Raw genomic sequence first — 57,671 nt, 5'->3', positions numbered from 1 at the left:
AATTTAACATACAGGGGCTGGGGCCCGTGTGGCTGCAATTGGACGTAGAGCACAGCGATCATGCGTTGGTAATATACCTGCCTGCACAACACGCCACGCCCGAGCAAATGGCGCTGTTTATGCTTGCTAACCATGTTATGTCGCCGGAGTACTTTCACCAGCTTCGCACTGAGCAGCAGCTTGGTTATCTGGTAGGAACCGGCTATGTGCCTATTAACATGTTACCCGGCATAGCTTTTTATGTGCAATCACCAACAACCAGCTGTGATACCTTGTATGAAGCCACCGTGATGTTTTTCCGCGCTTTTTTGTCTGACACTGAAACATTATCTGCCGAGGAATTCGCCGAAATTAAGCACGGAATATTAGCGCAGCTCAACGAACGTGATAACAGCCTGGGCGCCAGGGCAAAACGTTATTGGCTGGCATTAGGCCAACAGGATTACAGCTTTGCGCTAAATGAACGTATTGTGCAAAGCATGCAACAACTCACGCTGGAGCAGTTTACCGGGTTTTTACAGCAACTACTGTTACCCGATTATGACGCGATCTTTCTGGCTACAGATAGCAAGCCAGAACATAGCCACTTGCGCTTCAGTGACCCACAAAGCCTGAAGCAGCAGCTGAAACAAACACAAATTGATTTTGACACTACAGATAAAGTTATATAACGTGGAAACTCTTATTATACGGTAGCTGCTATAAGTGTCACTAAAGCAAAAAATTATTATAATAATCAGCGCTATTTTATTCAGCAGCTTACCTTTTAGCTTATATGCAACGGGTTGGGATTACCTGCAACCTTATACGCTAAGCCTGGTGCTATTGGGCTCTTTCGGTGCCCTGGTTCTGGCGCATCTTAGCATTGTGAAAATGCGGCGTTATCAAACCAAACTCGAACAAAGTGAAGAACGGCTGCGCCTGTCCTTGTGGGGTAGCGGCGACGAGTTATGGGACTGGAAAATCGGTAGCAGCGAATTATACCGTTCAAGTTCCTGGTTACATCCGGTCGAACTGACACCTGAATCACAGGATTTCCCACCAAATAAAGCCCAAATTCACCCGCAGGATCTGGAGCGGGTCAGCCAGTTATTACAAGACCATCTGGACGGTAAAACCGCACATTTTGAAGCGACGTACCGCTTAAAGGGCGCTGACAACAACTGGATCTGGGTATTAGACCGCGGTAAGACGGTTGCTTTTTCTGCTAACGGCAAACCAGCCAGGATGACAGGCACCCTGAAAAATATTAATCAGTTGAAACAGACTGAAGAGCAATTGCAGCTATTTGCGCGCTGCCTGAAAACAATATCCGACGCTGTCGTTATCTGTGACACCAATTTTACCATTCTCGAAGTAAACCCCTCTTTTAGTAAAATCACCGGCAAAAGCCGCGAACAAATACTGCAACAGCGCTTTGAGCTTTCCCTGTATCCCAGCGCCTTTATGCACGACGTGCATAAACAATTGGCTAAAACCGGTACCTGGAGTGGCGAAATTCAGGAGCAGCATCAGAACGGCAACATCTATCAGGCGGAACTGACCTTTGATCAGATAAAAGACGACCAGGGTAATGTTACTCAGTATGTTGCTGTGTTTTCAGATATTACCGAACGTAAACAACGTGAAGCCGAGCTGCACCGACTTGCCAACAGCGACACCCTAACCGGCTTACCCAACCGGGCCCAGTTTATGCAAAAGCTGGCAGAGCTCGTCAGCAGCAAAACTGAGCACGCTTTGCTGGTGTTTGATTTAGACAACTTTAAGAAAATCAACGACTCACTTGGTCACGAACTGGGCGACAGCCTGCTGTGTAAACTGGCTGATCGTTTAAGCAGCTACAGTAAATATCATCGTAAACTATACCGTCTTGGTGGCGATGAATTCGCTATTATGTTGGATCAAACCAATGATCTGCATCATATCACCTCATTGGCAAAAGAACTGCTGGCATTGATCAATCAGCCGCTGTTGGTCAACCAGCATGAACTGGTGATAACCAGCAGTGTTGGTATAGTGCTGTTCCCCGATGACGGCATGGACCCGCAGGCATTGCTGCGAAATGCGGACACGGCGATGTACCACGCTAAAAGCCAAGGTGCAAACCGGTATCTGTTCTTTAATGATTCAATGAATAAATTAGCGGTCAAAAGACTGCAGCTGGAAAACCTGATACGGCATGGTTTAAAAGAAGATTACTTTGCCGTGTACTACCAGCCGAAAATGGACATTGTTAGCGGCCAGCTGGTCGGTATGGAAGCGCTGGTGCGCTTTATTACCCCTAAAGGCGGTATCGTAAGCCCTGCCAGCTTCATTCCGGTAGCAGAAGAAACCGGTCAGATAATTGAAATTGGTGAAGTCGTATTGCGTAAGGCGTGTCTGGCCGTTAAAGGCTGGATAGATCAAGGGCTGTTTCAGGGCCGGGTTGCAGTAAATTTATCGTCTCGTCAGTTTAGTCTGCCGTATTTATGTGAATTAATTGACGACACTTTGCAGCAAGCTGAGCTACCATCTTATCATCTTGAGCTTGAGATCACCGAAGGCACTGTTATGCAATCCCCACCACAGGCGATTGAGACAATGAAAAAACTGCGTGCCCGCGGTATTCATCTGGCGATGGATGACTTTGGCACCGGTTATTCGTCATTGGCGTACTTGAAACAGTTTCCGCTTAACACGCTTAAAATCGATAAAGCCTTTATTGATGATATGAATACCGCCCGCGGCCGCAATATGGTTGATACCATTATGACGATAGCCCACAACCTGAGCCTGAGTGTGGTTGCTGAAGGTGTTGAGCAGGAAGAGCAATTGGCAATGCTACGCAAGCTTCGCTGTGATGTGATACAAGGCTACTACTACAGTAAGCCGCTTTCCGACAGCGAATTTACCCAGTTTCTGCAGGAGCAAAAAGCCCGTCGCATCAAACTCAGCGCCGTACCGGTTTAATTAGCCTGCAGCCACAAAAAAGCCCCTAAATGCAGGGGCTTTTTTTGTTAATCAGCATCTGTCTCGACGTAAGAGAAGTCGTCACTGCCATCGGCAATACGCTTCTTACCAAACACCGTATGAAACTTGCGCTTTTCTGCAAGCCGTTGCCGGTACTTCAGCCAGGTCTTTTCAAACGCTGTGGTGGCAGGCTCTTCGCCTTTACACACTGCAATAAAGCGTTTCTCTTCATCATTCACTGGTGCACGACTGCCCTGCTCCAGTTCCTGCATTGCCACCCCATGTTTCTCCAGCATATTACCTTCTGCCAGAGTAAAGCGCCCGGACCGCGTAAATCCTTTTGGGAAATTACGGTCATCGAAAAAGCGACGGTTAGCGACAAAACTTTGCTGCATCACTTTTTTCCTCTAATCTCGTTGAATATCAAGCCAGCCTGTTTAAACTGTGCGGAGTATGGTTAACAATATTCCTGTCGTAAAACAAATATTTTTTATCGACACCATAAATATTTTAAAGGGTCAAATTTGGATACCGAACTGCTTAAAACCTTTATCGAAGTTCAGCGTACCAGACATTTTGGTAAAGCCGCCGAAAATCTCTATTTAACACAGTCAGCCGTCAGTTTTCGTATCCGTCAGCTTGAGCAACAATTAGGGGTAAACCTGTTCAGCCGCTATCGCAATAATATTCAGCTTACCGCGTCCGGTGAGCGCCTGTTACCGCATGCAGAAGCTATGCTGGCAGCACTGCAACGTGCCAAGCAGGATATGGCGGTCAGTGCAGAACAAGCAGTACCGCTGTCCATTGCAGCAACTGCGAATGTCTGGGACGCATTTTTACTGCAAGGCTTTATCAGATTGCAGCAAGCCCTACCTGATCTGTCCTGGCGGGCAGAATCATTGGGCAAAGATCAGATAGCACGTCAGGTATTGGAGCGGCACCTTGATTTAGCCATCTTGTTCGACGCGCCTAAAATGGACGAAATGCAAATAGATAAGCTGGGTGATGTCAAACTGGTACCAGTTACAACCTTTGCCGACAATAATGCTGCCAGCGCCATGCGGCACAGTTACATACATATTGATTGGGGTACCGCCTTTGATACACAGCACGCCCGCTTCTTTCCGGAACTGCCAGCACCTTACATCCGTACTGGCAGCGCACGCATCGCTCTGGAACTGATGCAGCAAAGTGGTGGTTCAGCGTATTTGCCGGAGACTATGGTGCAGAATCTGATGGCTGACAACAGTTTGACGCTGATTAAAGACGCTCCGGTAATGACCAGAGAGCTGTTCGCAATATCGCTACCTAAAGCGACGCCACGCAAGCAAATTGGTGAGATTGTTACGCAGTTACGAAACGCGCTGTTGCAACGCTGAAAAACTCAGGGCCGGAACAAACCCGCACTGCTTCCCCGCGATTTTCGAAGTAACAGCCGCTTGTGGCTGCTGAATAGCGGGATCAGCAGTGGCCCGGTGCACAGCGCAGCTAAAGCCCATTTAACGGCAGTCATACCACTACGCAGTGCCGCAACATAAATACCAGCGGCTGTAAGCAGCCACACAACAGGTAACAACAACACAGGGCCCCCAAAACACAATACATCGAACAGCTAAAACAAAGGGCGCCATTATAGCGCCCTTGTTTATCTGATGTTGTTAACCTTTGGTTGTATTTTAATCAGCTGAGTTAGTCATAAAACCGCTTCTGTTGTTCAGCAATTGTCACCAGCAGCTCGGCTGGGGTGAAACGGCTGCCAAAACGCGACTCCAGATTGCGTAACTGCGCTACCAGCTCAGCTGCACCTAACTGGTCGATATAACGGAATGGGCCGCCAAGGAACGGCGGAAAACCTATACCGAATATTGCACCAATATCACCATCACGGGCAGAGGCAATAATACCTTCTTCCAGGGTACGTACAGCTTCGTTTAGCATTTGAACTACACAACGGCGGCTGATTTCATCTGCACTAAGTTTCGGTGCGACTGTTACCCCCAGTACCGGATAAACGCTTTCATCAACCAGCTTTTTGCCTTTTTTGCTGTTGTTACCGTATAGATAAAAGCCTTTGTCAGACTTTTTACCTTTGCGGCCATCGGCCAGCAACTTGTCAAACGCTGCTGGTGCTACAAAACGCTCGCCCAACTCATTCGCCAGAATAGGTGAAATCTTTGCACCAACATCTATACCAACTTCATCGAGCAGCGTTATCGGCCCTACCGGGAAGCCAAACTTAACCAGAGCTTTATCGATCTTTTCAACCGGCTCACCTTCCAGCAGGATATTGGCCGCTTCGTTCATATACAGCGCTAAAATACGGTTAACGTAGAAACCCGCACCATCTTTTACCACTATCGGTGTTTTACCTTGCTTACGGGCAAATGCCACTGTGGTGGCGATGGTTTGCTCAGACGTTGCCTGATGTGCAATAACCTCAACCAGCGGCATTTTGTCTACAGGTGAGAAATAATGCAGGCCAATCACATTTTCCGGCCGTTGTGCCTTGGCCGCGATCTGACCGATTGGCAATGAGCTGGTGTTGCTGGCAAAAACGGTATTTTCAGAACAATGCTGTTCAATGTCTGCCACCATTTGCTGCTTCAATGCTAAGTCTTCAAACACCGCCTCAACCACAATATCCACATCATGAAAACCGCTGTAATCGGTTGTACCGGTGATCAGCAACATTTGCCGTTGCATGTCAGCTTTGCTGATAAAACGGCGCTTAAACTTTTTCTGCAGTAATGAGTAGCTGTATTTAAGTGCGTTACTGATACCCTGCTCGTTGATATCTTTTATCCTGACCGGCACTCCAGCTTTAGTCGCCGTAACGTTAGCAATACCGCCGCCCATTAAGCCACCACCCAACACCGCGGATTTAAGCACTTTCGCTGGTTTAACATCACCGGCGCCGGTTTCTTTTTTCATCTGGGTTGTGGCAAAAAATAAGCTGCGCAGCGCCGCTGACTCTTTGGTCATACACAGCTCGCCAAAGGCTTTGGCCTCTGCTGCCAGGCCAGCCTGCTTACCGTTATCGACGCCGGTTTTAATCACCTCAAGGATTTTCAGCGGTGCCGGATAATTGCCCAGCGTTTTTTTCAATGTTTGCTTACGGGCCTGGCTGAACAGGATATTACGACCAAATGAGGTGCGTTCCAGCACTTTGCCCACCAGGTTGAGCTTCGGTAGCCCGCGCTGAGGTTTGCCTTTCAATGCCAGCTTCACTGCGGCATCGAGTAAAATGCTTTGCGGCACAACATCATCAACCAACCCGGCTTTTTTTGCCTGAGCAGCACGCAGCTGTTTACCGGTTAAAATCATATCCAGGGCTTTTTGCAAGCCCACTAAACGTGGCAGACGCTGAGTTCCACCACTCCCCGGCAGTAGCCCCAACTGCACTTCTGGCAGGCCCAGTACCGTTTTGCTATCTGTCGTAGCGACTCTGGCATGACATGCCATCGCCAGCTCCAAACCACCGCCAAGACAAGGGCCATGAATGGCCGCGACCAACGGAATACTTAGCTGTTCGAGCTGATCAAACATCTGTTGCCCCATCCGGCCAATCGCTTCGGCTTCGGCAGCGGTATTACAGTTATCCAGCATCGAAATATCGGCACCGGCGATAAAGGAGTCACTCTTGCCACTGATAAACACCAGCCCTTTGAGCTGGCTATTGGCTTTAATATCTGCCAGCAGCGCTGTTATTTCGTCAGCAAAAGCGGCTTTTAGTACATTCATCGACTCGCCGGCAATATCCATCGTAATAACGCCGACATTGTCATCGCGAATTTGCAGGCTGAAACTGTTAGTTGTTGTCATTATTCTGTCTCCAAAATCATCGCCGCGCCTAAGCCACCCGCCGCACAAGCTGTGGTTAAGCCCGTACCGCCGCCGCGGCGTTTTAACTCGTTCAGTGTCTGCACAATTAAACGGGTACCGGTAGCGGCAAACGGGTGTCCGTAAGCCAGTGAGCCACCCTGCACGTTAAACTTCGTCATATCAATTTCACCAATAGCCTCACGACGGCCAAGCTTCTCTTGCGCAAACTTTTTGCTGGCGAACATTTTCACGTTGGCAAGCGTCTGGGCGGCAAAGGCTTCATGCATCTCAATCAACGTCAGATCATTTAACGACATGCCAGCTCTATCCAGCGCTATTGGCGTAGCATAAGATGGCCCCATTAACATATCATCGTACACGTCGATGGCAGCAAAGGCATAACTGCGGATGTACCCCAGCGGCGTGTAACCCAGCACTTTGGCGCGGCTTTCAGTCATCATTAATACCGCAGAAGCACCATCCGTTAACGGGGTGGCATTCGCCGCGGTAACACTGCCATGCGCGCGGTCAAAAACCGGTTTAAGTTTGGCGTAAGACTCTAATTTAGAGTCCTGCCGAATATTGTTATCAATCGCCAGATAGCGGGAGTACGGCTCGATATGGGCCGTCATCACTTCATCTTGCATCACACCACTTTGCCAGGCCTGAGCCGCGAGCGTGTGAGAGCGGTGTGCCAGTGCATCCTGGTCAGCACGACTTATACCGTGCGTTTTTGCCATTTGTTCAGCGGTATCGCCCATCGACAAGCCTGTGCTGTATTCGGCCACTGCTGGTGGTACCGGCAGTAAATCTTTTAACCCGAGCCGGCGGAATATAGCCAGCTTCTGGCCAAAGGTACGGGCTTTATTTAAATCGACCAGCGCCCGCGCAAGCTTTTTGCTGACACCAATAGGCAACACTGAGCTGGAGTCAGCACCACCGGCAACGCCTATCTGAGTAATACCCGCCATCATCGACTCTGCTACGCTGACAACGGACTGAAAACTGGTAGCACAGGCACGGGTAACACTAAAGGCATCAGTATGCACATTCATGCCTGTACCCAGCACTATTTCGCGGGCAATATTCGGTGCTTCAGGCATTTGCACCACTTGACCATAAACCAGTTGCTCTACCAGCTTAACGTCAAGCTCACTGCGGATCAGCAGCTCATTAACCACCAATTTGCCCAAGTCCAGTGCAGATACACCATGAAACTCTGTCGCTTGTTTAGCAAAAGGGGTACGTAAACCAGAGACAATTGCGATGCGATCGCCCTGACGGGTAGTAAGGTTTATTGGCGAATTCATAGTGTTCCTCTGTGATTAACATACAGGTCTGACCTGTATTTATCGGTCGATTGTAACGACAGACGCCGAAAATTAAAACACTTGTTTTAATGCAAACTGAACCATATTTAGGTTATAACGTCTTAGCCTAGCCCGTTTTTGTGGCATATGACGAAAAAACAATCAATGAAATTAATTAATTAATTAAGACTGATAACATTATGGTGAACGCGTTTTCTGGTTTAAAAGCCTACCTCGACAGCCAGGTGCTGGGTCAATCTGAACTTACTGAAGGCATTCTGCTGGCACTGCTGGCAAATGGCCACCTATTAGTAGAAGGGCCGCCGGGGCTGGCAAAAACCCGTGCTGTCAATGCACTGGCACACGGTGTAGAAGGCCAGTTCCACCGCATTCAGTTTACACCAGACTTATTGCCCGCCGATTTAACCGGTACCGATATCTACCGTCCGGAAACCGGCCAGTTCGAATTTCAAAGCGGCCCGTTGTTCCACCATATTATTCTGGCCGATGAGATAAACCGGGCACCGGCAAAGGTGCAGTCAGCACTACTTGAAGCAATGGCAGAAAAGCAGGTTACTGTTGGCCGCCATACTTACCCGTTGCCAGAATTGTTTTTAGTGATGGCAACACAAAACCCGCTGGAGCAAGAAGGGACTTATCCGTTGCCGGAAGCTCAGCTCGACCGTTTCTTGCTGCACCTGAAAGTAGATTACCCTGATGCCGCAACAGAACTGGCTATTTTAAAGCTTACCCGCGGTGAAGCATTAAGCGGCGAACAGAATGCGGTATCTCCAATCAGCCAAAACGACATTTTTGCTGCCCGTAAAGCTATTTTACAGCTACATATGGCAGACAGTCTGGAACAGTATATCGTGCAGTTGATTATGGCCACCCGCAATGCCAGTGCTTACAGTGATAAACTGGCAAGCTGGATTGGCTACGGTGCCAGCCCAAGGGCAACCATAGCGGTAGAGCGTTGTGCCAGAGCTAAAGCCTGGCTGGCAGGCCGTGATTTTGTCACACCGGATGACATTCAGGCCGTATTCCATAATACGCTGCGTCATCGTTTGATCCTGACTTATGCTGCTGAAGCTGAAGGGATCAGTACCGATGACGTACTAAGCGAAATTCTGCGTCTGGTGCCGTCGGCCTGATATGAACCAGTTGTCTCCCCAGCAGTGGCGGCTGCAGAATGGCACAACTGGCACCAGCCTTGGCCTGACAGAGTTACTTTGGTATCAGCGTTACACCAAGGTGCTCGACTTAACGCCGCAAATGGCGATCCAGAGTAAACTGGCAGGCACTTATCTTGCCAAAAGCAAAGGCCGGGGCATGGAGTTTGATGAGGTGCGTCATTATCAGAACGGTGATGACGTACGCACCATCGACTGGCGTGTTACAGCCCGCACCGGTAAAGTGCATACTAAGTTGTTTCGTGAAGAAAAAGAGCGTCCGGTATTTGTATTAACTGATCTCAGCAGCAGTATGCACTTTGGTTCCAGCTTACTGTTTAAATCAGTGCAGGCAGCACATCTGGCCGCGCTTATTGCCTGGCATGTCAAACAGCGTGGTGACAAACTCGGTGGCCTGGTTTTTAGCAAGCATCAGCATATCGAGCTAAAACCACAAAGCCGCAGCCATGGCGTGTTACGCTATTTTCATGCGCTGACCGAAATACATCAGGCCGATAGCGGCAACCGCGGCCTGACACTGAATGACGCCTTAAGCCAGCTGCGCCGCTTGGTACGGCCCGGCAGCCTGGTCTATGTACTGTCAGACTTCAGTGATTTTAATCAGGACGGTTTGCGCCACATCCGAGCCATTCGCCAGCACAATGAAGTCAGTTGTTGCCCGGTGACTGATCCGCTGGATTTAATGCTACCAGCAAGCAGTCATGGCATGGCCGCGGTCAGTGATGGCCTGCAGACGGGTTATGTTGAGCTTGGCAGCAGTGCCTTGCAGCAACGCTACGCTCGCCAGCAAAATGACATGCAACAACAACTTAAGCTTCATCTTAACCAGCTTGGCTGCAAATGGCTGCCGGTCAGTGCCGCCGAGCCGGTCTTGAGTCAATTAGAGAGAAAGTGGTATGGCTGAACCCGGATCCCCGCTGGCACAACTTGCCGATATCAGTGAACCGGAGCTAGTACTTGGCTTTGCCTTGGCACCTCTTTGGTGGTTACTGATTGCGGCGCTGGCCCTTGCCCTGTTTTATCTGGCACTGCGTTTTTACCGCCGCTGGTGTTACTTCGCACCGAAGCGGCAGGCTTTGCTGTTACTGGAGCAGATACATCACAGTGGTGATGATGCAACGCAAATCAATCAATTAATAAAACGTGTACTCAGGCACTATCAACCAACACATCCTGCACTTAGTATGGACAGCAAACATTGGCAACAATGGCTGGCAATGCAATGCCAGGCTACACTACCTGACTTAACAGGGCTGCTTTACCAGCGGGATGACAATAACGAGGCCAAAGCGGCATTTTATCTGTTTGCCAAAGCCTGGCTAAGCGGATATCAGGCCAAAGCCCCCCTGCCAACGAGCAAGGCGGAGGTAACGCATGCTTGAGTTTGGTTACCCCTGGTTGGCTGTGCTGGCGGTATTGCCGCTGTTATTGCGGGTTAAGCGTCAGGCAACAACAGAAGCGGCATTAACCCTGCCCGCTTTGGCCAAACTGGCTTCTGAGCCCTCCGGCAGCAAAGGTAAACTCTTCAGTCTGAGCTCGGTGTTGGCAATGATAATATGGCTAATGCTGGTATTGGCCGCCACACAGCCCCGCTGGCTCGGTGAGCCGGTGACATTGCCTCAGCAAGGGCGCGACCTGATGTTGGCCCTGGATTTATCCGGCTCAATGGAAATTGCCGATATGCAGTATCAGGGACAAAGTGTTAACCGGCTGGATGCTGTAAAGTCAGTGGTCAGCGACTTCATTAAACGCCGCCAGGGGGACAGGATCGGTCTTATCTTATTTGCCGACGCTGCATATCAGCAGACGCCTTTGACCTTCGATTTAGTCACGGTGCAAAAGATGCTGGATGATAGCGTACTGCGCTTGGTCGGCACACGCACAGCTATCGGCGAGGCGATTGGCCTGGCAGTAAAACGACTGAACACTTATGACAGTTCAAACAAGGTATTAATCCTGCTCAGCGATGGTGCGAATACCGCAGGCAATATTCTGCCTCTGGAGGCGTTACAATTAGCTAAAGCGGCAGGCGTAAGAATTCATACCGTTGGCGTGGGTGCAGAGCAAATGGTGCAGCAGAGTGTGTTTGGTCAGCGGGTCGTCAATCCATCTCAGGATCTGGATGAGCGCTTACTCACGAAGCTGGCTGAGGATACCGGAGGCCGTTATTTCCGTGCCCGTGATTTAAATGAACTGAACCAGATTTATCAGTTAATTGACCAGCTTGAACCGATAGAGCGTGACAGCGTGACATACCGGCCGCAGCGCAGTTTATTGCACTGGCCCCTGGCTATAGCGTTGCTGTTATCCTTTGTTCTGGCCGCTCGTAACATTAACTGGCGTGGAGTATTTAAGCATGCTGGCTGATTTTCATTTTTTACGCCCGCTGTGGCTGCTGTCACTGTTACCGGTGTTGCTGTTTGCGATCCTGCTATATTTCCACCGGCGCGAGCATAGCCCCTGGCACAGTTTAATTGCCCCGCATTTACAGCAAGCCTTGCTCGGTGGTCAGCTTTTACTGAAAAAGCAGCCACTAGCCCTGCCTCTTCTGCTGTGTTGCTGGATTATCACCAGCATTGCTCTCGCAGGTCCTAGCTGGCAAAAGCTGCCGCAACCGGCTTTTGCATTAAAAAAAGCCACCGTTCTGGTGCTGGACATGTCTATGTCGATGCGAGCCACCGACATGGCTCCCGACCGCCTGACGCAGATGCGCTTTGCGGCTCTTGATTTTACTGATCAACTACGTGAAGGTGAGCTGGCACTGTTAAGCTTCGCCGGCGATGCCTTTGTGATCTCGCCGCTGACACCGGACCATAATAATATCCGCCTACTCATTCCTGATCTGAAACCAGAAATCATGCCGGTTCAGGGCTCCAACCTGGTTGCCGCCTTGCAACAGGCCGACAAATTATTGCGCCAGGCAGGATATCCGCGCGGCGATGTTGTCGTGTTTACCGATGGTTTTGATAACAACAGTTTCCGCGAACTACAGGATCTGATAAATAACTGGCCGCACCGCTTATCGGTGTTGGGTTTTGGAAGTGAAGACGGTGCGCCGGTGCAACTGGAAAATGGCGAGCTGCTAAAAACGGCTAACGGTGCTGTCGTGATACCCAAACTGCCGCAGCCTCAGCTGGCGACACTGACCAGGCAAAGTGGTGGTGTTTACACCCAGGCCAGCACCACCGGTGGCATGCTAAATGACATTATTAACCTGCCGGCCCTGTCTGCACTGGATCAGGCCGACACCACTAAGCAGATCCAGGGTGATCAATGGCAGGATAATGCGATTTATCTGGTGTGGTTGTTATTACCCCTTCTGCTGCTAAACCGAAAATACAGCAGTTTGCTGGCAGTTGGCCTGGTAATGTTATTCCCTGCCCCCTCACATGCTTTTGAATGGCGTGACTTGTGGCAAACCCGCCAGCAACAGGCGCAGCAGGATTATCAGCAAGGTGACTACAACAGCGCCCGGCAGAAATTTAAAGAGCCGCTATGGCAAGGCAACGCCGCCTACCGCAACGGCGACTTTCAGCAAGCAGAACAAGCTTATCGCAGCGCAACAGCGCAAACCCCAACAGCCGACGCCTACCATAATCTCGGTAACAGCCTGGCGCAGCAGCAGCGCTATGAAGACGCACTGGCCGCTTATCAGCAGGCAATGGAACTGGCCCCCGATTTCTCCCCTGCCGCTCAAAATGCTCAGTTAATGCAGCAATTGCTACAGCAACAACAACAGCAGCAGGAGCAGCAACAACAACAGAAAAACCAGCAAGATCAGCAGCAAAAACAAGGCGATGAGCAACAGCAATCTGACAGCAACTCGAACAGTGACAACAGTTCCGATAGCGAAAACAATGCTGACGATGCGTCTGAGCAGGAAGGGCAACAACAGCAACAAACAGAGGCAGAGCAAACGCCCGAACCTGAACCGGCTGAACAGAAAAACCAGCCTGCACCGGCATCAGAAGCTGACGAAGAAACACTGGAACAAACTCAGGCCATACGCGAAGCGTGGCCGAATGCGACAGACGAAGAGCAACAGCAGTTAGACAACCTGCTACGAAAGGTGCAGGACGACCCAGCCCTGCTGCTGCGTAATAAAATGTATCTGGAATATTTAAAACGGCAACAACAGCGTTTGCCAACAGGAGTTGATCAACAATGGTAAAGGGTGTACTGCTGGCCGTAGCGCTGCTGTTAAGCTTACCGTTACAGGCACTGACTAAATTAACCGCCAGTGTAGATAAAAACCCTGCACTGCAGGGCGAAGCAGTAACACTGGAAGTGATTGCAGACGCCCGGGTCGCGTCGGATGCCATAAGCTTTCGTGTGTTAGAGAAAGACTTCACAGTCATGGTGCCGTCTATTAGCAGCAGCACCCAGATCATTAATGGTCAGGCAAGCCAGAGCACCAGTTGGCGGGTTGTGCTACTGCCTAAGTCAAGCGGCGAATTTACCATTCCGGCCTTTACGCTACAGGGCATGAGCACTACACCGATTACATTAAAAATCCTCGAAGGCAACGTTAGCCAAAGCAGCAGTAACTCGCAAGAGCTGTTTCTTGAAGCAAAGATGGAGCAACAACAGCTGTATGTACAACAGCTTAGCTATTACACCGTGACCATTTATTTTAATGGCGAGCTGCAACGCGGCTCATTGTCAGAGCCGGTGCTCGAAGGCGCTAGTATCAGCCAGGTGGGCCAGGACAGCGAAAGCTCTGCCCTGGTTAACGGTATCCGGTACCGAACTATTACCCGCCGTTATGCTATAACGCCGCAGCGTAGCGGTAGCTTTACCATTACGCCACCGGCTTTTAATGGCGAAATGATAGACCGTGACAGCGCACGTTATAATTACTTTGCCCGTACCAAAACAGTGGTTCAGCAGGCTCAGCCGATAGATATAAAGGTTAACCCGATACCGGATAGCTTTCCCGGCGACTGGCTGGTGGCCGGTCTGGTGACATTAACCGAAGAATGGAGCCCGGATATTACCGAGCTGAAACAGGGTGAGCCGGTGACCCGCACTATCACGTTGTCGGCCGTTGATGTGGCAGAAAATCAGTTACCTGAAATCAAACAAGGTTTCCCGGACGGGCTGCGGCTCTATCAGGAGCAACCACAAGCTAAAAGCGCTGAACGCAATGGCCGCTTAGTTGCGCAAAAAGTCTTTACTACTGCTGTAATTGCGAATAAAGCCGGCGAGCTAGAGTTACCCGCAGTAAGCTTACCCTGGTGGAATAGCCAAACCGGTAAGCTTGAGCATGCTAGTCTGCCAGCACGTAAACTGACGGTCAGCGGTGTCGCTGCGGCAGTCAGTGCCGGGCCTGATGCAAAAGGCGCTGTTGCCCCCTCCCCTGTGCAACAAATAACACAACCTGCCGCGCAACCGGTATCAAAGTGGCAGTGGAACTACCTGAGCAGTGCTCTTGCCGCACTCTGGTTTATCAGCCTGTTTATCGGCTACCTACTGTGGCAATTAAAAACACCGGCGCAACCCGCAGCAACAATAACAAGTCGCGTGCGCTTTGACAGCCGGACGTTAAAGCAAGCCTGCCAGCAAAATAATGCCGTAGTCGCCAGAGCTGAGCTGTTACGTTTTGGCCACCAACAGTTGGACAGACGGTGCTTGTCTCTGACTGAATTAAAAGCCGTTGTCAACGCCAAAGACTTGAATCAGCAGCTGGATATCCTTAACGATGCGCTGTACAGCAATAATGCTAACACCTGGCAAGGAGATGCCCTCTGGCGCGCCTGGCAGCACTTTAATACAGCGAAAACGAGTACAGTCGACGAACAACAATCACTACCACCGTTATATCCCAAGTGAGCCTGCAAGCTTAGTTATCCAGCCACTGTCAGCGCAAGCTTACCGCTTTACACTGGTAAGCTTGCGCACATCTTGTTAGCATGAGTTTGATTTTAAACCTGATCCTGTATCAGGTATTTTTTTGTACTGAGCTTTGGTTAGACCCGCGTTAACCAAAGCTTAGCCGCTGTCATAAGGAGAAACTGTTTTGGAAACAGGCACTATTATTTCGTTAGGGTTATATTTTATCGTGATGCTGGCCATTGGTTTATATGGCTATAAAACGTCAACGGATGATGTATCAGGTTATATGCTGGGCGGTCGTAAACTCGGCCCTGCTGTAACTGCACTGTCCGCAGGTGCGTCAGATATGAGCGGTTGGATGCTGATGGGTGTACCAGGCGCCATGTACCTGTCGGGTATCAGCAGCGGCTGGATAGCCATTGGTTTGTTGATCGGTGCTTTCCTTAATTACGTCATCGTAGCACCCCGTTTAAGGGTCTACACTGAAGTTGCCAACGATTCGATTACGCTGCCGGATTACTTTGAAAACCGTTTTGCGGACAAAACCCGTACCCTGCGTATCGTATCATCCGTTGTTATCGTGTTGTTTTTTACGTTATACACCTCATCAGGCGTTGTTGGTGGTGGCAAGCTGTTTGAAAGCTCATTTGGCTTAAGCTATGAACTGGGGCTTTATGTCACTGCCGGTGTCGTGGTGGCATACACCCTGTTTGGTGGTTTTCTTGCTGTTAGTATCACTGATTTCGTACAGGGCTGCATAATGTTTGTGTCGCTGGTGTTAGTGCCATTGGTCGCACTGGACCATTTAGGCGGTTTGGATTCTGTGATGTCGCAGGTCAACAGCATCAACCCGGATTTCAGTAATATGTTCATCGATGCCAACACCGGCACAGCACTGACAGCACTGGGTATCATCTCGCTGTTGTCCTGGGGTTTTGGCTATTTTGGTCAGCCGCATATCATCGTTCGCTTTATGGCTATCCGCTCGGTAAAAGATATCAAAACAGCACGGCGTATCGGTATGAGCTGGATGCTCATTACACTGCTGGGCGCGGTGATGACAGGTCTGGTTGGGATTGCGTATGTCGCAAACACTAAGATGACACTGAGCGATCCTGAGACAATCTTTATCATTTTTTCCCAGTTTTTGTTTCACCCGCTTATCTCCGGTTTTTTACTTGCGGCGATTCTGGCCGCTATTATGAGTACCATTTCTTCGCAGCTACTGGTTACATCCAGCTCACTGACAGAAGACTTTTATAAGACTTTCGTCAATCGCAGTGCGTCTCAGCGTGAGCTGGTTTTGGTTGGCCGGTTATCAGTATTAGCCGTAGCGATGGTTGCCATAGTACTGGCCTATGACAGAGACAGTTCTATCCTGACATTGGTAAGTAACGCCTGGGCTGGTTTTGGTGCAGCATTTGGTCCGTTGGTGGTGTTTAGCCTGTACTGGAAAAGAATGACATTTGCCGGAGCATTAAGCGGTATTATCAGCGGTGCTGCCACAGTACTTTTCTGGATTTACGCGCCGGTGCTTGAAAACGACGCTACCTTAAGCAGCCTGGTATACGAAATTCTGCCGGGAGTCATCGTCAGCAGTGTATTTATTGTGCTGGTAAGTAAACTCACCAAGACACCTGCACCAGAAATCACATCAGTATTTGAAAAAATGCAAACTGAGCTCAAACACTGATAAATGCATTATCCGGTCAGTACACTATAAAATTTATGTGTCCTGACCGGTGATTTTTGCTAGATTAGCATTTTAGTGTTCATTTTCTGAGACAGAACATTTATGTATTTTTACGCCGCTCGCCAACCTATCCTTGACCGTAACAAAGAGCTATATGCATACGAACTATTGTTTCGGGACGGCCTGGAGAATGCTTTTCCCGATGTTGATGGTGATGAGGCTACCTCGCGCATGGTTGAGGGTAGTCAATTTAGCTTTGGTCTGGATGACTTTCTCGGCGATAAACCCGGCTTTATTAACTTCACGCTCGATACATTACAGAAAAAATACCCGAGCATGCTGCCCAAAGAGCAGGTGGTAATAGAAATACTGGAAACTATTCAACCTGGAAAACGTTTGCTGGCAGAATGTCAGCAATTAAAAGAGCAAGGCTATGTGCTGGCGCTGGATGATTATATTCACCAGGGAGTATGGCGGCACTTTTACCCTTTCATTGATATTATCAAAATAGATTTCCGCTCTACCGCCGCCGATACTATCAACGAAATTAAATTGGCACTGACTGATTTTCCGCATATTAAATTACTGGCAGAAAAAGTTGAAACCAACGAAGAGTTTCAGTTGGCGTTGGATATGGGCTTTAGCTACTTTCAGGGGTACTTCTTCTCAAAACCGGAGATGATGCAAAGTAAGGCCCTGGCCCCGGCTCAGATGACACTGGCGGAGCTGCTATACGAAACCTCAAAAGCAGATATGGATTTGAATAAAATTACGCAGGTATTTCAGCGTGATGTGCACTTATCTTACAAATTATTACGCTACAGTAACTCAGCAATTTTTAAACGCCGCACCGAAATTGAAACCATCAAACAAGCCTTGGTTGTACTTGGTCAGGCAGAGCTGAAAAAGTTTTTATCTTTACTGTTCACTTCGCAGATAAGCAGTGACAAACCTGCTGAGCTAATGCGTATGTCAATGACCCGCGCGCGGTTTGCTGAAGGTTTAGCTGAGCTGCATGGTAAAGTGGATACGGCAAAGGCTTTCCTTACTGGCTTAATGTCGCTGATGGATGCAATTCTGGATGAACCAATTGACAGCGTAATGAATAAGCTGCCATTGGCAAAAGAGATTAAAGAAGCGTTGATAGAGAAAAAAGGCTTGCTGGCAGACTACATTCAGCTAATTCAATATTATGAAAAGGCACAGTGGAAAGAGGCCAACCAAGCTATTAATACGTTACAACTGCCCAACGATAAAGTACCAGATTCCTATCATACGGCGGTGCAGTGGGCTAACGAACAAATGAAAGCCCTCGGAGACTGATCTCCGGGGCTTTGAGCTGCATTAATTGAAGCTAACGTACGGGCTTATTTTTGCAGCCAGTTTCTCGCCTATACCTTTGACTTCAGTCAACTGAGTTTCATTTTTTATAGCGCCATTTTGCGCAATATAATCAAGCACAGCCTGAGCTTTCTTTTTACCAAGCCCGGGAATGGCTTCAAGTTGCTCAAGCGTTGCGGTGTTGAGGGAGATTTTTTGTGCAACATGGGCTGCAGCTTCAGCCTTACTGACCTGTGCAGGTGCTTTTGTCTCTGCAAAACAGACATTCGTTGCTAATGTAAACAGCGTCATACCCAGTGCAAAATACAGTTTTTTCATTTTTATCGTCCTTAAAATAACTCTCTATCCCTGCTGACTCCGCTGACTGCCGCCTGACTTTTCCGGGTTGGCATTGTGACCAAAAAGGCAAACCAAACAACCGGGAGCTGAGAGTTTTTACTGCCAACACAATTAAATTAGTCAAATTTTTTACATTTGCAATTATTTTTTAACTTTATTTGTTTGAGACTATTCAAAGTATTCAGCACGAATTAAGTCTGAACTGCCTACTCTTGCCAATGTGATTCAATAACCATGTCTGCAGTAAAGGACAATACCCAATAAAGTAACAGCCAAGAGAATTGCTGCTACACAAATAGTTAGGTAAAGTACCGCGACAAGAAGTGGAGAGAACAATGCGTAGCACCAGAATTATTCTGTTGATTATCGGACTGCTGGCCAGCATATCGCTTCAAGCTAAAGGTATACAGGATACTTTGCAAATTACTCGTGAGCGCGCAGCTGCTCTGGCGCAGGAGCGTTATCCGGGTAAAATTGTCAGAGTGCAGACAGAAAAGCAGCAGTACCGGATCCGGGTATTACAGGCAGATGGCCGTGTAATTACCGTGTTAGTAGATGGCCAATCCGGCCGGGTAAAAAAGGATGGAATTTAATGCGCCTACTCGTTGTAGAAGATGAAAATCTGTTAGCTCAGCAAATCAAAGAACAGTTACAGCAGCAACAGTTTAGCGTTGATGTAGCTATGGATGGCGATGACGGTTGGTTCAAGTTATCTGAATATCCTTACGATCTGGCTATTATCGATATTGGTTTGCCGAAAATGGATGGCCTTACCTTGATCCGTAAAGCCCGCCAGAAAGCGTTGAAAACCCCGATTATCGTATTGACAGCCCGGGGCAGCTGGCAGGAAAAAGTTGAGGGTCTGGATGCCGGAGCCGATGACTATCTGACTAAACCGTTTCATACGGAAGAATTATTGGCACGCTGTAATGCTCTTATCCGTCGGGCAGCAGGCCAGCCTGAACCAACCTTGTCTGCGGGTCCTATTGCACTGAACAGCCGTACCCAGCAAGTCTGGTTGAATGAAGATGAGATCAGCTTGACCGCATACGAATACAAAGTACTTGAGTACTTTATGATGAATCCCAACAAAGTCATTTCAAAAACTGAACTGACAGAGCATATCTATGACCAGGATTTTGACCTGGATAGCAACGTCATTGAAGTGTTTGTACTTCGTCTACGGAAAAAGCTCGACCCGGATGGCGAAAATAAACCCATTGAGACTCTGCGTGGCAGGGGCTACCGTTTCACCCTGAACGTCGCCTGATATGTCACTATCTTTGAAACTGCGGCAGATGCTGGTCAGTATTTTTTTACTGCTGTTTCTGCTGCCAAGTTCATTTATTGCAATAGATCGTGCTTTTTACACCCAACTGCTCACCTCCGCTGAACAAAAAATGGAAGTGCATATGTACGCCATTTTGTCTGAACTTAGCGTGACAGAAGATAAAGTTGAGCTGCTGAATAATGCGCTGACGCCTGATTTTTATCGCCCGGATTCGGGCCTGAGCGCTTACATTACGCACGAACAGGATCTGGTGTGGCAGTCAGATTCATCACTGAATCAGCATTTTATTCCACCAATAGAAGCGCTACCACCAGGAGAGCATTTATTTCGCCAGGTCATCCAGCCAAGTGGTTCCTTCTGGGTGTTATCAATATCGTTATTGTTTGATGCGGAAGAATATACCCGCCCGCTTACAGTACATATTGTACAAACTAACGAAAGGCTTATCGCCCCTCAGCAAACATTCCGCGCTACATTAATACAGTGGTTTATCGGTATCGGTTTAATGCTGCTGTTACTGATGTTACTGGCGTATTACTGGACAACCAAACCGTTATCAAGGCTTGACCATGAAATACGCCGTGTTGAAAATGGTAGTCAGGAGCAATTAAACGCCCGCTACCCTGCTGAACTCAGTATTATTAAAGAAGATTTAAATTTGCTGCTTGCAAACCAAAACCGGCAAAAGCAACGCTATCGCCACCATTTAAGCGACCTGGCGCATGCACTGAAAACTCCGGTTGCAGTGCTGCAGACCTCCGCACTTAGCCAACAACCAGAGCTGAAAGAGCAACTGGACCGCATCACATCGATGATCGAACATCAGCTCAAAAGAGCAGCCAGTTCCGGTCAGGATGTCTGGAAAAAGCAAATTGAAATTAAGCCGCGATTAGAGAAGCTGATATCTGCCCTGAGTAAAATATACCGTGATAAAAACCTGGCGATAAATATCGAATGTGCTGAGCACTGCGCCTTCAGAGGGGATGAAACCGATTTGATGGAAATACTGGGTAACCTAATGGACAATGCTTGTAAAGCATGTCAGCAGCAGGTCACTGTCACGATAAAGCAGTCGCAGCATTTAATGTTGTGTATTGAAGATGACGGCCCAGGTGTACCACAAGAGAAACGACAAGCTTTGTTTGAGCGCGGCACCAGACTGGATACCTATCAGGACGGACATGGTGTCGGCCTTGCTATTGTCGCAGAATTAGTTCAATCCTATTCTGGTACTCTGGAAATTGATGATAGCGATTTAGGCGGAGCACGCTTTACTGTATACCTCAGCTAAATAGCAATTAGATCCTACGATGTGATGATCGAAATCATTTCTTTCGCGTAATATAGACAACAAAAACTGTGATGTAAGGGATAGATAATGGATCTGAATAATCCTGCGATAATTAAAATAAAAAATCTGCGTCTGCGTACCTATATTGGTATAAAAGAAGATGAAATTAACAATAAGCAAGATGTGATTATCAATGCGTTAATCAAATATAGTGCCGAAAATGCAGCCAACACTGATAATATGGATAACGCGTTGAACTACAGAACCATTACTAAAAAAAATTATTGCACTGGTTGAAAATCAGCGTTTCTCACTGCTGGAAAAGCTGACGGCTGATGTACTGGCGATTGCTGCAGAACATGCATCAGTGCATTATGCGGAAGTTGAAATAGACAAGCCCCACGCGCTTCGGTTTGCCGATTCAGTATCATTAACGCTTTCTACAAACAAATAAGCTCTATACTTATCACCTTGGCTCCGTATCAGGATAACGTCTCTCATGCATATACTGATAACCGGTGGCTCCGGTCTGATTGGAAGCGCGCTCGTTAAGCGATGGCAAAATCAGTATAAGTTAACCATATTAAGCCGCAATCCCCAAAGCGTAATCACACGCTTTGGTACAGCGATATCGGCTGTATCCAGCATAAAAGACGTTGATTTTAACGATATCACGGCCGTCGTAAATCTTGCTGGCGAACCTATCGTTGGTAAGCGCTGGTCAGAGCAGCAAAAGCAAAAGTTGTGTAACAGCCGCTGGCTGTGCACTAAGGCATTGGTTGACGCCATTAACAATGCTTCAAAACCGCCACAGGTACTCATCAGCGGGTCAGCTATAGGTTTTTATGGTGCCCAGCAGGCTCAGCTTATTAGTGAGGACTATAGCCATGTTCATGACGACTTTCCCCATCAGCTATGTAAACATTGGGAGGAAGTCGCTCAGGATGCAGCAAGCCCACAAACCCGGGTCTGCCTGTTACGTACTGGCATAGTACTGGCAAAAGATGGCGGTGCCCTGAAAAAAATGTTACCGCCATTTCAACTTGGGCTTGGCGGTAAAATAGGTAACGGTCAGCAGTATATGTCGTGGATACATATCGATGACATGGTGCAGATTATTGAGTTTTTGCTGCTTCATCCAACTTTACAGGGTGTTTTCAATGCAACTGCGCCCACCCCGGTTGCCAATACACAATTTAGCCAGGCGCTGGCAAAAGTGCTGCACCGCCCTGCTTTATTGCCTATACCCGCTTTTATATTAAATTTATTGCTGGGTGAAATGGCGACATTGCTGATCGATGGGCAACGGGTAATACCGGCAAACCTGATTAAGGCCGGCTATCAGTTCCATTTTACTGAACTGGAGCCAGCACTAACGAATTTACTATCCAGACGCTCAGCTTTGTAATACCCGTCGTATAAGTACCGCACCAGGGATACGCATTAAACGCTTCAGCTGCAACCAGCCGAGCGTTGTTACCAAAACAATACCCAGTACCGGCCCTAACCACCACAGAGTGTAATGCAATGTAAATGGCAGATCAAAAGCGCGTTGTTGCACAATAAAAAGCATCGACTCTGCCAATACCGTAGCAAATAAGCCGGCTAATCCACCTAGCAGCGAAAACTCCAACAGCAAAGCATTGCGTAAAAAAGCGTGCCGTGCGCCTAACGTACGTAAGATTGCCAGCTCCTGTTCACGTTGTTCCAGCGTTGCCTGCACCTGCGCTACCAGTACCAGTGCCGCTGCACAGCATATAATTAGCAGAATAAAGCTAAGGGCAATCGTCACCTGACTGATAATACTGTTTACCTGCTGAATAATATTATCGACACTGATAACTGTTACTGTCGGCATTAACCTGGCTAGCTGATTAAGCAGTAAGTTTTGCTCAGGCTGTAGATAAAAAGCCGTGATATAAGTGGCGGGAAAATCTGCCAGCACATCGGGGCTTAAGATCATATAAAAATTGGGCTGCAAACTGTTCCAATCAACTTTACGGATACTACTGACAGTTGCGCTAAGTTGCTGGCCGCCGATAGAAAACGCCAGAGTATCACCAAGCTTAATATCTAGCCGTTGGGCAATTTCACTTTCAACCGAAACCTGCGCACTGCTCTTCGCGTCAAACCAGGTCCCGGACACTACCTGATTATTATCGGGTAGCTGCGCCAGCCAGGTCAGATTAAGCTCACGACCAATACCGACCCGCTGCTCCGAACGCTGCTCTTTCGTTGCTTCCTGCTGCAACTGCTCATCATTCACTGACACCAACCGACCCCGAACTACAGGATAATATTGTCCCGTAACAAGATCATGCTCTGCGGCAAATTGATTGAGCACTGCACGCTGCGGCTCGGCGATATTGACCAAGAACTGATTTGGCGCCCCTTCCGGGATCTGCTGTTGCCACTGCCCGATAAGCTCAGCACGCAGAAAGTACAACAGCAAAGTTAGGAAGATAGCGAGACTAAAGGTAATTAACTGAAAACTATTCGCCCACAGCCGCCGGCGCAGATTAGCCAATGCAAGCCGTCTAGCACTGCTTTGGCCTGCAGCTACAGGCTTGGCGAGTTTAACCAGCAAAGCTGCAACAGACATCAGTAGCGCTGCAAAAAGCGCGCACAACAGAAACAGGCCAACACTTAGCAGAAACTCACCACTAAACAACCACATCAGGGCCCAGATAGCCAAAGCTCCGGTTAACAACTGCAGCTTATCAAGCTCAAGTTTGAGTGTAGTATTTTTTAATACTTCAATCGCTGCAGTGCCTGCAAGACGCCACATTGGCCTGGCGGCAAATAATATCGCGCAAATCAAACAGGTCAGGCTGCCAAGCCATATCGGCCGCCAGCTGAACGCACTACGAAAATCACCTAAATAATATTGGATCCCAAACTGGGCAGCTTCAATGGCAAGCTGTCCGGCAATAATGCCACAGACCAGACTAAATGCGACTACGAGCAACAGATGCCCACCATAAATCAGTCTGATTTGTCGCGTTGTCGCGCCCAGTGCTTTAATAACTGCCACAGACTGAGTGTGGCGCTGACTGTATCGACTTGCAGCTACGGCCGCAGCACAAGCTGCCAGTACAATCCCAAGTAGGCCTGACAGCAATAAAAACCGTTCCGCTCGTTGCAAAGCACCGCCGATTGCAGACTGGTTATCCAGTTTCTGCCAGCGTTGATGTGCATTAAGCTGAGGCTGCATCAGCTCTTCAAACTGACTTAGTTGCTGCTCAGTGCCTGCAAATAAATAACGGTAAGCGATACGACTTCCCGGTTGAACAATTTCTGTTGCTGCAACATCATCAAGGTGCATTAATACTCGTGGCGCTCCACCAAACACGCTAAGTGGCGCATCAGGTTCCTGCGTAATAACCCCGGCAACAGTCAAGCGGGACATTCCAAGCTCGACCTTATCACCAACTTGTAGGTTCAGCAGGTCAAACAAGCGGGCTTCGAAGTAAACTTCGCCTGGCTGAGTTGATATAGCATCGCCAACACCGGCTACCGAAGAGCGGTTTAACTGCAGCTCACCCCGCAGTGGGTAACTATCATCAACCGCTTTGATGGTTGCTAATTGCATCTTATCGCCAGCAAACAGCATAGAATCGAATTGCATCTGACGGGAGACTTTCAGATTTTGTGCTACGGCTTGCGTAATAACTTCTGAATCAAAAGGCTGGCTGGATCTTAATACCCTGTCTGCAGCCGAAAATTGCGCACTGCGTTGTTTCAGCGCACTATTTACGCTTTGGGTAATACCACTCAAACTGACTACTGAGCCAACAGCAAGAAACAGCGCAAAGCCGATAACCCAGAGCTCTCCACGGTGCAGCTCCCGCCAGAACAACCGCCAAGCTATGTTAACCAACATCTGCCAGCCCCTCATTGTCCTTGTTGACAAAGCGCCCGGCTTGCATCCGGTACTGCCGCTGACAACGCGCCGCCAGCTCTGCATTGTGCGTCACAAGAATCAGTGTCGTTCCCTGTTCTTTATTGAGCTTAAACAGCAAATCTTCTACTTTTTGTCCGGTTTGCGCATCCAGATTAGCAGACGGCTCATCGGCAAACAGGACAGCAGGCTGCGTAATAAATGCTCGCGCTATCGCAACACGCTGTTGCTCTCCTCCTGATAATTGTGACGGGAAAAAATCTGCCCGGGCGGCTAGCCCAACTTGCTGAAGTAAAGCCGCTCCGCGCGCTTTCGCATCTTTTATTCCAGCAAGCTCAGCTGGCAATGTAACGTTCTCAAGCGCAGTCAGGCTTGGTAGCAACAAAAAAGACTGAAACACAAACCCCACTTCAGCAGCCCTTATGCCAGCCCGCTTATCTTCAGACAAGTTATGTAATGGGTGCCGCCCCAGAAAGACCTCTCCTTCGCTCGGTGTGTCTAAACCGGCCAGCAGACTAAGCAAAGTCGATTTACCAGAGCCGGAAGCGCCGACAATCGCCACACTTTCGCCACGATTGATCGTCAGACTGATATCATGCAGGATAGTTAAGGAACCATCCGCTACTTTGACGCTCTTAGCCAAATTAGTAGCTTTAATGTGAACTTCAGGTGTTGTCATCATGCGTATTATCTTCTTCTTTGTGCTCGTATTTTTCTGCCAGATTAGCCAGGCACAAAAACTACTTATTCTCGGCGACAGTTTAAGTGCCGCCTATGGCATGCAACAGCAACAAGGCTGGCCTTATCTGCTGCAACAACGTACTGACTGGCAATTAATTAACGCCAGCATCAGCGGCGAAACAACGGCCGGCGGCGTTGCTCGCCTGCCTGCGCTACTGCAGCAGCATCAGCCTGATGCTGTACTAATCGAATTAGGTGGCAATGATGGATTACGTGGTCATGCTATTGGCACCATTGAATCCAATTTAAATGAAATCATCACGTTGGTTAAGCAGCATAAAGCGGCACCAGTGTTAATGCAAATACGTATACCACCGAACTATGGACCTCGTTATGGACAACAATTTAGTGGAATTTATCCGCAACTGGCTGAAAAACATCAAATAACGCTATGGCCATTCTTCATGGATAATATCGCCGTCAATAGAGCTTTAATGCTTGGGGACGGAATACACCCTAACAGCGAAGCGCAGCCGTTAATCAGCGAATTTGTCGGAAAATTATTAGCAGATTTTGAGCCCGACTAAAGGCTTACTCAAGTGTAAGAGTGTTACAGTATATGTCTGTGTTAACGCAGATATTATTTGTAGTATTGATGAGTTTCTGACGCGAAGTGGCGTCCCCTAGGGGATTCGAACCCCTGTTACCGCCGTGAAAGGGCGGTGTCCTAGGCCTCTAGACGAAGGGGACACAGTAACAGTGATTTTGAATGATGAAGTGGCGTCCCCTAGGGGATTCGAACCCCTGTTACCGCCGTGAAAGGGCGGTGTCCTAGGCCTCTAGACGAAGGGGACGCAAAAACATTCATTCAAAAAAGTGCAGATTTATTGGCGTCCCCTAGGGGATTCGAACCCCTGTTACCGCCGTGAAAGGGCGGTGTCCTAGGCCTCTAGACGAAGGGGACGCACTAAAAAATCTTGGTGGAGCTAAGCGGGATCGAACCGCTGACCTCTTGCATGCCATGCAAGCGCTCTCCCAGCTGAGCTATAGCCCCACACTTTTATGTCTTTCGCTAACTTGCATTAGCGCTGAACACGGGGCGCATTCTAGGGTGCCACCGAAAATGTGTCAACAGTTTTTTCTGCCGCCTTGATTGTTCGGACACTTTTTAAACGCAACGATGAATTAACCAGCAAATTTGGCAAAAATTAGCTGTTTTTAGAATGGTTTACTCAAGCTATAGCACAAGAGGCTGATGTTTATTTTGCCTCAAACAGAAAAAACTCCCACAGTAGCTACCACAGAATGTCGTGTTCATACGTGTTTTTGTATAGACTATCGCTAACGTTGACCTCAGCAGCACCGCTGCTGAACTTTGCTAAAGGATTATACGCTATGTACGAGAAGTACTATGGATTCAGGGAAAGGCCCTTTCAACTTACTCCTACCCCCAATTGGTTTTACGCCAGCAAGCTACATAAGCGTGCCCTCGCCTATCTTCAATACGGCCTGTCTCAGGGAGAAGGGTTTATTGTCATCACCGGTGACGTAGGCACCGGTAAAACCACTATTGCAAACCAGCTACTAAATCAGCTGAATCAAGATGAAATTATTGCCAAGCAAATCGTCACATCTAAGCTGGAACCGGACGATCTGATCCGCATGGTGGCGTCGAGCTTTAATCTGGTCGTGACGGAGCATACAAAAGCCAGCTACCTGGATGCCATATACAGCTATCTGAAACGGCTACATGCTCAGCACCGCCGCGCATTGCTACTGGTAGACGAAGCGCAGAATCTGCCACTTGCGTCTATTGAAGAGTTGCGTATGTTGTCTAACTTTCAGTTCAACGGCAAGCCTCTGCTACAGAGCTTTTTACTGGGGCAAAATGAATTAAATGCCATTATCCAGTCGCCGGATATGGAGCAGTTCAGGCAACGGATTATTGCGTCGTCAAATTTATCGGCACTCCAACCTGATGATACTAAAGCCTATATTCAATATCGTTTGCAGCAAGCCGGGGCCGACAGTTCAATAATCCACGAAGACTGCTATCCGTTTATTCACCAGCAAAGCAAAGGCATTCCGCGTAAAATAAATACCCTGATGGACAGAGTGCTGCTATACGGCTATCTCGAAGACAAAAAACAGTTGAACACTGATGATGTACAACTGGTTATTGCAGAAATTAACCAGGAGGTTGCTAATCTGCACCCTTCAGCGCCAATGCCCCCTAGTTCTGCTGCAGATAACACAGGCATAAGCCATAATGTTTCTACCGCGCTAAACTCCATGATTGAAGAAAAACTGAAATTACTGCAAGAGATGGACGAGCTGCTGAAGAAACAACAAAAGGCATTGCAGCAAAAAGAAAGCAAACCTTTTGATTGATATGATGTTTAGCTACGAATACCAGTGTCAAAACTGATATTCGTAGCTAAACCAGACCCGGTTTTCCTGTAAATCGAACTGCTGCTGATTTGAATCACGCTCTACACGTCTTAGATTGACAGAAACATCTGAATGCTCATTCAGTTCAACCTTAAGTCCGCCTTTAAACTGAAGATTTTGATCTTTACGATCTTCCAGAGAGTACTCTATTTCATAAAAATTTATCTCTGACGTTAATGTCATCAGCGGCGTTAGCCTCCAGCTTGCATTCAAAGATGCCCCTTTAGTCTTATTCAGCCGGTTACTTTCAACATACTCATCTTCTGTGCGACGTAAGTTTAAACCCAACGTCAGACGATTCCGGTCATAAGCCAGACTAAAAGAACCTCCCTTTCGCAAAACCACGTTTTCACTGATCTCAATATCTGTTTCGATAAAGTTCTGTAGCGACTCACCTGGCAACAGCTGATAGTTTGCAGACGGGGGAACGAAACAATCAGTAATATCGCTAAATGCACCGGGACATACAAACAGACCCAAATCGTTAAATATCTGATCAAGCCCGTTGGTAACAGTGACACGTTCATTATAGGTTAGCCTTGCGGATAAACGCTGTAAGCGATAACTGCCAGCTACTTCAACTGACCGGCCGTAATAACGACGATCTACAGTAACCTGCAAAGAAGTTCGTCTCGTTGGTGCCAGCAACATGTCAAAAGCCCAGTAACTGTCTTCCTCCTCCAGCAACTGCTGTTGACGATACCAGTTATAAGTGGCATTCACATAAGAAACATTACCGAAGCGATATTCTAATCCTGTTCCGACAGAACGGAACTTATTAGTGTAGTTTGTAAAAAGGTCATTATTTTCGTACCGTGCTCTGCTAATCCAGGCTAACTTACGTAAGACTGGCACTCCGACGGTCAGATCAGCGTTCTCTGACGTCAAATCATTTCCTGCATCTCTGGCACTTTCTGAATAACGACTATTAAACTGCCAGTAAAACGTGCTATCACGCCTGCGCTTGCCAATTGCAAAATCCGCAGCATAAAATTCGTTGCTAAAATTCCCCAACGCATCATCATTGTCTGGACGTTCCGAGTCAATTTTTCGGGCAGTCAAACTTAATGCGCTTTGAGTGTCACGGTGAGGAGCGGTACGAACAGCCAGTGAAGTTCCCAGATTCCGGGTCTTACTTAAATCTGAAAAACCGGTGATTTCATCAGCAAAAATGCCGCGCTGCGAATTACGAATTCGATAACTTTCACTGCCGTTAACCGTCCACGACAGCCTATTGTCAAATGCTGATAACCGGTTATTAAAGTTTATGTAATCTAGCGACCTATCGTCACGCTGTTTGTCGTCATAAAAAATATGCTTTTGCCGCCAGTCAAGCGCGGTTTGCAAATGCTTACTATTGAAAAGCAATTCGACATTAGGTGACAACGCTAATGCAGCGCCCTCGTCCCAGCTTGCATAATCCTGTTGCTTAAGTTGGTAAAGATAGCTGTCAGCGATTATACCGGGATTGAGCTGCCAATCGCCTGCATACGCAATATTACCAAGCAGGCAACAGGCAACTACAGTCGGCCAAACCCGCAAAGGTTGCTTAGGCACCACCATAGTAATATCCGTATCCATAATCGCCAATCTGAGTACGGTGGGCTTTATTAATGACAAATCCCACAGCGATCTCTGGTGGTATTAAGGCTATTGATTGCTCAATTTCAGACAGTTTAGATCTGTTCTCTTCGAGTACAATAATCGCCTGCCCGCACATCATAGCGACCACTGCTGTTTCGTTGACCCCCAATAAAGGCGGTGCATCAAACAACACGATCCGGTCTTTGTAGCGCGTGGCAAACTCTCTGGCAAGATCGGCCATTTTCTGGCTGGCCAAAAGCTCTGTAGACAAATGGTGAGCCCGACCGGCAGTAATTACCTTCAAACGTTCAACATTGGTCGACAAAATAATATCCTGTACATCAATGTTATCTGAAGACAGGTAATCAGTCAGCCCCAGGTCATTCTCTATGCCAAGTGTCTTAGCGACCTGGGGTCTGAGAACATCTGTGTCGACCAGCAACACAGTTTTATCTTGCTCAAGGGCTATACTCAACGCCAGATTAATAGAGGTGAAGGTTTTTCCCTCTCCGGGGCGGGAACTACTTACCAAAATTAAGTTTGAGTGTTTCAATGACTTACTTAATGGGCCAAAGGCATTATTAATAAGCTTGCGCTTTATAACACTAAATTCTTCATTTATTACGCGGCGTTTAGGCGACAAAGAAACAAAATGGCGTCTTTCGAGATCTGCCAAATCTAACTCCACGCTACGGGAACTGCCTTGGCTACCTTGGTCTACCGAGTTTTCGGGTGCAAATGGCCTTGTTTCAGCTACGCTTCCCGCTCGCTCAGGAATACTTTCTCTAGGTGCTGTTTCTTCACGTGCTTGCGATTCGGATTGGTTTGATGCTGAAGCATCTTTAACAGACAGCTGTTTATCCAGTGCTTTTTCTATAATACTCACTTAAAAACCCTCGATATCGTTTCTGCTGTACCACCAAAAAGCAACTCGCTAACCATGATCATTGCATATACGGCAAACAACGTTCCTGTTAACAGCACGAAATAAATGAAATGCATGCGCATATTGCGAATCAATTGCTGTTTATTCGTATGCGATACTAAACCGAACACTGGAATTTCAGAGATGGTTTTTAATTGTGACGCTGTAATAAGCGTCGGCGATATTTGACTGCGTATAAAAGCCACAGCTATACCGAGGAAACATCCGCCAAGTAACACCGCAGTATAAAGCAATAGTCGTTTCGGGCCTGAGGGGGTGATAGGTACCCGTGGAGGATCTATGACTCTGAACTGAACATCCTGCTCTGATACGTCAGCTTTCCTTGCCAGCTCAGCGGCTTCTCTACGGGTAAGCAGCGCTTCATACTGGGAGCGGTTAATTTCATAATCCCGGTTAAGTCCGGTAAATTCCGCTTCAATTTCAGGTATTTGGCTTAAGCGACTTTCAAACTCTTTCACTTTGCGGGCATAAGCATCGACTTTGACTGAAGCTGACGCCACCTGAGACTCCAGCTCGGAAACATTAAGCTTAAGCTGCTGGATATATTCATTAGCCGTACCTGTACTTTGCTCACTTGATGCAAGTTCGGCCAGCATTTCTTCTCGTTGCTTTTTGAGAAAACTTAACAGCCTTTGTGTTTCCACTACATCAGGATGGTTTTCCGTGAACTTTATTAGCAAGTTGTCAAGATTGGTATTCAGTGATGCGATACGTTCATCGAACGGCGTTACAAAATCCGGAGGAACGACGGATGCGCCATTTTGTGAAACAGGCACAAGCTGTGCTCGCGCTAATTCCAAACGAGTCTCCAGTTGTTGTAACTCCAGCGTGGCAGTTTCAAGGTTCTGCTTCTCTGCACTGAGCCGGGCATAGTAATTGCTCTCCGCGCTTGGCATCATGAACATCTTATTCTTTTTGAATTCAGATAGCTTACGCTCCGCCTCAATCAGCCTCGCTTCATATTCAGCAATCTGCTCACTGAGAAACTTCTCGGCACCTTTAGAATCTGCTCTGGAAGTACCCAATCTATTTTCAACAAAGGTATTCAAGGTGGCCTGCACAACCTTTAATGCAAGCTGAGGAGAGCGGTTGTGATAGGTAATGACGTAAATGTTCTCACGACCAGAAGACGCGATAACAATATCTTCCATCAGAGAGTCGATCAAAGCTTCGTACTGTTTATCATTTACCGCTTCGATATCAAGGTCGGTTTCACGGGCTATTTTCTTTAGATTAGGGCGACTGAGTAACGTTCTGGCCAGTAGCTTAATCTCCTGATCCTGATTATTTCTGATGGCAATACCTTTGAGCAATGGCTCCAGCATCGTTTCAGTTTCGACGTATAGCTTAGACTCAGCTTCGTATACAGGAGGAAGCTCATGCACGACATACCAGCCGAGTATACAAGCCAGCCAGGCAGTTATGATGACATAACGCCGGTGTAGCCATATACCACGGCTGTAGGTTGAAATCTGCTCAATAGCTTCTGTAAGTTGTTTCATTTGTCACTCCATGACGGCATTACTACTTATGACAGCGTTTTAAAACCATGCCTCAGGGATTATCACAACATCGCCTGGCAGCATATCAACGTTGGCAGCGATGTTACCATCACGGATTAAATCGTCCAACCTAAGATCATAAGTCAATTGCGTTCCATTGGAAACCCGAACCAGTTTTGCAGCATTTCCATCGGCGAATTCAGTCAGGCCGCCGACAGCAATCATCAGGTCCAGCAGGGTCATATATTCTCTGTAACTAATCGCCTGAGGATTTGCAGCTGCACCTATAACCCTTATTTGCTCGCTGTAAGGACCGACGAAATTCGTTACTGACACTGTTACAACAGGATCGCGGATGTACTTACTTAATATCGACTCCATCTCTCGCGCCAACTGAGTAGGTGTCTTACCGCTTACGGCCACGTCTTCAACTAACGAAGTAGAAATTTTACCATCTGGCCTGACAATAAAACTGCCCGACAGCTCTGGATTTCGCCAGACGAATATAGTGACACTGTCATTAGGACCAATCAGGTACTGGTAGTTATTTACTGAGGTAGTAAGAGAGTTATGAACTGTCGCGTTGGGCAAATAAGTGCTGCTACAACCGGTTATTAAGGCTAAAAAAAATAGTGTAATACCACTTTTCCAAGATGCTACTAATGCCATAATAATGCTCATCCTTTTGCAAATTCGATCTGAATATAGCCTATATATTCGCTCCTTTGACGTGAGAATTGCAAATTAATTTTTGGTTCTATCTGTAAAAGCTGTACGATCTGGGCTAAACTAAGCTCGCTTGATACAACGGTAGTGTAGTAAAAAGCATAATTGCAATGGATGCACAAGGATGTCGTAAAAATGAATGCTAGTCGCTATGGAAGGAAATCTATTGCTGACAAACTTTTCTTGTCAGGTGAATTGGCTCTTCTTTGTCTGTCGAGCTGGTTAGCGAGTTCTCTGTACCACTCCAGTTACTCTCCGGTATCTCTAGATATTCAGTTAGTGAATATAGTTATATTTTCTGCGGCTGTTATGTTATGTGCGCTGTCGGTCGGCTTATACGACCATAAACTGCGCGAAGGCCATAAAGGAATAGTAAAGCGCGTTGTTATCACACTGTTGTTCAGCGCCATATTGCTAGAGTTCATCATATTTCAGCTGTTCCCGGCTTTCAGAATTGGTAGCTTATATTTGCTATGGGCATCATTGATTGCTGCAGTGCTGATATCTGCTTTCCGGGCATTTTGCCAGTACCATGATATCAATCGTATAAGCCGTCGCAGAGTCCTGGTGCTTGGCGCAGGGGAACGGGCTTCAATTATCGAGCGCAGAATGCGTCGCAATGTAGACAGACGCGATTTTGAAATCGTAGGTTATGTCCGGGTCGAGGGTGATAAATCGGCCGCAATTCAACCTCAACGCCAGCTAACTATTGATTACAGTAATGACCTGTTCAAATTTGTTATGGAAAATAAAATTGATCAGCTGGTTATTGCATGTGATGAACGTCGCAATATGCTGCCCGTAGAAGCATTGTTTAAGTGTAAAACACGTGGCATCGATATTATTGAGATACTCGATTTCATTGAGAACGAAACAGGTCAGATTGCTGTTAACCTGATCTATCCAAGCTGGATTATTCACTCAAACGGCTTATCGTCTAACCCTCGCTTCAGAACGAGTTTGGGTTACCTGCTAAATGTCGTGCTTGCGGTGTCATTATTGTTGGTTACCTGGCCAATTATGCTGATAACAGCACTGCTTATATATCTTGAAGATGGCAGGAAGCACTCAGTATCTATTTTTTACCGGCAGATACGTGTTGGCATCGATGGAAACCCTTTTTATATTTTGAAATTCCGCAGCATGCGACCCGACGCGGAGAAAAACGGTGCTCAGTGGGCCTCAGCCAATGATAGTCGAGTTACCCGCGTAGGTCAGTTTATCCGTAAGTACCGTATTGATGAGCTGCCTCAGCTGTTTAACGTTTTAAAAGGTGAGATGGGATTTGTTGGGCCACGGCCGGAGAGACCAGAGTTTGTTGTCCAGCTGGCGAAAGACATTCCGTACTATAACAACCGTCACAATGTAAAACCGGGGCTCACTGGGTGGGCGCAGCTAAAATATCCTTACGGTTCTACAGCGGAAGATGCTCAGGAAAAATTGAAGTTCGATCTGTATTATATAAAGCATCGCAGCCTGATGCTTGATCTTGTTATCTTGATCCGCACAGTTGAAATAGTATTGTTTGGCCGGGGACGTTAAGTCCCCGTTTGTCTAATTACAAGGGTCTGACTATTTACCGTACACTATTTAATCGCTGTATAACCCAATAATGACATTGTTTCTTGATAATAGGCGCATCTAATCAGAATGAGCGATAACAACGCGCTTAAGAACAAAGTGTTGCACTCGCTTAAATGGGTAGCACTGGGAAGAGCAACAACACAAACTTTACGCTGGGTACTAACATTCTGGGTTATCCGCATCCTGACGCCTGAAGACTACGGCATAGTCGCTTTGGCGGATATTCTTTTCAGTTTATTAATGACCATCGCATCTACTATTGCAGTAAGCCCACTTATACAAGCAAAAACCTTAGAACGCTCAGCCATATCTTCTTATTTCGGTGTAACGCTCAGCATATACACACTGTTGTTTTGTTGTCAGTATCTGCTCGCTGATACGGTGGCGCATTTATACAACAACGCTTATGTGGCCGATGTATTAAAAGTGAACGCCTGGTGCTTTCTGCTGCTGGCACTGGAAACAGTTCCTACTGCACTGTTAAGGCGACAAATGGCATTTAAAAAGCTTGCTCTGATTGCAGCAGTCTCAAACATCGTTGCAGCAATCAGTACCCTGCTACTGGCGATTTACGGTTATGGGTTTTGGGCTTTGGTTTATGGCGAAATTATTGCGATAGCGCTAAGAGTAACCCTTTTATTGATTTACCACCCAGCCCCCTGCTTACCGACATTCAGAGTCCGCGATAGCCTGCCGCTTATCCGCTTCGGTGGCTTAATGTCCGTTTTCACCCTACTGTGGTATGTTTTCATTCATTTGGACATTGCAATTGGTGGCTTGCTACTTAGTACTGCTGAGATAGGTATATTTACCGTGGCACTGAACTTCGCCCTGATGCCACAGAAGAAAATACTACCTCTGATTAAAGAGATTTCTTTCCCGGCTTTTTCTCAAATTCAAGACCAACCAGCTAAGATCACTCATTTTATTGTTAAAGCACAACGCTTGGGCTTGATATTCACGCTGCCTATTTTCTGGGGGTTAGCGTCGGTCAGTGACTATTTGCTGCCGTCAATTATCGGTAACAAATGGGACGCTGCCATAATTCCCACTACACTGGTATTGATGTTAATGCCGCTGCGCTTTAGTGAGGAGCTATTTCAGCCGGCAGCTAAAGCGTTGGGACACATTAACTATCTAATAGTGAACACTGTGTATTTGATTGCCTTTATGTCTGTAGCTTTGCTGTCACTGCACCAGTTTGGCGCTACCGGGCTTGCTTTAGCATGGGTTGTTGGCTTTCCGCTGGCTTATATTATTGTGCTGTCCAGGTACAGCAAGCTATTCCAGTTTCCATTGGGGACATTTGTCCGCAGCGTCGGCAAAATTGTCAGTTGTGGCGCCATCATGGTCGCAACAGTATTTCTGTTAAAGTTGTACCTGACAGAAATAAATCTGATCAATCTGTTTCTGCTGGTTGGCGCTGGCAGTGTAAGTTATATCATTAGCCTGCTTGTACTTGACCGGCGCACCTTGGTCGAGCTTAAGCAGGCTATTTCGTCACGTTAATGCTACAACATCACCCTGATTGCGATAAGCAGCACAAAGATACTCAGTAGTGTCAGCCACAAGATGCGTGTCATGACGTTTTTTAGTGATGGTAATGGGCTCAGTCCTGTAAACTTTGCGACCTGATAGTACTGCGCAATAGCGATGCCAGCAAAAACGTAACCTACCACAGAATAAGTGCGGCTGAGGAAAAAGACTGTCCCGGCAAACCCCACCATCGAATAGAACATACAGTCGCTATACCACTTCTGAGCTTTGACACGATTGTACTGCTTAGTAAAAGCTTCTTGCTCGCGGTAAGAGGCGAAACTTTCCGGTATTGTTGGTAGTGTTATCGTATTTAACTGACGTTGCGGATACACCATGTACAATGTCAGTAGTAAAAATACCATCCAAAGAAAATATCCACTAAGCCCCAACTCAGCCAACGTTAATACGTAGGAGTTATGTGCAGTAATGTGGTGATAATCGAGGAAATTACCCTGCCCCACCCCAAGTATCGGGCGCCAGAAAAACAGTTGCATGCCTTCGTACCAGGAATCAACACGGCCGGCTGCAGATTCCTCATCAACATCAATAGAGCGGAATTTCATAAAGATAAAGATCAAAGCCGGCGACAGTAACAATCCGGTGAGAACGGTTTTCAATTTACCCCAGTTCAGGTAACTGAAAACAGCAGCCATTGCAACCAGAGATACCAGTGCTCCGCGGGAATTAGTAAGATAAACACCATACAGGATGTAGGCTCCGCTTAAAGCTGAAATCACTTTAATAACAAAACCTCCCTGCAAAAAAAACAACACCACAAAGGGTAAAGTCATTACAAAGAACATCCCTAAATCATTAGGGTCGTTAAAGAAACCAACATAGGTGATCCTATCCAGCCATGACAGCGCACTCCCTGCCCAACCGATACCAACAGAACTATTCTTCTGCGATATTCCGTTATTTACCATTACCATGGCCGCGATAATAGCTATAAGCATTAACATTCTGGTGCGGGCAACCGTAGTCGTTAAACCGCTAAAAACAATTATCGGTAACACCCCTGAAATAATAAAATTGTTCGCGCTGGTTATACCGCCACCAAGCCAGCCATTGCGAATTCCTGACAACAGCATCACTAATACCAGCAACATACAACAAAGGGTTTGTGGCGGCAATTTCTTATCATGTTGCAGTACCAGGTAGCTAAAAAAAGCCAGTAGTAACGACAAGCGGATTACAGGCAGATCCTGCAGTTGAGGCAGCCACTCGTGCGGCCGCACCAGAATCAAAACCATATATAGACATAAAAATAGAAAAGGAAAAAACGCATCTGTCCGTTCCTGCACAATCAGACGGGTATTACTGTTTACGATAGCCATTTTAAACGTCCTGCTTGTCTCTTTAACTTTCTTAATATTGCCAGCGCATACGATACTACGTCAGCGTAAACATCCAGCTGATAGCATAGTTGTTTCTGATTGCAAAAATCCTGTTTATAACTCTTCGCTGCGCCCAGCATGAAGTCGTAAGCAAGGTTATTCATCTGACGAGCAGCCCAAAGGTGCAACATTGCGGAAGGTGAAAAACCGGAAAACGGCTCAGCCCAACCAGCCTGATAGAAATGCATATAATCCGTGCTTTTAAGATAGTAATGTATTGCAGCTAACTCACCGTCAATTTTCAACACAGCCATAGCGCAGCTGTCTGCTTGCTGTAAAAGCAACATCTGATGAAACTGATTAAAAACATCGCTGATAAAAGCGCCTGGTTTGCCCTTCCGGCTCCAGCGTAGCTGATGCAGCCTTTTGAGCTCAGGCCACAAATCGCAAGCATCCTGTTTGTCAAGCCAGTAAAAATGTGCTCTTTTTTTACTCTCATACCGGACAATTTTCTGCCATTTTCGTTCCAGTTGAGAAGACAGTTTAAAACCATGCTCACTGCTATACAGATACCTGTAACCCGAGGCTTGCACTACTGAATGCCCCAGAGCATGGGCTAACTGCAGAATATTTGCACCTGAGTTAACAGCCCGCCATTTGATACGTGGCCTGCCTGAAGAGGCAATCAGGCGCGCCAGATCGGGCAACAGCTGCGACCAGCCTGGCGCAATCAGTAAATCCACAAACTCAGATGCCACCTCACACGCTTCTGCTTCTCCCTGCCCCAGTGGAAACATAACACGCTTCCTACTTCTTTCATCGGGTTGAGTATAACAAGGCAATATCGCCAGCAGTTTGTCATCACTGGTGCATATCCAGGTTTCTAACCGCCAATCAGCCTGCCAAAAGCATGACACCCAATGCAGTTGCCAGTGCGGTGAACAAAACAGCACCCCCCCGCACTGTTGATTGAGAAAATGCCACTTTTCACTCACTGCTGACAGCTCTGATAATGACGAAAGCCTGCGCCAAACTACAGGCGCTGTATTGCTGTAACTCACGTCAATTAACACCGTTAGTCAGACGACAAGGAGCCATATCAGCGCGTACCGCTAAAAGATAAAGCCCGGTTAGTGTCCAGATCATCTCAGTATCCTCTGCCCATACTTCTGGCACGTTAAAAAACGTCACAGCTTGCCGGGACAGCTTGTTAAGAGAGGTATCAAGCCAATGTTTGTGCGGTACAGGAAAGCCAAATTTAGGCAAGTACATCAGCTTTGGTGTATAGAATTGCTCACCAATTTTACGCAGTATCGGTTTTACAAAATCGCCGCCCAAATAATATTCATCGGGTAACTGCGAGGCATAATACATAACCGGCCAGCAAACAAACGGATTAACCAACTGTAAATCATACAGAGCTGCCAGGCGGCTCATCTCAAAGAAGTGATTAACAACATCACTGGAGAATACAACCTGTTTTACATAGCGCACAGCACTATCAAAATTAGTGAAAACTGCACTGTCAGTATTGAGCTGCCGTAATATGGCAGAGCTGTCTAGCCGTACATCGTCTGCTAACGCCATTTCTGTGGCTGGCTGAAGTGTCAGCTTTATTGAGGATATGGTGTCTTGCTGAACATCAAAGTCTGCTAGCTTTTTAAACCTGGAACCGGAAGGTAGCCGCCGCACTATAAGTTCAGAGCCAGGTAATACCCGCATCAGCCGCTTTAGCTTAAGATGCTTTTGATAACGTCTGGTAAAGTGCTTAACGGCTCTGGAACCAAATAAAGTATCTGCACCTTCACCGTACAACACTTTATCAAATTCACCTGCAAGCTGGCGCATAATATACAGCAGCGATATTGCACTATGGCTGCGGGGGGCACCAGCAAGGCGTTGCACTGTGTCACAAAATAGAGGTTCTAGCATATCGTCTTTTACCGGTACTATTCTGTGCTCCACTCCCAATTCACGGGCAAATTGTTTAGCCGTTTCTAATTCAGGATTAGAATGATTGTCATGCACCGGTGTTACAGCAATAACATTCAGTTTAAGCTGGCAGCAGATCGCCAATAAGACAGACGAGTCGACGCCACCACTTAGCAATACAGCGACACGATCAGTCTGTTTTACCGAACTTGCAATGTTTGTACAAAGTAATTGCTGAACGGCATCGGCATGAGCCTCTGGCGTTTTGTCGGCCTGTGTTTTTCTGGCAGGTAACAAACCAAAACGTTGCTCTACCGCTGGCGGCTTCCCCGCCTGTAACTGAACGACTGCAGCATGAGGCAGTTTTTTCACATTTTCAAACAATGAATGCTGGCCAGTTAACCAACGAAAATGCAGTGTTTCCATCAAACCATAGCGGTCGAAATGACTCGGCCCGGCTTTAGTGGCGATATACGCCAAATCTGTGCTAAACCAGATAGCATCGGCGCTTTGATAGTAATACAAGCGGTGGCAACCAAGCCGATCGGTAATCAAGCTGCAATGACCTGTGCTTTTATTTAACAGCAGCATGTTATATGCACCGTCCAGCATGTTTGCCGCCGCCAACAGCTGTTCATTATCATGCTGCAGCAGATTTAACCAATACGCTGGCGTAGCGTTAAAATCCTGATTATGCACATAGCCAAACAGTAGCAATACCCCTTGCTCATCCTCACAGACCGTTGTTTCACCGCGATAAGACAGCCACTGCTTGCCGGCCATGAAATGGCCACTGGCTTCTGTAATTTTGTTCTGGCTAATACAGATAAAGTCGGTATTCATATTACTCTAGCCTTCCTTAGCAGAGCTTTTAGTAGGCTGGTCAACTGTCTGAGCAGCATGCGGGCAGAAGGTGCCGGGTCCCACCAGGTGTGGTAAATAAATACATGTGGCTTAAAGAAATCGTTGAGATAGGCTGAGAAAATCTGGCTGATACTTTCACCGTCCTTGCGCCGGGAGAAAAAGTCTTCATACAGGCTGACAAAAATCACATCGTTTTTCATCTGCACGTTATAGTCAAGCACCTCATCATTGAGCAACTGCCAATAAGCATGAGCATTGTTAATGCCACAGCGGGTGTCAAAATAGTTACACATGCCCAGGCGCGGATTTAATTCGATATATTTGTAGCAGTTATCACGATTATCGAACTTAAATTCAACCATTGCCGGGCCAACATAACCCAATGCTTTACCGAGCTTTTTGCTCAGCGTAATAACCTCTTCATTGTACTGACTTATGGCGTAACTGGTTACGCCATAATGGGAAGGTGATAATCGCAGCCGGTTAAAGCTGAAAGCCTGTACTAAATCAGAATTGTAGTCGAAGAAACAGTTGCAAACCCACTGGCAGTCATCGTCACCAGGTACTACCTCCTGGGCAATTAAATGCTCCAGTTGCGTTTGGTACTGAACAAAAAAATCTGTTACTTCCTGTACATTACCCAGTATGCGGTTTTTGCTGCCCAGAACCATATGCTGATGAGAGCGTGGCTTAATAATTACCGGTAGGCGCAGATTATCCATTAACGCTGTTGAATCGGTTAATTTCTGTATTGTTTTGGGCAAGGGTAGTATTGCCGAAACCGTTTCGGTCTCAGCGGCTTTATCAATCAGCATCCTGGCAATATCAGGCGATGGCAACAAAAAGCGGATATGCTGACTCAACCTCTCGCTGTTTTCTGCCAGAAAGCTGACAAACCAATCAGAAGTGGGAATAACAATAGCAGCCTGCGGCAATGCCAGCAGCGTCTGCAGCAAAGCAGACTCCGTATTTTTTTCAGGTAGTACAATTTTACGTGCAGGCAGACGGGAGTAATTTACAACATCATCACTCTGGCGGCTAATGACTGTCGGCCGGATCCCTTTGAGGTATAAGCTTCGCGTCACCCCCAGACCATTGGGGCCAGCACTTAACACCACTGTAGTGGCGCTCATATCTCATTTGTCCACAACGTGAAAAACCGGTTCACCATCTGTTTCAACTGCCAACGTGAGGCGTCTTCTTCTATTGGAAATCGCCGCAACTGAAACCGGTTGTTGACACTTAAATCAGTATTCACGCCCGACATAAACGAGAATGCCAGTTGATATCCCGCCTGGTGCACCAGTTGCTGCGTTTCTTGTGTAAAGGAGTCTGTGCCTCCTACCGGATAAGCTACTGAGCTAACGTTACAATTTAGCATGGTTTCAAGCCGCTGCTTTGACTGCGCCAATTCAATTAACTGCTTCTCAACGCTTAAGTGGGAAAGAATATTATGCGATAGCGTGTGAGAGCCAATATGCATACCATTGTCGGCCATTTCTTTTAACTGTGCCCAGTTGATAAACAGATCTGTAGGTTTGGGCATATGTTTGCTATCAAGTTGCAACACTTGTTTAAGCTGTGTCAGTTTTTCTGTCATACCGAGGCTATTATCTTGCTTCACCGCTCTTAACAACCGCCTGACACGCATCCGGATAGAGCCATCAGCAATATTTACCGGCTGAGACCAATGCGGCAGTTTTACTGTTTTGGCTTCTGCATGGCGTACTATCCAGCCGACTTCATCCCACCAGGGGGTTTCAGGCTTATCAATATAATCGGTCGACACAAAAAAGCCTGCAGAAATGCCCGCTGACTTCAGCATGGGATAGGCCACAAGATAATTATCAATATAGCCATCATCAAAGGTAATAACAGCCAAACGCTCTTTGATCTTCTGCCGATTAATATGCAAAGCAATTAACTCATCAATACTGACGACATCAAAATCCTGTTTGTATAGCTTTAGATGCTGGGCAAAACGCTCTTCAGAGCAACTGAACACGTTAGGGTCAAATTCAGAGTCAGCCGCATGACCAATACGATGATAATTGAAGCAATAAAGCCCGTTTGGTCGTCGTTGCCATTTCAAAGCCATATGCCCTGAAATAATTTCAATCGCTGATCTGCTACTGCCCTTGATGTTCATATTACATTTCCTTTGTACTCTGTCCCTTATCAGGCAATGGCTTATATGCTGGCTTAGCAATGATATAATCGCGGAAATCATTCGGGTTTCCACTCTCACCAGCTTCAGCAGCCTTTGCAATATTGTACATCTCCCGCGCACTGACATAATGCAGTACGTAGTTTTCCCCGTCGTTATACTTGTTCTGTAAATGCTGACACATGGCTGCAAAAGGTGCCCCCAGCAACGTATCCATGTCTTCTTCCTGAGTGCCGTGAGTGTGCACCTTAACAAATATCCACTCTGGCCTGCCCTGCACATGAATATCAGATTGCACCCACAAATCTACCCGCTCAGGCGTTGGAGGCATACTGGTGCGAATGTCTGAGTTCTCTATCTGAGGGAACACGCCTTTTTTCCTGACTTTCCAGTTCAACCCTATTGGTCCGGTAATTAACATCAGATCGCCCCAAGGCGGCGTATTTACTGCAACCGGCTGGCCAATATTGTGCGAGTTAGGCACCCCAGGCTTATCTTTGGCATAGTAAATAGCATTGACCATAGCAGGCTGTGTATCACTCGGTGCAGAGGGGAAAGTGAAATCGGCATAGCAGCCGGTTTCTTTTAATACAATCAACTCATCGTTTACACCGCACCAACGACCATCTGGTCGGCAGTTGTTCAGGCACCAGTTACCATGTATGAAGCTGTAACTGAGCTTGCCGGTATCGGCATTGCGTACAAAAGCTCCATGTTCACGATGCAGCATCTCTGTGAAATTGGTCAGTGTCTGGCGTAGGTTATCACTGGTGTCGTTATCATGATGCAGGTGCACCTCAATTTCACCAAAACCGCGGTAACAAAGATCAGATATCTTTGCCAGATGTTCATACCGATATTCTTCTTCCGGATAATAAAAACAATGCTTCGGGAAACAGCCATCAGCATCTTTAAATTGTCCGGCAACTTTAGGGTAATCATTAAACCAACGATCAACCCTGGCTCTCTCCTGCTCCAACGAGATATTACGGCCCCACTGCGGCTCATAGTGGTCTACAAAACAAAACAATACATGTTTTGGTCCAGTTACCTGAGCAGACCCTTTTGAAAGATGGCGGATATAGTTCCACAACCAGTTCTGCATATTTTTCTGACGAACGATGGCCAGAAATGCAAATCCGGCGGCAACAACAATAAATACCAATAACACCCACATTACCTTTCTGTCCTCTGCCAGTTACCCTGAATATTTGTTGAAAAATACCGTTTAAAACCTACCGCCAATGCATAATTCATTGACACGAAAAACACGACTAATGCAAGTGGCATTGATAATAGCTTCCCCGCCTTATGTTTCTGATAGCCGTAAAAGGCCAGTAAATAAAACAACACCTGTAGAACAAACATCAGCACATACGTTGGTTTATCCAATAAAAAAACATTACTGACTGCTGCAACGAGCATCATATGCGGTACAAACCAGCGCATAACTTTATGGCTGATATAGCTGAATAAACGGGTACCATTTTTCGGGCTGAACAGCCAGGGCATACTAAAACAAGCCTGATAATTACCAAGACCAATCCTGATCCTGCGCCCCATCTCATCCTTAATTGTCGGCGCACTCTCTTCTGTAGCAATAGCTTCAGGATCGTATTTCAGTACGTAGCCATGCCGGGCAATGTTCATGGCTATCTTATAATCATCAACAATAGTATTGGCAGGCAAAGGCTCGTACAGCGCCTGCCTGATTGCATAGTTAGCCCCATTGGCACCCAATAGCGCATTAATCCTGGACTCGTGAAATTTCAACAGCCGTTCGTAGCGCCAATACACACCGTCACGGTTGTTGCCAGTCTCAGCGTCTACTAATTGCAGTTCACCGCATACGGCGCCAACTTTAGGATCAGAGAAATGTCTGACCAAACGGCGGATAGTGTCAGGTTTAAATGCAGTGTTAGCATCGGTTAGCACCGTTATTTCGGTTTCAACCAAGCTCAGCAGCTCGTTTAGCACACTTACCTTACCGCGATTTTCAGTAAATAAATGCGCCTTTAATCTGGGATCTTTGATGTCCGCAAGAATGTCTGCGGTGCGGTCTTTACTACCGTCAGAGCCAACCAATAACGTAAGCTTATCTGCTGGATAATCCTGGCTAAGAATGTTTTCCACGCGCTGCGCAATACAGCTTTGCTCATTGTAAGCCGCTATGACAACAGTAACGGCTGGCAGACTGTCGTCGGCAGTGTACGGGACACTGCGCTGGTTTTCGCCACGCCAGATATAGCTATTATCACGCCACAGCTGAACCAGCGCACTGGCAGCCATCAGCAACAGCGGATAAATGAAATAACTGTAGAGTATTACTGCGATACTGCCCCAAAACACCCATTCCATGGTTATACTGCCTTTCCTTAATTAACGTGAATATGGCTTAGCCGGCACACCAAGCATCGTAGCAGATTCCGGTGCAGACTTAGTTACTACAGCATTCGCACCGACTTTCACTTTATTGCCAATATGAACCGGACCAATTACTTTAGCGCCGGCGCCAATGAAAATGTCATTGCCAAGCACCGGAGAGCGGCCCTTTTCATCACCAATAACAACACCGCTTTCAAGGGTAATATTGTTCTCCCCCCGCACTTTTGAGTTGATGACCACACCAACCGGGTGCATCAATACAAAGCCCGGGCCAAAATCAGCCCCTATTCCGATAACACACCCATTGAGCAGCTTATTCAACTGATAACACAGGTAAGCTAGCGGTGATAATTTCATTTCAGCGAACCAACGCATTAAACGATACAGCACATTTGCACAGGTACCGTCAGCCATGACAACCCTTAGCATACTGACATTAGCACCATCTTCATGAAAGATCTGTTGCTTGCGACGTAAATCTGCAATCAGCTTATGCATCAGGCAATAACCCCAGCAGCTGCTCTGCATTATGTTTCCATTGCCGATGCTGCTCGATGTAGTGTCGCGCATTTGTTCCTACCCGGCGTTGCTGCTCTTTATCTGCAACAAGTTGCAGCACACGAGCAATACAGGCATTTCTATCATTAGCCGGAAACAACCAACCTGTCTCATTATCTTTTACCACTTCAGTAACAGGTGAAAAATCAGGTATTACCATGCCCTTGGCCATCGCCATAAACTCAAATAACTTCATCGGTGAACCGTAGTCGTTAGAGTCAGGCAAAATGCCATAGTCCATTGCACCTATGTAGGTGGCTATTTCTTGATGAGCAACACGGCCGGTCAAAATGATCTGAGAGGTTATTCCCGCCTGTTCAATACGCTGCTTTATCGGCTCGAAACTTACGCCGTCTCCAACCAACAACAGCACTAAATCAGGATAATGTTTGATTTTGTCGGCTATAAGGTCAACAAACCAGTCAATACCGTGCCAGTGCACGAAAGCACCGACATAGCCCAGTACCACCTTGTCATCAATATTCAGTTTTTCTCTTAACTGCTTTGCGGCCTGCTCATCAATAACAAACTGGTTCAAGTCCGCGCCATTTGGTGAAATCACTGAAGGTGCTATGCTGCGATAACCATCTTTAGCAACTTGCTGAAAGTGCCCGGATATAAAAACCAGCCCTGTCGCATTTCTGAACACCCAGCCCTCTATTTTCCTGGCCAAGGCGCGGAAAAAAAGTGGCCGGACCCTATGCACAAGGCAAGAGTCATTGATTTCGATGATAACTGGGATGTTCTTTCGTCTGGCCCACCATACAGTGGCAAACATAAACAAGGAGTAACGCTCATAAATGGTATTGATGTTATGACACTTAACCGCACGGCGTAACCTTAATACCGCCGGCAAATTGTAAGCTAATTCAAATAACTCAAAGACCGCCTCAGGTACATAACGGGTTAAATCTAATAGCCATCTGACAAGCATACCTTTCTGTTGTGGCACAGCAGTATTTTCATGCTGAGTGCCACCCGAGGACGCGCTTCCTGATTCCGGATCCGCACCGGGAAGCGATAAAATATGTACACTGTGTCCAAGTGAGCGTAAACCATTTGTAACCCCCATGATATGCACACCTTCAGCACCTTTACCGCGTGTCCGGTGATGAAACAGAATATTCATATCATGCCTCCAGCGACTTCAGTTGGAACCCTTGCTGCTGCCATACGGGCAGAAGCTGATCCAACGCCGTTATACAACAATCGTTATCATCATGAAACAACACGATATCGCCAGCGGTAAGAGGGTTGTCCAGAAGGTTTTTCACGATAACTGCGGGCTCTACTTTCTGATAATCCATTGAATCACGGCTCCAGTGCACGGCTTTGACTTTCATGTTACGCAAGCTAAGTAATACCCGAAAACTCCACTGTCCTCTTGGCGCACGAAAGTGGATGCAAGGTTTGCGCAAGATAGATTCAATGACTTGACCACTTTGGTTTATCTCGGCCAGCTGAGCTTCGTAGGACAATTTCGGCAATGCCAGATGTTGATAACTGTGATTTGCGACTGTATGCCCACGTTTAGCGATTTCAGTAACTAGCTCAGGATATTGTTTTGCATTTACACCGATCAGAAAAAAACTGGCTTTAGCGTTATATTTATCAAGCAAATCGAGCAACCTTGGCGTCACATCCGGATGCGGGCCATCGTCAAACGTTAAATACAGCGCAGGTTCGCCCGAACTGTATTTTCGTCGCAAAATTGATTGAGGTATCAGGCCGCGTAACACACGCGAAATTCCACTTACCCGCATTATTTGTTGTCTCCATTTTTCATTTGCGCCACCCTGGCGCTGACAGCTGCTTGCACTGATTAACTGTTTAACACTGTCCGCTGTTGCGTATTCTTATCCAAGCATTTGTAACATTTCTGCTTTATTTTTTTGCCAGCTAAAGCGCATAGCGTGTCGCTGTATAGCACTGCGCTGCCACGGCTTCTGTAGTGCCTGCTCCAATGCAGCGGCCAATGCATCCGGCTCCGCTGACTGCACCAGAATTCCGGTAACGTCATGCTCAACTATTTCCGGAATGCCACCAACCGCGGTGGCAACTACAGGTGTGCCCGCTGCCATCGACTCTAACAGCACATTCGGCACACCTTCATGGTAGCTGGGTAATACCACCAGACTCGCATACTGCATCAATGCAGGCAACTCATTGTGCGCCACGTTGCCAAGCAGCATAACCCTCTCGGCTATCCCTTGCATCTGAATACTTTGCAGCATCATATCCCGCATTACTCCGCTACCTGCAATCGCTAACTGATACTCAGAAAAGCGCTCAGCTATAGCAGTAAATGCCTGCAGCAGCTCCATCACACCTTTGTCTTGCTTTAAATTGCCGACAAACAGCATATAGGGTTTATCAATCTTACGCTGGTATGTGCCGGAAAATAACGCATGATCTACGCCATTGTAGATAACCCGGACTTTAGCACCGTCTATCCCTAAGCCGACCATTTGCGCTTTAAGCTCTTCCGATACAGAAATAATCGCACTCGCCTTGCCAGCCGCCCGTTTTATCTGTGCTGCCCGGGCAGCTTTCAGTCCATGCATATGGATATCTGAGCCGTGCACTTTAAAGAAGAATCTGCAGCCAAACAAAGACGCCAACCAACTGGTTGCTACCGCATCGGGATACGCCCAACTAGCGAGCATCACATCAGGAGCACGCTTTCTAAGCCAGAAACCAGAGTGCAGCAACAAAGACAGAAACATAAAAACAGCATAAAAACGCCGTCCTATCTTTGGCATAAAAAAGTATGGCGCGTAACGCACACGATCAGACTGCGATATTTGCCTGATGTGCCTGAACCAGTCGATAAAGTTTACAGGCACCAATACTGACAGTTCGTACTCTGATTCGAGTAAAGCAAACTGCTGGCGGTTAAAGCTAGCACGCCCCGGCTCCCAAGGCAGAGGATATAAATTAGATACGATAACGAGCTTACGGCGTGACATCAGCTTATACCTCGCATACGGTAACTCTGTGCTTACCGGCAGCGGTGAGAGGTATATCATCAACAATGTTTATTGTCAGCGTAAGCTCGCCCTGGCTATAACGGTTTATTTCACTGGTAATAGCTGCCCGCTCAGACGCATTCAAAGGGCGTTTTTCCACAATGTTGATAGTCAACGCATCCAGCTTACTCTGGCGTACCTGAAATTTATAGATACTAGGAAACTCTTTGAATAAATGCGGAAAAAGCTCGCCCGGAATTAATTTACCAGACGGTGTTTTAATTACATCAAGCTTACGTCCATCCACACTGGACATAACCGGTAGAGGGTTAGCACACTTACACAGGTTGTTATGTAACGTCGCCCGATCGCCATTCTGATATCTGATTAACGGCATACCGTAATTGAACAGATCTGTCAGCAGGATATCACCACTTTCACCAAACACCGGCAAACCAGCTTCATTTACCGTCTCAACCAGAAGATGATCACTGTTTATATGCAGTTGTTTGTGCTCTTTGCATTCTGCCGCTATTAGCATCACTTCACGACAGCCATAGGTGTTATACACCTGACAGGAAAAAGCTTGCTCGATAGCTGTTCGCTGATACTCATAAAGCGGCTCAGCGCCAGTGAGGATCGTGCCAGGCGAGTGTATTTTGATCTTGTTCTGCAGCAGATGTAACGCCAGCTCATATAGCGGGTTTACATAGGCAACCAGCGCATCAGGCCGGTAAGCATTTATCTGATCGATATATTCATGCAGATTAGCCGGCGACATAGAAAATGAGTTCAACATTTTCCGGTTGTAAAACCAGTGATATAAGTTTTCCTTGCACCGTCTTGCCAGTGATGCCTTTCCTATACCCGCCCCCCACAAATATAGGGTGCGCTCACCCAGGCCGGCACCAAGCCAGTTATACCCGCGCCACATCACAGCTTCACGCCGAGTATTACTGTCATGATTAAGTTCTATAGTAAGAGGTTGCCCGGTCGAGCCGCCGGTAGATTTAATAATATTATGCGGAAAGTTTGTGGCTCTTAACTGCTGATAATTCTGACGAATATCATCTTTTGTCAGTATCGGTAGTTGGCGAAATTGCTGCATGCTGTCCACGGTACGGATGTCGTCAATACCTGCGTTTTGCCAGCGCTCACGGTAAAACGGGCACTGCTCAAAAGCGTGAGCCAGTAAACGTGTCAGCGCCTGCCATTGTAATTGCTGCAGTGCTTCAGGAGATTTTTTCAGATTACGGCTGTATTCCGTTACATAGCCAGACAGGGGCTTACCTTTTACTTTTGACATAAAAGGCAACACAACGCCACGCAGTAGTTGTGGGTATAGTTTCATGTATTACGCATCCGTTCGCAATTTACAGCAGCGTTGACGCTTGCTACGGCCAGTCACATCTGAACCGCCCACAGAGTATAAACGAAGCTTTCGTCACAACCAATAGTTGATTATTAACGGCTTAAGCGTCAAACTCGGTCGAGGAACTGCTGAGTAGTTTCAGTTTTATCTCCATTTGCAGATACGGAGTGTCATGGATGACCATCAAGCGTGCCGAAATCTTATTTACGTTTATTGTACTGCTGTTGGGCTACAGTTTGTTTATTTACCCTCAGGTGATATCAGACTGGCGAACATATAGCTTTGACGATGGCACATACTCTCACGCTTATCTGATGCCTTTCATTATCGTCACATTGTTATGGCAACAGCGTAATAATCTTGAACTGCGCTTTCACACAGGTTATCTGCTGGCAATGCTATCGGTTGCCGCGATTTTGGCTGTCAGTATTACCGCCCAGCAAGTCAGTATTTTACGGCTGTTGTTCCCGCTTTACGTCATATTGCTATTCTGCACACTGGTTAGGCCCTCTTTAGCCTTAGTAGTGCCTTTAGCCTTGCTATGGTTTATATCGCCGGTTTGGGGCAGCCTTACCGCCCCACTGCAGTATATTTCCGTAGTTATCACTAAGTTTATTATGCAGCTGACGCATATTCCGGTATATGTCGACGGTAATTTTATTCAAATCCCGCAAGGTGTTTTTGAAATTGCGGAAGGATGCAGTGGCCTACGCTATTTTATTGTATCGCTCGCCCTTAGCACTTTACTGTGTCATCTGCACCTGCGAAAGCTGAAGAATATGCTCTTGCTAACATTCTGTGCAGTCATCGGTGCGATTTTAGTCAATGGTGTCCGTATCGTACTTATCATACTGATTGGTTACTACAGCGATATGCAAAGCTCTATAGTAAAAGATCATAATATGTTCGGCTGGTTTCTTTATATACCTTTTATTGTCGTGCTGTTTTATCTGGTGGGCAAACTGGAGCCTCATCCCGCCAGCGAGGATAAACCGTATGCCACGCAAAGGCTCGCCGCAATGCCACTGGCATTGGTTATTGGTGCCAGTTTGCTGGCATCAGGTATAAGTATCAAACTGTTGATGGGGCAATACCCTGTGCTGGACTTTAGCCCGGTAGAACTGACTACAACAAATAAAGACCAAACACCGTCCCCTTATATTCCGGCATACAGCAGAAAAGCGCATAATGTCAGACACATGTCAGGTGTTGAAGTGATCGACATAAGCTATCAGTTTGATGGCCGGCATGACGCGAATCGGGCAGACTATTACCTGAATAATATGATTCCTCAAGGTTGGAATAAAGTTAGCAGTGATGTCACCAATAACAGCAGACTTATTTGGTTAAGCGACCACTCAGGTAACAACGCTATATTACAATACTGGTATGAAGCGAACGGTCAAAAAACAGGCTCTGTCGGCGTATATAAACGTAACAGAATCAAGCAGGCGTTACAGCTGAATGCCAAATCGTCACTTCATTGGCAGTTTATCCGCTGTAGTAGCTTAAGATGCCAGGACGAAGCTAATTTATTGCGTCAATTATTGAATGAATAATGTATCTGACAGCCAGTAACTCCTTAGCTATCAGATGCCACACAGTTACAGGAGCTTTATGAAAACGTTTAATAAAGTATGTGTAGTAGGCTTGGGTTATATTGGTTTGCCTACTGCAGCAGTTATTGCTTCACGCGGAATGGAAGTGCTGGGTGTCGATGTTTCAACTTATGCGGTTGAGACTATTAATCAGGGTAAAATTCACATTGTTGAACCTGACCTGGATATGTTGGTTCAGGCCGCAGTGATGACTGGCAAGCTAAAAGCTGCAACTGTGCCAGATACTGCCGACGCTTTCATTCTCGCCGTGCCTACCCCATTTAAAGAAGACAAAAAGCCAGACCTATCATTTATCGAAGCTGCGGTAAAAAGCATTGCTCCATTTTTGAAAGCGGGCGATCTGATTATTCTCGAATCAACCTCCCCGGTCGGCACCACAGAGAAAATTTCCCGTTGGTTGGCAGAGTTACGCACTGATTTAGTCTTACCTCATCAGGATCCGGACAATGCACAGCTGTATGTTGCTCACTGCCCGGAACGGGTATTGCCGGGACGCATTCTGCAGGAGCTGGTAAGTAATGACAGAATTATTGGCGGTATTACCCCTCGCTGCGCAGAAATAGCAACATCTTTGTATTTGCAGTTTGTACGTGGTGAATGTCTGCAAACAAGCTCAAGAACTGCTGAAATGACAAAATTGACTGAAAACTCTTTTCGAGACGTCAATATTGCCTTCGCCAACGAGCTGTCGATGATTTGTGACACATTAAAAATTAATGTGTGGGAACTTATCAAGCTGGCAAACCGTCACCCCAGGGTAAACATTTTGTCACCTGGCCCGGGTGTTGGTGGCCATTGTATCGCAGTCGATCCATGGTTTATCGTTGACTCTGCGCCAGAGCAAGCCAACATGATAAGGCTGGCCAGGGAAATAAACGACTACAAACCTCACTATGTGATGGATAAAGTGATCAAGGCTGCTGATGAATTTAAACGTCCAGTCATCGCCTGCCTTGGACTAGCGTTTAAAGCAGACATTGATGACTTGCGCGAGAGCCCGGCGGTTAATATCACGCTGGCATTAAAGCAGCAAAATATTGGCGAAATTTTAGTTGTTGAACCTAATATTAAAGCTTTACCCGCTTCATTGTCAGAGCTGAAACCAAATCTGGTGTCACTGCCAGAAGCGATTGAAAAAGCAAACATTTTACTCATTCTGGTTGACCATAAACAGTTTAAAGCACTTAGTCTTTCCGAAGTTGCCCGTAAAATTGTTATCGATACCAGAGGGATATTTGGATAAATATATCAACACAAGGATTGGGATATGAAAAGCTTCACCAGAGTCAGTACGGCAGTCATTATAGGTTTGACGCTTACCGCATGTGGCCAGAAAAGTAGCGATGAGCACTTTGAAGCAGCCCAGACTTTTCTGGCAAACGACCAGTTCAACAGTGCACTGGTCGAGCTGAAGTCTGCCTTGCAAAAAGACCCGGAACGGGCTGACTACCGTCTGGCTCTGGCGCAGCTGTATGTAAAAGTGGGGGCATTAGATGACGCGGTAAAAGAATATCAGCGTGCAGATCAGTACAGTGCAGATAACTCCGCCTTCGTTCAGGATTATGTCAAGGTGTTGTACCTGAACGGTAACTACAGCGATATCTTAACATTGCTGGAAGATACTTCCGCTTACGCTCAACCTGAACAGGATTATCTGCTAACGTTTAAAGCGCTGGCAGAAGCCGAACTGGGTGGTACTGAAAATGCTGAGGCTTTATTTAAGCAGCTTTCTGCGTCCAGCCAGACGGATGTAGCAGACTTTGCGGCGGCTTTTCAGGCACTGGCGAAGTCAGATCTTGCTGATGTGAAGCAGAAGCTCATGCAAATTCCAGAGTCTTCTGCACTGTATCACCAGTCACTGTATGTCAGAAGTAAGATTGCCCTTGCAGAGAACGACACAACCACAGCGATCAACCTGCTAAAAGCGTATGTGGCACAGAACCCTTATCATTTATTACCGCAATTGTTACTGGCGCAGTCTTACGTAAAAACAGAGCAGCTACAGCTGGCAGATGCAATACTGCAGCCATTGCTGAAGAAAGTACCGCAGCAGCCGTTGGCAAATTATTTCGCCGCTATTATTGCTTACGATAAAAAAGACTTTGAACAAGCAAGAATAAACATAGATACAGCGATAGGCGGCGGATTTAACTCGGCACAAGCGCGCATTCTAGCGGCATTGATCGCAGTTAACCTGAAGTTAGAAAATGTCGCCTTAAGCCACCTCGAAGTCATTAAAGACATTCTGAAACACTACCCTGAAGCTGAAATGCTTTACGCCCAACTGATGCTAAAAGCTGGTAATACGGAAGTAGCACAACAACTGTTGTCAGGAAAAGAGTTGCAACAATCTGACATCCAGCTACTGGCAGCGACAGCGTTTGAGTTGACCAAACAAGGCAGCACTGAAGCCGCTCAAAACCTATTGGCACAGTACAAATCAGACGAGCCTTTTTCGGCAAGGGAGTTACTAACGCTGGGCGCTATACAACTTAAAATGCCCGGTCAGCGTGATACTGCGATACGTTCGCTGGAACAAGCTTTGCAATTAGACCCGGCAGCCGATCAGGCCCGTGTGTTACTGCTAACCGCTTACATCAGGCAGCAGGAATACGATAAAGCTATGGCTTTGGCCGACGAATGGATTGCCAGTGCTGAGCGAAGCAACGCCGGCCATAATATGAAAGCTTATGTTGCTTTGGTCAGTGAACAGCCAGACATCGCTGCTGAACATATAGAACTGGTATTAACAAAGGAGCCTAAGAACAGTCTGGCTCGTCTGCTAAATGCCTCTTTGGCAGCCGCTAAGGGCGATACGACGCTGGCAAAACAACGTTTTCAGGCGTTACTGGACGATGAGCCACAAAATATTCAGGCGCTTGAACAATATATAGCGCTCAGCCACGGCACAGGTGATAAAACAGATGCATTACAGCGCCTGACTAAAGCACAAAAAGCAGCTCCTCAGGACTATAATCTGACGTTGATGCTAGCTAGCTTTAAGCATAACGATGGCGCCTATAATGAGGCACTGGAGCTACTAAATAGCATCAAAACCGAGCAACGTGAATGGCTGCCTATGCATTGGGCCTACCTGATTGATACACAGCTAAGATTAAACGCACCAGCACAAGCGCTGCAAAGCGCCCAGAGCTGGCACACCCTACAGCCCGCATCTAATATGGCTACCCAAGCCTATATGCAGGCGCTATACGCTAACAAAGATTATATAGGTGCACTCAAACTTGTTGAGCAACTATTGGCTGCTCAGCCGGGGCATACCCGCTTTATCAACATAAAACTGCAAATTCTTGATGAGGCTGAGCGCAGTCAACAGTTATTGGAGTTCGTGCGCGCGTTACCGGATGATATACAACAGAAGCCAGAAACACAGTTCTTCGTTGGCAAAGCCCTGACAAAAGAACAAAAGTATTCCGACGCTGTACAGACATTGTCTCAAAGCTACGCCAAGCAAGCCAACGTCAAGACCGCCTTACTTCTTGCCGAATTACATAACAGGCTCGGATCAACCGACAAAGGCATTGCATTATTGGAGAAACATATAGCAACACAAGGCAGTACGCCGACAATACAGGCGATGCTGGCGCAGCTGTCATTAAACACTGATGCTGATCGGGCGGTTCAAACTTATCAGACCATGCTTCAGGAGCAACCCGATAATGTGCTGGCACTTAACAATCTGGCTTGGTTAATGCTGGAAAAAGGCAATCTCTCTGTGGCGCTGACACATGCTAAAAAAGCACACGAGCTACAGCCGAAGCATCCGGACATCCTGGACACTTACGGCAAAGTTTTATTGGCTACAGGTGATGCAACAAAGGCAAAAGAAATGTTTGAAGCGTCGCTAAACGTCAGACCTGATGCGTCACAAGTGCAATTACATTATGCCGAGGCATTGGTAAAAACGGGAAGCAAGGAAAAAGCCCGGTCAGTATTAGAGCAGCTTGCAGACAATCAGGAAGTAGCAGCTCAGGCCAAAGCTTTAATGGCTGAGCTGGGATTGGAAGATTAAAGCCGCAGCCTAGCTGATAAAAAAAGCTGGCGGTTGCCAGCTTTTTTTGATTTTGCATTTCTACTTCATCAGTTTACGACGATTTAACAGCAGCAAACCTAACCCCAGAATACCCAAAGTAGCAGGCTCTGGTACCTGACGTGCAGTAACTCGGGCCTGCACAAATAAGGTATTTTCTTCATCCTCTCTGGTATATAACGTATTATCTGCAACGATAAATCCGTCACCGCCGAACAGACGAAACTCGATGGTATAGGTAATGCCATCAATTTCGAATACGATAGCTTCAGGTAAGCCATCAATGGTGAATGCATCGTCACAAGAGGAACCAAGTGGATTTGGTGGTGGGCAACCACCCTGGTTTGGTGTTTCAACAAAACTAATGTCGAAAGTATCAGACGCCGGACCAAGCAACAGTGGCGACGTAATGCTAAATTCAGACATCAGATCCAAAGTGTGCAGCGTAGTAGCCGGAGACGGTAATATAAAGTTCCTGTGGGTAATAATACCTGTGTCGACCCACGCACCGCCGGTAATTAAGGTGCCGGATAATGATACGATATCCAAACCGCTTGGCCCGACACCGCCATTACTAAACCAGTCTACAGTGTTATAACCATCTGTAACTTCCTGCGCTCCAGAGAAAGTTAATCCGCAACCATTAGTGCCTGGCAGAGCACCCGCCGCGCAATTAATAATCGAGTTATCAGCTGAGTTACGGGTTTGTGCTGAACCATCAGCTAACCAACCACTGGCTGTATCAAAATCGAACGAAGCTATCAGTGCTGCCTGCGCGCTGCCGGTGAGTAATGCTAAACCTCCAACGGCTGCGAGCAACGTTTTCTTGCTTTTCATAACGCCTCCATTTGTTATTGGGTCTATGCCAGCCACCTACTGCGCTCAGCTGACTGGGACGATAAAATGGGTGCATATACCAGGCCAGATTTACTTTGCCTTTATTTTTTAGATGTTTAGTAAAAAAATTATGAAATGAAAAACTCGAATTGTAAAAAAAACAGACATCACACTAGCGTTGTATCATGTCATTTAGCAACTTGAGGCTTTGTACCTTGAGTAATTTCAGCAGTTGCTTCCATTCATATCGCCGGCAAAGTTTGTTAACGGCTTCAGCCAGGCGCAGTGCATTATTTTGCTTCGCGCAAAGGTAAATATCATGCCACATATGGTATTTGCCCGGCGTCCATATTTTTGCTTCCCGTAACTGCTTAAAATCTGTCAGAGCTGGCAATGCAGGAGAGCTACCGCCTATTGCAGCCAATGTTGCCATGGTACGCAGGCATTTCTCACACTTACCACAGTTAAATTGGTCTGAGGCATTACATACGCGCAGAAATGCTAATGCCTGCTCTGAGCGGGCAATCGCTATGGTTTTTTTAACCCGGCTGACCATACCGTGATGTACCACTTCAGTCACGCCATTGGTTAACAGAGGGTCTGTCATTGGGTGCGTAATAAAAGGCTCCAACTCCAGTACATCGTGGCTTGCCGGAACAAAAAGGCATCTTAACCCTAAAGCCAGACTGTAACTGATCAGCAGTACGACCTGACACCTTTGGGCAGATAGCTCAGGAAAGGCTTCTCTGAAGTTAGTTTCCATGACGATAAGGCGTTTACCGTAATGCTCAGCAAACTTGCGGGCACTCTCCAAGGCCTTATCACAGCGCTCTTTCTCGTGCAGTTGAATATCGAGGCCAAGACAAAAAATCAGGTAATCGATATCATCCTGTAGCTCAAAAAACGAATAGCTCGCATCCACTCCACCAGAGTAAAACACAGCATTACCGTCTGGTTTGAATAGAGAATCATGTAAGCTCTGCTCGGTTATGTCCAGATTGACAGACTGCAGATCATCGAACCAACCTGAAAAAATTTGCTGGAACTTCGTCAGGTTTTTAATCAGGTCACGGCTAAGGGTAAAACTGCTGTCAACACTTAACGTTTCGTCAAGCAGCATGGCTGGCATTAAACAGCTGGTAAATGCGGCATCAGCCGCTGCGGGCAATTTGATAGCATCACCGCTGAACTTAAGTCTAAGAGCCCGGTTATCGGCATGCCAGCTCATCAGCACACCGTTATTATCATTCTCTATTTTTAGCGCAGACAACTCCATTTCAGAAATCCTTTTTGCTAAATCAACTACCCCTTCACGACTAGCTCACATTGCCATATACGGACATAAAAAAGCCAGCATACCGCTGGCTTTCTTTTAAGACACTAAATTACACTTTCTGCCGGCGTAAGCTCAGCATTAACAGGCCCATACCCAGCACAGCGATAGTCGCAGGCTCAGGAACAGATACTAAACGAGCCTGCACAAATAAATCATTGTCAGAGTTCTCAGCAGTGCGCAGCAAGTTGTCTTCGATTAAGAAACCTGAATCCGCATCACCCCATAAACGGAACTCGATGACGTATTTACGACCTTCAAAGGTAAAC

The 57,671-nt window shown here is 47.0% G+C and carries 49 protein-coding genes and 4 tRNA genes (2 of these 53 cut by a window edge); 24 read left to right on the top strand and 29 right to left on the bottom strand.

The features are described from left to right. Positions 1 to 671: the 3' portion of an insulinase family protein gene (locus LHL18_RS17585; RefSeq protein ID WP_226768056.1), read on the top strand. The gene continues 2,125 nt to the left of window position 1, outside the view; only the last 671 of its 2,796 coding nucleotides appear in the window; its start codon lies off the left edge, out of view; its stop codon occupies positions 669 to 671. 34 nt (positions 672 to 705) lie between these two features. Beyond that, positions 706 to 2,949, top strand: a complete 2,244-nt coding sequence (locus LHL18_RS17580; RefSeq protein ID WP_226768055.1) for a putative bifunctional diguanylate cyclase/phosphodiesterase — start codon at positions 706 to 708, stop codon at positions 2,947 to 2,949. Positions 2,950 to 2,996: 47 nt separating this feature from the next. On the opposite strand, the gene maoP is transcribed toward LHL18_RS17580, so the two are convergent. Beyond that, on the bottom strand, positions 2,997 to 3,344 hold the full coding sequence (gene maoP / locus LHL18_RS17575; RefSeq protein WP_134055534.1) for a DUF413 domain-containing protein: 348 nt from the start codon (positions 3,342 to 3,344) through the stop codon (positions 2,997 to 2,999). 129 nt (positions 3,345 to 3,473) lie between these two features. On the opposite strand from maoP, the gene hdfR reads away from it, so the two are divergent. After that, complete coding sequence (hdfR, locus tag LHL18_RS17570; RefSeq protein WP_226768054.1) at positions 3,474 to 4,328, top strand: HTH-type transcriptional regulator HdfR; 855 nt, start codon at positions 3,474 to 3,476, stop codon at positions 4,326 to 4,328. Between the two features lie 310 nt (positions 4,329 to 4,638). Here hdfR and fadJ read toward each other — a convergent pair whose 3' ends face one another. Then, positions 4,639 to 6,771, bottom strand: coding sequence for a fatty acid oxidation complex subunit alpha FadJ (gene fadJ, locus LHL18_RS17565; protein ID WP_226768053.1), 2,133 nt, complete (start codon positions 6,769 to 6,771; stop codon positions 4,639 to 4,641). Next, positions 6,771 to 8,081, bottom strand: coding sequence for an acetyl-CoA C-acyltransferase FadI (gene fadI, locus LHL18_RS17560; protein ID WP_226768052.1), 1,311 nt, complete (start codon positions 8,079 to 8,081; stop codon positions 6,771 to 6,773). Before fadI ends, fadJ begins: the two co-directional genes overlap by 1 nt. Positions 8,082 to 8,281: 200 nt before the next feature. Here fadI and LHL18_RS17555 point away from each other — a divergent pair, with 200 nt between their 5' ends. The 8 genes from LHL18_RS17555 (at position 8,282) to LHL18_RS17520 (ending at position 18,125) form a co-directional block, all read left to right on the top strand. Next, positions 8,282 to 9,235: an AAA family ATPase gene (locus tag LHL18_RS17555; protein ID WP_134055544.1), complete on the top strand. Its 954-nt coding sequence runs from the start codon at positions 8,282 to 8,284 to the stop codon at positions 9,233 to 9,235. Between the two features lies 1 nt (position 9,236). Further along, positions 9,237 to 10,178, top strand: coding sequence for a DUF58 domain-containing protein (locus LHL18_RS17550; RefSeq protein ID WP_226768051.1), 942 nt, complete (start codon positions 9,237 to 9,239; stop codon positions 10,176 to 10,178). Then, positions 10,171 to 10,656, top strand: coding sequence for a DUF4381 domain-containing protein (locus tag LHL18_RS17545; RefSeq protein ID WP_226768050.1), 486 nt, complete (start codon positions 10,171 to 10,173; stop codon positions 10,654 to 10,656). The genes LHL18_RS17550 and LHL18_RS17545 overlap by 8 nt, the downstream gene beginning before the upstream one ends. Then, positions 10,649 to 11,641 (top strand): vWA domain-containing protein, encoded by a 993-nt coding sequence (locus LHL18_RS17540; protein WP_226768049.1) that lies wholly within the window; start codon positions 10,649 to 10,651, stop codon positions 11,639 to 11,641. Before LHL18_RS17545 ends, LHL18_RS17540 begins: the two co-directional genes overlap by 8 nt. After that, a complete protein-coding gene (locus LHL18_RS17535) occupies positions 11,631 to 13,445 on the top strand; it encodes a vWA domain-containing protein (protein WP_226768048.1) in 1,815 nt (604 codons plus the stop codon). The genes LHL18_RS17540 and LHL18_RS17535 overlap by 11 nt, the downstream gene beginning before the upstream one ends. Continuing rightward, entirely contained in the window at positions 13,439 to 15,106 is a 1,668-nt protein-coding gene (locus LHL18_RS17530) for a BatD family protein (RefSeq protein ID WP_226768047.1), read from the top strand. The genes LHL18_RS17535 and LHL18_RS17530 overlap by 7 nt, the downstream gene beginning before the upstream one ends. Positions 15,107 to 15,293: 187 nt before the next feature. Beyond that, entirely contained in the window at positions 15,294 to 16,802 is a 1,509-nt protein-coding gene (putP, locus tag LHL18_RS17525) for a sodium/proline symporter PutP (RefSeq protein WP_226768046.1), read from the top strand. A gap of 102 nt (positions 16,803 to 16,904) precedes the next feature. Next, positions 16,905 to 18,125, top strand: coding sequence for an EAL and HDOD domain-containing protein (locus LHL18_RS17520; protein WP_134055558.1), 1,221 nt, complete (start codon positions 16,905 to 16,907; stop codon positions 18,123 to 18,125). A 21-nt stretch (positions 18,126 to 18,146) separates the two neighbouring features. Here LHL18_RS17520 and LHL18_RS17515 read toward each other — a convergent pair whose 3' ends face one another. Then, positions 18,147 to 18,461, bottom strand: coding sequence for a ComEA family DNA-binding protein (locus LHL18_RS17515; RefSeq protein WP_134055560.1), 315 nt, complete (start codon positions 18,459 to 18,461; stop codon positions 18,147 to 18,149). A gap of 356 nt (positions 18,462 to 18,817) precedes the next feature. Between LHL18_RS17515 and LHL18_RS17510 the strand changes: the two genes are divergently transcribed. The 6 genes from LHL18_RS17510 to LHL18_RS17490 all read left to right on the top strand — a co-directional run bounded on the left by LHL18_RS17510 (position 18,818) and on the right by LHL18_RS17490 (position 22,472). After that, the gene (locus LHL18_RS17510; RefSeq protein WP_226768045.1) at positions 18,818 to 19,075 is read left to right on the top strand and encodes a PepSY domain-containing protein; all 258 of its coding nucleotides are present in this window, start codon (positions 18,818 to 18,820) and stop codon (positions 19,073 to 19,075) included. Continuing rightward, positions 19,075 to 19,752, top strand: coding sequence for a response regulator transcription factor (locus LHL18_RS17505; RefSeq protein WP_134055564.1), 678 nt, complete (start codon positions 19,075 to 19,077; stop codon positions 19,750 to 19,752). The genes LHL18_RS17510 and LHL18_RS17505 overlap by 1 nt, the downstream gene beginning before the upstream one ends. Position 19,753: 1 nt before the next feature. After that, on the top strand, positions 19,754 to 21,064 hold the full coding sequence (locus LHL18_RS17500; RefSeq protein ID WP_134055566.1) for an ATP-binding protein: 1,311 nt from the start codon (positions 19,754 to 19,756) through the stop codon (positions 21,062 to 21,064). A gap of 87 nt (positions 21,065 to 21,151) precedes the next feature. After that, positions 21,152 to 21,361 (top strand): FolB domain-containing protein, encoded by a 210-nt coding sequence (locus tag LHL18_RS19890; RefSeq protein WP_264190276.1) that lies wholly within the window; start codon positions 21,152 to 21,154, stop codon positions 21,359 to 21,361. After that, entirely contained in the window at positions 21,345 to 21,518 is a 174-nt protein-coding gene (locus LHL18_RS19885) for a hypothetical protein (protein WP_455566977.1), read from the top strand. The genes LHL18_RS19890 and LHL18_RS19885 overlap by 17 nt, the downstream gene beginning before the upstream one ends. Before the next feature lie 45 nt (positions 21,519 to 21,563). Beyond that, complete coding sequence (locus tag LHL18_RS17490; RefSeq protein ID WP_226768044.1) at positions 21,564 to 22,472, top strand: TIGR01777 family oxidoreductase; 909 nt, start codon at positions 21,564 to 21,566, stop codon at positions 22,470 to 22,472. On the opposite strand, the gene LHL18_RS17485 is transcribed toward LHL18_RS17490, so the two are convergent. Further along, positions 22,461 to 24,947 carry an ABC transporter permease gene (locus tag LHL18_RS17485; protein WP_226768043.1) on the bottom strand — a complete coding sequence of 829 codons (2,487 nt, stop codon included), beginning with the start codon at positions 24,945 to 24,947 and terminating at the stop codon, positions 22,461 to 22,463. The genes LHL18_RS17490 and LHL18_RS17485 overlap by 12 nt on opposite strands. After that, positions 24,937 to 25,647 carry an ABC transporter ATP-binding protein gene (locus tag LHL18_RS17480; protein ID WP_226768042.1) on the bottom strand — a complete coding sequence of 237 codons (711 nt, stop codon included), beginning with the start codon at positions 25,645 to 25,647 and terminating at the stop codon, positions 24,937 to 24,939. The genes LHL18_RS17485 and LHL18_RS17480 overlap by 11 nt, the downstream gene beginning before the upstream one ends. Here LHL18_RS17480 and LHL18_RS17475 point away from each other — a divergent pair. After that, positions 25,646 to 26,233, top strand: coding sequence for an arylesterase (locus tag LHL18_RS17475; RefSeq protein WP_226768041.1), 588 nt, complete (start codon positions 25,646 to 25,648; stop codon positions 26,231 to 26,233). The genes LHL18_RS17480 and LHL18_RS17475 overlap by 2 nt on opposite strands. 87 nt (positions 26,234 to 26,320) lie before the next feature. Here LHL18_RS17475 and LHL18_RS17470 read toward each other — a convergent pair. From LHL18_RS17470 to LHL18_RS17455, 4 genes are all read right to left on the bottom strand, one after another. After that, positions 26,321 to 26,396, bottom strand: a tRNA-Glu gene (locus LHL18_RS17470). A gap of 28 nt (positions 26,397 to 26,424) precedes the next feature. Then, positions 26,425 to 26,500: transfer RNA gene (locus LHL18_RS17465), tRNA-Glu, on the bottom strand. Between the two features lie 34 nt (positions 26,501 to 26,534). Then, positions 26,535 to 26,610 (bottom strand) — tRNA-Glu (locus LHL18_RS17460). Between the two features lie 14 nt (positions 26,611 to 26,624). Next, positions 26,625 to 26,700: transfer RNA gene (locus tag LHL18_RS17455), tRNA-Ala, on the bottom strand. A gap of 341 nt (positions 26,701 to 27,041) precedes the next feature. Between LHL18_RS17455 and LHL18_RS17450 the strand changes: the two genes are divergently transcribed. Continuing rightward, a complete protein-coding gene (locus tag LHL18_RS17450) occupies positions 27,042 to 28,037 on the top strand; it encodes an XrtA/PEP-CTERM system-associated ATPase (RefSeq protein WP_134055578.1) in 996 nt (331 codons plus the stop codon). Positions 28,038 to 28,064: 27 nt separating this feature from the next. Here the strand turns inward: LHL18_RS17450 and LHL18_RS17445 are convergent, their stop codons facing one another. The 4 genes from LHL18_RS17445 to LHL18_RS17430 are packed head-to-tail and all read right to left on the bottom strand — an operon-like array spanning position 28,065 to position 32,810. Beyond that, positions 28,065 to 29,678: a TIGR03016 family PEP-CTERM system-associated outer membrane protein gene (locus tag LHL18_RS17445; protein ID WP_226768040.1), complete on the bottom strand. Its 1,614-nt coding sequence runs from the start codon at positions 29,676 to 29,678 to the stop codon at positions 28,065 to 28,067. After that, a complete protein-coding gene (locus LHL18_RS17440) occupies positions 29,647 to 30,567 on the bottom strand; it encodes an XrtA-associated tyrosine autokinase (RefSeq protein WP_226768039.1) in 921 nt (306 codons plus the stop codon). The genes LHL18_RS17445 and LHL18_RS17440 overlap by 32 nt, the downstream gene beginning before the upstream one ends. Beyond that, a complete protein-coding gene (locus tag LHL18_RS17435; RefSeq protein WP_134055584.1) occupies positions 30,564 to 32,129 on the bottom strand; it encodes an XrtA system polysaccharide chain length determinant in 1,566 nt (521 codons plus the stop codon). The genes LHL18_RS17440 and LHL18_RS17435 overlap by 4 nt, the downstream gene beginning before the upstream one ends. A 39-nt stretch (positions 32,130 to 32,168) precedes the next feature. Further along, the gene (locus tag LHL18_RS17430; protein ID WP_206109584.1) at positions 32,169 to 32,810 is read right to left on the bottom strand and encodes an XrtA/PEP-CTERM system exopolysaccharide export protein; all 642 of its coding nucleotides are present in this window, start codon (positions 32,808 to 32,810) and stop codon (positions 32,169 to 32,171) included. Positions 32,811 to 32,990: 180 nt separating this feature from the next. On the opposite strand from LHL18_RS17430, the gene LHL18_RS17425 reads away from it, so the two are divergent. Together LHL18_RS17425 and LHL18_RS17420 are read left to right on the top strand one after the other, a co-directional pair. After that, positions 32,991 to 34,397, top strand: a complete 1,407-nt coding sequence (locus tag LHL18_RS17425; protein WP_226768038.1) for a TIGR03013 family XrtA/PEP-CTERM system glycosyltransferase — start codon at positions 32,991 to 32,993, stop codon at positions 34,395 to 34,397. 108 nt (positions 34,398 to 34,505) lie between these two features. Next, positions 34,506 to 35,948, top strand: coding sequence for an oligosaccharide flippase family protein (locus LHL18_RS17420; protein WP_134055590.1), 1,443 nt, complete (start codon positions 34,506 to 34,508; stop codon positions 35,946 to 35,948). A gap of 2 nt (positions 35,949 to 35,950) precedes the next feature. Here the strand turns inward: LHL18_RS17420 and LHL18_RS17415 are convergent, their stop codons facing one another. The 12 genes from LHL18_RS17415 to LHL18_RS17360 all read right to left on the bottom strand — a co-directional run bounded on the left by LHL18_RS17415 (position 35,951) and on the right by LHL18_RS17360 (position 49,541). Next, positions 35,951 to 37,087, bottom strand: a complete 1,137-nt coding sequence (locus LHL18_RS17415) for an O-antigen ligase family protein (protein WP_226768037.1) — start codon at positions 37,085 to 37,087, stop codon at positions 35,951 to 35,953. 215 nt (positions 37,088 to 37,302) lie between these two features. Then, on the bottom strand, positions 37,303 to 38,310 hold the full coding sequence (locus LHL18_RS17410; protein WP_226768036.1) for a GNAT family N-acetyltransferase: 1,008 nt from the start codon (positions 38,308 to 38,310) through the stop codon (positions 37,303 to 37,305). Between the two features lie 67 nt (positions 38,311 to 38,377). Then, complete coding sequence (locus tag LHL18_RS17405) at positions 38,378 to 40,090, bottom strand: asparagine synthase-related protein (RefSeq protein WP_226768035.1); 1,713 nt, start codon at positions 40,088 to 40,090, stop codon at positions 38,378 to 38,380. After that, positions 40,087 to 41,244: a carboxylate--amine ligase gene (locus tag LHL18_RS17400; RefSeq protein WP_226768034.1), complete on the bottom strand. Its 1,158-nt coding sequence runs from the start codon at positions 41,242 to 41,244 to the stop codon at positions 40,087 to 40,089. The genes LHL18_RS17405 and LHL18_RS17400 overlap by 4 nt, the downstream gene beginning before the upstream one ends. Beyond that, positions 41,241 to 42,260, bottom strand: a complete 1,020-nt coding sequence (locus tag LHL18_RS17395; RefSeq protein WP_226768033.1) for a polysaccharide deacetylase family protein — start codon at positions 42,258 to 42,260, stop codon at positions 41,241 to 41,243. Before LHL18_RS17395 ends, LHL18_RS17400 begins: the two co-directional genes overlap by 4 nt. Before the next feature lies 1 nt (position 42,261). Next, the gene (locus LHL18_RS17390) at positions 42,262 to 43,455 is read right to left on the bottom strand and encodes a hypothetical protein (protein ID WP_134055602.1); all 1,194 of its coding nucleotides are present in this window, start codon (positions 43,453 to 43,455) and stop codon (positions 42,262 to 42,264) included. Further along, positions 43,455 to 44,636 (bottom strand): glycosyltransferase family 2 protein, encoded by a 1,182-nt coding sequence (locus LHL18_RS17385; RefSeq protein WP_226768032.1) that lies wholly within the window; start codon positions 44,634 to 44,636, stop codon positions 43,455 to 43,457. The genes LHL18_RS17390 and LHL18_RS17385 overlap by 1 nt, the downstream gene beginning before the upstream one ends. 21 nt (positions 44,637 to 44,657) lie before the next feature. Further along, the gene (locus LHL18_RS17380) at positions 44,658 to 45,161 is read right to left on the bottom strand and encodes a serine O-acetyltransferase (protein WP_226768031.1); all 504 of its coding nucleotides are present in this window, start codon (positions 45,159 to 45,161) and stop codon (positions 44,658 to 44,660) included. Beyond that, positions 45,154 to 46,350: a glycosyltransferase family 4 protein gene (locus tag LHL18_RS17375; RefSeq protein ID WP_226768030.1), complete on the bottom strand. Its 1,197-nt coding sequence runs from the start codon at positions 46,348 to 46,350 to the stop codon at positions 45,154 to 45,156. The genes LHL18_RS17380 and LHL18_RS17375 overlap by 8 nt, the downstream gene beginning before the upstream one ends. A gap of 1 nt (position 46,351) precedes the next feature. Further along, entirely contained in the window at positions 46,352 to 46,984 is a 633-nt protein-coding gene (locus LHL18_RS17370) for a polysaccharide deacetylase family protein (protein WP_226768029.1), read from the bottom strand. Positions 46,985 to 47,077: 93 nt separating this feature from the next. Next, complete coding sequence (locus tag LHL18_RS17365) at positions 47,078 to 48,190, bottom strand: glycosyltransferase (protein WP_226768028.1); 1,113 nt, start codon at positions 48,188 to 48,190, stop codon at positions 47,078 to 47,080. 4 nt (positions 48,191 to 48,194) lie between these two features. Next, positions 48,195 to 49,541: a phenylacetate--CoA ligase family protein gene (locus LHL18_RS17360; protein WP_226768027.1), complete on the bottom strand. Its 1,347-nt coding sequence runs from the start codon at positions 49,539 to 49,541 to the stop codon at positions 48,195 to 48,197. Between the two features lie 197 nt (positions 49,542 to 49,738). On the opposite strand from LHL18_RS17360, the gene xrt reads away from it, so the two are divergent. Genes xrt through prsT form a run of 3 tightly spaced genes read left to right on the top strand, consistent with a single transcriptional unit; the run spans position 49,739 to position 55,214 of the window. Beyond that, positions 49,739 to 51,121 carry an exosortase gene (gene xrt, locus LHL18_RS17355; protein WP_226768026.1) on the top strand — a complete coding sequence of 461 codons (1,383 nt, stop codon included), beginning with the start codon at positions 49,739 to 49,741 and terminating at the stop codon, positions 51,119 to 51,121. A gap of 58 nt (positions 51,122 to 51,179) precedes the next feature. Next, positions 51,180 to 52,424, top strand: a complete 1,245-nt coding sequence (wecC, locus tag LHL18_RS17350) for a UDP-N-acetyl-D-mannosamine dehydrogenase (protein WP_134055614.1) — start codon at positions 51,180 to 51,182, stop codon at positions 52,422 to 52,424. 24 nt (positions 52,425 to 52,448) lie between these two features. Continuing rightward, positions 52,449 to 55,214, top strand: coding sequence for an XrtA/PEP-CTERM system TPR-repeat protein PrsT (gene prsT, locus LHL18_RS17345; protein WP_226768025.1), 2,766 nt, complete (start codon positions 52,449 to 52,451; stop codon positions 55,212 to 55,214). A 60-nt stretch (positions 55,215 to 55,274) separates the two neighbouring features. On the opposite strand, the gene LHL18_RS17340 is transcribed toward prsT, so the two are convergent. The 3 genes from LHL18_RS17340 to LHL18_RS17330 form a co-directional block, all read right to left on the bottom strand. Then, on the bottom strand, positions 55,275 to 56,069 hold the full coding sequence (locus tag LHL18_RS17340) for a THxN family PEP-CTERM protein (RefSeq protein WP_226768024.1): 795 nt from the start codon (positions 56,067 to 56,069) through the stop codon (positions 55,275 to 55,277). 172 nt (positions 56,070 to 56,241) lie between these two features. Continuing rightward, the gene (locus tag LHL18_RS17335) at positions 56,242 to 57,345 is read right to left on the bottom strand and encodes a hypothetical protein (protein ID WP_226768023.1); all 1,104 of its coding nucleotides are present in this window, start codon (positions 57,343 to 57,345) and stop codon (positions 56,242 to 56,244) included. 109 nt (positions 57,346 to 57,454) lie between these two features. Next, positions 57,455 to 57,671, bottom strand: the end of a protein-coding gene (locus LHL18_RS17330) for a THxN family PEP-CTERM protein (protein ID WP_134055622.1). 611 nt of this gene lie beyond the right edge of the window; 217 of the gene's 828 nt are visible here — the last part of the coding sequence; the start codon falls outside the window, past its right edge; it ends in the stop codon at positions 57,455 to 57,457.

Source organism: Rheinheimera aquimaris, assembly GCF_020531985.1.
In the GTDB taxonomy this organism is placed as follows: Bacteria; Pseudomonadota; Gammaproteobacteria; order Enterobacterales; family Alteromonadaceae; genus Alishewanella; species Alishewanella aquimaris.
The sequence above is the reverse complement of the archived record's forward strand: the minus strand, read 5'-3'. Positions and strand labels throughout refer to the sequence as shown.

What these genes read in the sequence shown, in the direction of transcription:
- LHL18_RS17435 (WP_134055584.1), bottom strand. Translation starts at nt 32,129, where the DNA reads ATGAAACAACTTACAGAAGCTATTGAGCAGATTTCAACCTACAGCCGT.
- LHL18_RS17375 (WP_226768030.1), bottom strand. Translation starts at nt 46,350, where the DNA reads ATGAATATTCTGTTTCATCACCGGACACGCGGTAAAGGTGCTGAAGGT.
- LHL18_RS17425 (WP_226768038.1), top strand. Translation starts at nt 32,991, where the DNA reads ATGAATGCTAGTCGCTATGGAAGGAAATCTATTGCTGACAAACTTTTC.
- LHL18_RS17550 (WP_226768051.1), top strand. Translation starts at nt 9,237, where the DNA reads ATGAACCAGTTGTCTCCCCAGCAGTGGCGGCTGCAGAATGGCACAACT.
- LHL18_RS17480 (WP_226768042.1), bottom strand. Translation starts at nt 25,647, where the DNA reads ATGATGACAACACCTGAAGTTCACATTAAAGCTACTAATTTGGCTAAG.
- LHL18_RS17515 (WP_134055560.1), bottom strand. Translation starts at nt 18,461, where the DNA reads ATGAAAAAACTGTATTTTGCACTGGGTATGACGCTGTTTACATTAGCA.
- LHL18_RS17485 (WP_226768043.1), bottom strand. Translation starts at nt 24,947, where the DNA reads ATGTTGGTTAACATAGCTTGGCGGTTGTTCTGGCGGGAGCTGCACCGT.
- LHL18_RS17420 (WP_134055590.1), top strand. Translation starts at nt 34,506, where the DNA reads ATGAGCGATAACAACGCGCTTAAGAACAAAGTGTTGCACTCGCTTAAA.
- LHL18_RS17490 (WP_226768044.1), top strand. Translation starts at nt 21,564, where the DNA reads ATGCATATACTGATAACCGGTGGCTCCGGTCTGATTGGAAGCGCGCTC.
- LHL18_RS17475 (WP_226768041.1), top strand. Translation starts at nt 25,646, where the DNA reads ATGCGTATTATCTTCTTCTTTGTGCTCGTATTTTTCTGCCAGATTAGC.
- LHL18_RS17380 (WP_226768031.1), bottom strand. Translation starts at nt 45,161, where the DNA reads ATGCATAAGCTGATTGCAGATTTACGTCGCAAGCAACAGATCTTTCAT.
- LHL18_RS17385 (WP_226768032.1), bottom strand. Translation starts at nt 44,636, where the DNA reads ATGGAATGGGTGTTTTGGGGCAGTATCGCAGTAATACTCTACAGTTAT.
- wecC (WP_134055614.1), top strand. Translation starts at nt 51,180, where the DNA reads ATGAAAACGTTTAATAAAGTATGTGTAGTAGGCTTGGGTTATATTGGT.
- LHL18_RS17555 (WP_134055544.1), top strand. Translation starts at nt 8,282, where the DNA reads ATGGTGAACGCGTTTTCTGGTTTAAAAGCCTACCTCGACAGCCAGGTG.
- fadI (WP_226768052.1), bottom strand. Translation starts at nt 8,081, where the DNA reads ATGAATTCGCCAATAAACCTTACTACCCGTCAGGGCGATCGCATCGCA.
- LHL18_RS17445 (WP_226768040.1), bottom strand. Translation starts at nt 29,678, where the DNA reads ATGGATACGGATATTACTATGGTGGTGCCTAAGCAACCTTTGCGGGTT.
- fadJ (WP_226768053.1), bottom strand. Translation starts at nt 6,771, where the DNA reads ATGACAACAACTAACAGTTTCAGCCTGCAAATTCGCGATGACAATGTC.
- LHL18_RS17430 (WP_206109584.1), bottom strand. Translation starts at nt 32,810, where the DNA reads ATGAGCATTATTATGGCATTAGTAGCATCTTGGAAAAGTGGTATTACA.
- LHL18_RS17505 (WP_134055564.1), top strand. Translation starts at nt 19,075, where the DNA reads ATGCGCCTACTCGTTGTAGAAGATGAAAATCTGTTAGCTCAGCAAATC.
- LHL18_RS17530 (WP_226768047.1), top strand. Translation starts at nt 13,439, where the DNA reads ATGGTAAAGGGTGTACTGCTGGCCGTAGCGCTGCTGTTAAGCTTACCG.
- LHL18_RS17370 (WP_226768029.1), bottom strand. Translation starts at nt 46,984, where the DNA reads ATGCGGGTAAGTGGAATTTCGCGTGTGTTACGCGGCCTGATACCTCAA.
- maoP (WP_134055534.1), bottom strand. Translation starts at nt 3,344, where the DNA reads ATGCAGCAAAGTTTTGTCGCTAACCGTCGCTTTTTCGATGACCGTAAT.
- prsT (WP_226768025.1), top strand. Translation starts at nt 52,449, where the DNA reads ATGAAAAGCTTCACCAGAGTCAGTACGGCAGTCATTATAGGTTTGACG.
- LHL18_RS17535 (WP_226768048.1), top strand. Translation starts at nt 11,631, where the DNA reads ATGCTGGCTGATTTTCATTTTTTACGCCCGCTGTGGCTGCTGTCACTG.
- xrt (WP_226768026.1), top strand. Translation starts at nt 49,739, where the DNA reads ATGACCATCAAGCGTGCCGAAATCTTATTTACGTTTATTGTACTGCTG.
- LHL18_RS17510 (WP_226768045.1), top strand. Translation starts at nt 18,818, where the DNA reads ATGCGTAGCACCAGAATTATTCTGTTGATTATCGGACTGCTGGCCAGC.
- LHL18_RS17405 (WP_226768035.1), bottom strand. Translation starts at nt 40,090, where the DNA reads ATGAATACCGACTTTATCTGTATTAGCCAGAACAAAATTACAGAAGCC.
- LHL18_RS17400 (WP_226768034.1), bottom strand. Translation starts at nt 41,244, where the DNA reads ATGAGCGCCACTACAGTGGTGTTAAGTGCTGGCCCCAATGGTCTGGGG.
- LHL18_RS17500 (WP_134055566.1), top strand. Translation starts at nt 19,754, where the DNA reads ATGTCACTATCTTTGAAACTGCGGCAGATGCTGGTCAGTATTTTTTTA.
- LHL18_RS17395 (WP_226768033.1), bottom strand. Translation starts at nt 42,260, where the DNA reads ATGAACATCAAGGGCAGTAGCAGATCAGCGATTGAAATTATTTCAGGG.
- LHL18_RS17340 (WP_226768024.1), bottom strand. Translation starts at nt 56,069, where the DNA reads ATGAAAAGCAAGAAAACGTTGCTCGCAGCCGTTGGAGGTTTAGCATTA.
- LHL18_RS17540 (WP_226768049.1), top strand. Translation starts at nt 10,649, where the DNA reads ATGCTTGAGTTTGGTTACCCCTGGTTGGCTGTGCTGGCGGTATTGCCG.
- LHL18_RS17335 (WP_226768023.1), bottom strand. Translation starts at nt 57,345, where the DNA reads ATGGAGTTGTCTGCGCTAAAAATAGAGAATGATAATAACGGTGTGCTG.
- LHL18_RS17520 (WP_134055558.1), top strand. Translation starts at nt 16,905, where the DNA reads ATGTATTTTTACGCCGCTCGCCAACCTATCCTTGACCGTAACAAAGAG.
- LHL18_RS17365 (WP_226768028.1), bottom strand. Translation starts at nt 48,190, where the DNA reads ATGTCACGCCGTAAGCTCGTTATCGTATCTAATTTATATCCTCTGCCT.
- LHL18_RS17390 (WP_134055602.1), bottom strand. Translation starts at nt 43,455, where the DNA reads ATGTGGGTGTTATTGGTATTTATTGTTGTTGCCGCCGGATTTGCATTT.
- LHL18_RS17360 (WP_226768027.1), bottom strand. Translation starts at nt 49,541, where the DNA reads ATGAAACTATACCCACAACTACTGCGTGGCGTTGTGTTGCCTTTTATG.
- LHL18_RS17450 (WP_134055578.1), top strand. Translation starts at nt 27,042, where the DNA reads ATGTACGAGAAGTACTATGGATTCAGGGAAAGGCCCTTTCAACTTACT.
- LHL18_RS17415 (WP_226768037.1), bottom strand. Translation starts at nt 37,087, where the DNA reads ATGTTGCTGGTATTAGTGATGCTGTTGTCAGGAATTCGCAATGGCTGG.
- LHL18_RS19890 (WP_264190276.1), top strand. Translation starts at nt 21,152, where the DNA reads ATGGATCTGAATAATCCTGCGATAATTAAAATAAAAAATCTGCGTCTG.
- LHL18_RS17545 (WP_226768050.1), top strand. Translation starts at nt 10,171, where the DNA reads ATGGCTGAACCCGGATCCCCGCTGGCACAACTTGCCGATATCAGTGAA.